Raw genomic sequence first — 57,671 nt, forward strand, 5'->3', positions numbered from 1 at the left:
TTTCCGAACCGCGGGATTCGGATCAGGAATCTTCGAACGAAGACGTGGCACAGATAAACCGTCGAAGAGCGTGCACCAGGGTTCAGCCCCGGTCAAACGTTCACAACGTGAGAGGCAGGAGGTCCATGCAGTCCAGTGCAGTGACAGAGCCACTCGTCGAATACGCCCTCAGACAGCCCTCTCGGACCGGGTGAATCACACGGTCACTCCGGGTCGTGTGACGGACACTGGGAATAGAGTCACGGACGTCGGTCAGACGGTAGAAAGGTCATAACTTTAGTTCGGAACCAACAGGTCAGTGCAAATGAGCGTCTCAGTGTTGGCAAGCGCTGTCAACCACCCGGACGCCGTCAATCCGTACATCGGGCTCTTCAACCACCGAATCGTACGCTCGCTACGGGACGCTGAGATGTCTGTAGACGTTGTCTCCCCCCGGCCGTTTGCGCCCCCGTTCGGGCCGAAGTCGGAATACGCTGCGTTACCCGAATCCGAGGACTGGGGCGAGTACGACGTTCACCACCCGCGATTCTGGTATCTGCTCCCGAAACGATTCTTCTACGGCAAGGCCGGTGACTCGTTCGCGGCACGCGTCCCGAGATACGTCGAGGACACCTTCGAAGTCCCCGACGTGGTACAGGCCTGTCACATCTACCTCGACGGCTACGGGATGCTCCCGTACTGCCGGGCGCACGACGTTCCGCTGTTCGTCATCTCACACGGCCACTTCCTGAACGAGTACGAGGCGCTCCCCGGCGGAGTGCGAGCCCGCGTCGACGAGACGCTTGAAGCCAGCGCGAAGGTGCTCTGCGTGAGCGACGCGCTCGCAGACAAGGCGACCTCGCACGTGTCTGACGAGAAGGTCGAGACGGTTCCTATCGGAGCGTCGCCCGGCCGCTATCCGGTGAATCGGAAACGGCAGCTTCGAGAAGAGCTGTCCATCGACCCAGACGCGACCGTCGCGCTGTTCGTCGGCGAATTCTGCGAGCGAAAGGGGATCCCGGAACTCGTCGACGTACTCCCGCGGCTGTCGCTTCCAGACACGGAGTTCGTGTTCGTCGGACACGGCGGACCGATGCGCTGGGACCTCCAAGAGGCGCTGGTGGAGAGCGAGTTCACCGACAGACACGTCTATACAGGAATCACGTCGATGGCGCTCCGGCGGTGGCTTACGGTGGCCGACCTGCTGGTACTGCCGAGCCGATCAGAGGGGAGACCGACAGTGATCTACGAGGCGATGGCGGCTGAAACCGCGGTCCTCGGCACGGATATCGGCGGCGTCACCGAGCAGGTCTCTGACGGCGAGACCGGGGTGATTATTCCGCCGGAGGCGCCACGGAGGCTCGCCGACGCGCTGACCGCACTGCTGCGAGACCCCAACCGACTCGACAGCATGGGTCAGCGCGGGAAGGACCGACTCGTCGAGCAGGGGTGGACCTGGACGGCGTATGCCCAGCGCGTCGAGTCGCTCTACCGCGACGCACTGAGCGAGTGAGTGCGCCACTGGATCCGGCCGAAAAGAGGAATCAGTCGACGGTCGCTGGGAGCACCTGGGTCCGACCGTCGAGCGAGAGTTCGACCGAAGCGGCGTCACCGCTCGATACCCCCACGGCGTCGTAGGAGTGTCGTGACAGAAGATAGCCGAGGGACACGTCCTCACCGTGGGAGTGTAATGTCAGACACGTGCGTGGGACCGACTGACCGAACGCCGGGAAATACCGGCTCTGGGAGCGCGATACGCTGCGGGCGTCGACTGGATGACAGTACGCGAGCGGGTCCGAGTCGCGTTCCGCTCGGTGGACCTGGACACGTGATCGGTCCGGCTCGGGGTCAGGTTCGATGCGGACTGCGGGGTCGAAGTGGAGTCTGCTTCGAACACGATCCGGGGCCGACGCCGTGAGCCGATCCCAGACGAGCCACCAATCGTCACCGCCGTAGATACGACGACGGTGTCGGTATCGGCCGTCCCGTGAAATGTGCCGGGTGTAACTCCCGTCGAAGTACGCGATTCCGTCGTCGGTCCCGTACCGAATCGTCGGCTCGATGCGCCGCCCGAACAGGTAGCTCCCGCCGATCGGAATCGGTTCGAGGGCACCGTATTGGACGGTGTTGTGGGCCGCGACGCTACGGGCGTGCTGCCGTTCGTCGGTCGGGAGGTATTCGTAGACGCCCGTGTCACAGAGGAGGCGCTGTCCGTCGACCCACCAGAGAACGGCGAAGTGGTCGTTGTGCGAGTGCGCGGGGAGGTGGGGCGGGCCCACTGCGCCGCCGTCCGCGAGCAATCGGTCCGTCCCGTCGCCGATCCAGTAATAGCCGGACGCCTCTAGTCCGTTCTGGTCCGGGAGCGGCGACTGCTCGGCCTCGGCCGAAGCGTCGATGTCGATTCCGACGGACCGCGCGTAGTCGAGGCAAGCGTCCATCGGAAGCGCCATCCCGAACGCCGCGTCGTTGAGGAGAGGGAGGCGGCCGTCTGGTGGCCGGAGGGCATCGAGGTGCCGGGCAGCAGCGGCGGTGGTCCGCCAGAGATCACGCGGAACCTCACGTCCGGTCCGCTCGAGGAGGTCACAGACCGTCAGGTAGCGGGTGAGCGTGATCACGTGATACATCGGACTCAGTTCGAAGTGTCCGCCGTCGGCGAGGAACTGTGCCGCTGCCGTCTGGAGGACGTCGACGCCTTGCCGAAGGAACCCCGAACCGTCAGCTTCGAAAAACAGCCCCGCGAGCGCGAGCGCCGCCCCGTTCTCGATGAGGTGATTCCCGCCGACGTCGTGTTCGACGTGGTTCGAGAGAAACCCCGCGTTCTTGTATATCAGCCGACGGAGCAGTCTCGCGTGCTCGGTGCCGTGGTCGTCGACAGCCCACGCGTAGTACCGAACGAGGTGGATGACACGGAGGGAGACCGTGTGCGGCGTCCACACGCGCCGAAGGTACGCCGCGCGACCGATTTCCGTCCCATCGGCGGTCGACCAGTCGTCGATCCAGTCCCGGAGCGTCTCGGCAATCGGACGGCAGGAGTCGACGGCACCGTATCCGAGGACTGGCCAGACCAGGAAGGTAAGCCCGTAAAACTGGACCCCCCAGAGCGTCGACGGAGACGGGACCGATTCGCCGAGCCAGTCGACGCCGCGGGGACCGTCCACGGCCACGGTTCGATTTCGGAACGTGACCTCGCCGGCTCCGAGACCGTCGGTCAGCCTCCGGAACCGCATTCGCGCAGTCGGCGACAGGCACCCGCGCAGGGTAGCGGTGTTCGCTGCGATCGGTTCCGAACGCACCGATAGCGGCTCCGGTATCGCCGACTCGTAGCGAGCGTCGAAGTCGATCGGTATGGACGGAACGACGAGATGACGGAGTTTACGCTCGGCAATCCCGAGGATCTGACGGGACTGCATGTTGCGGGCAGTGTGATACAGCAGTGGGCTCCGGCCGGCGTCCGCGAACGCCCAGAGACTCGTGTCGCTCTCACTCATTCCCTGTCACCGCGCTGTCGGTTGCGTCTCCCGGGGCCGTCTCCCCGCGATCGATGAGATGGCACAGCCGTTCGTGGAGCGTCTCGGTGATCGCCGACCGATCGTACCGGGACCGGACGTATGCCTGCCCGCTCTCGCCGAGTCGTTCGCGGTGGTCATCATCAGCGAGCAGCCGGTCGAACGCACGCGCGATGCTATCGACGTCGCTCTCGGCGTGGATACCGCCGTTCGACGAGGCGATGAACCGCTCCACTTCACCGCGGCCGGTCGTCACGACCGGGAGTCCGGCCCCCATGTACTCGTACACTTTCGTCGGCATCGCGTAGGCGAGTTCGCCGTCATCGACGAGAGGGGCGATCCCGATATCGGCCGACGCAAGCAGCGAGGGAATCTCCTCGTGCGGCATCGGTCCGGCGAACGTGACCGAGTCCGAAACCCCAGTGGCTTCGACCGTTTCCCGAAGTTCGGGCACGGTATCTCCGCCGCCGATCAAACGCAGTTCCACGTCCCGTTCCATCTCGCCCATCGCACGAATGCACGTACCCAGATTCTGGGCGTGACCGATGTTTCCGACGTACACGATCAGAGGGTCGTCGGACTGTTCGCTGGGTTCGACGCTGCCAGCCGACTCGAATCGGTCGACATCGACGCCGTTCGGGACGAGAAAGATCTTCTGAGAGAGGTCCGCTCCGTACTGCTGACAGAGGTGTTCGCCGAGCGTCTCGGTCGTGACGGCGATCGCATCTGCGGTCTGGAGGACGGCCCGCTGGAACCGACGACTGGTCCGTTCCAGGACGCCACCCTCAGTGATGAATCCGAGCGAAACCGACGCGTCGATCCAGAGATCGCGTACGTCGACGACCCAGGGCAGTCCCGAAACGGCCGTCACGAATCCCGCGACGCCGGTCGAAATCGGAGGCGTCGTCGTCAGGACGGCGTCGTATCGCCGGGTTCGGACCGTCAGCCAGAGCGCCGCGTGCAGGGCAAAGGTGATGTAGTAAGCGAGTCTCGAGAGTGTTCCGGGGTCCGCTTCCGTCGGTTGCCACGCCCATAATCGCCGAACCGTGACACCGTCGACCGTCGTCTGGTTGGTCCGATACCAGTCACGATCGAACTCCCCGTGGGGAAAACACGGCGGCGGGGCAAGCACCTCGACCGCCCAGCCGTGATCCGTCATGTTCCGAGTGACGTCGTTCATTCGGGACGCGTGGCCGCTTTTGTCCGGCGGATACTGCTGTGTGACGACTGCGATCCGGTCCGTCCCGGTCATCGGCGTTGCCTCCTCAGCGGGAGACGTGGTCGCGTTGGAGTACGCGGGAGCGAACCACGAGCGAGGCGATCGAGGCGGTGGATTCCACCGTGGCCCGCGTATTCGGAGGTAGGTCGGCCGATCTTCGGGATGCCGGGCACAGACTGGGTAGTCGGCATCTGACAGTCGAACCGAATCCGACTGATTTTGTTAGTTACTACCTATACGCACGGAGACATCCCTCGGACGGTTTCGAGAGCAATCAGCGTATCGTTACTCGAAGACCCCCAATTATTCAGACACGTTAACCAAGGTCACCCGACGAGAACACCCAGTAAATGCCCGAGCTATCTATCATCGTCCCCACGCTGGACCCTGGCAGAGAGTTCGGGTGGGAGGAAAAAATGGCGGCGGCAGACATCGAAGTGGAGCTGCTCGTGTGTACCGAAGGGAGCGCGTCCGCAGCGAGAAACGAGGGGATTCGCGAGGCCGATGCGGACAAACTGGTCTTTCTCGATGATGACTCTGTTCCACAGGGAGAGTACTTCGACCACGTCGCGGAACTGTTGGACGAGTATCCGGCGGTTACGGGCCCGATCCGAGATACCGGGTCAACGGTAACCCGAGGGCTCTCGTCACAGTACGACCAGGGATCCGTCGGGCATCCGACGGAAACGGTGGTCGGGTGCAACATGGCGATTCGACGTGACGTCCTCAATGACGTGGGGACGTTCGACGAACGTCTCCCGTACGGACACGAGGAGACCGAGCTGACCGATAGAATCTGTGAGTCCTACACGGTGTGGTACGACCCCGAACTGACTGTCGAACACCCGTTCGCCGACTCGCTCTCGGATTACCTCGAAAAACAGTACCGACACGGCAGGGAGTCGATACCGTACTACGAGATCAGGGACGCCGACGTCCACAAACAGATGGCCAAATTCATCTTCGTCCCGAGCCACTACATCGACTCGACCGTTCGGCGGACCGCCCTCGCCACGCTCGGCCAGGTAGTCAGCAATATCGGCATGCTGCAAGGATACGTTCAGTACAAGCTGAAAGACACTCGACCAGCGGACACGATGTCGTCAGAGTCCGACGCAGGGACCACGGACCGAGACGGCGTACCGTAGCTCTCCTGAGCCGTCACGAAGAGGTGAGCGGTTCCGACCGCCTCTCCACTCCCTCCGTGTTTTCCACCGTCACGTAGTTCTGGATGAACGCTTCGTACTGGTCGATCACGGCCGCCGGAGCGAAATCGTTCGCGCGTTCGACCAGCACGTCTCTCGGGAGCGGATCGTCGAGGGTCGCCTGGATAGCCGCCGCGAGTCCCTGGTCGTCGTCGACTTCCACGAGCGGGCCGTACTCACCCCCTTCGAGGATCTCCGCCGGGCCGCTGGGGCAATCGGTCGAGACGACCGGACACCCACAGGCGAGCGCCTCGATGAGGACGGTCGGGAGCCCCTCGTGAATCGACGACATCGCGAGGACGTCAGCACCGGCCATGTAGCCGTAGGGGTTGTCGACGAAGCCGGGGAACGAAACCGCGTCTTCGATGCCCAGTTCGGCCGCCAGTTGTTCGAGTTCGTCCCGCTTGGACCCGCGACCGACGATGATCGCTCGCGTGTCCGGCCTTGCGGCGTGGACGCGTTCGAACGCGCGGAGGAACGACCCGTAGTTCTTCGCTCGCTCCAGCCGTCCGACGCCGAGGACGACGTCCAGGTCTTCGGACTCGATCCACGGATGATCCACCGGCTCCCCGGCACGGTCCCGTACCTCGTCGACGGGGATCGGGTTGTGAAGGACGGACACCTTTTCGCGATCGACGCCGACGTACTCGACGACGCTCTGGGCGACACCCTCCGAAACGGCGACGAACTGGTCCGACCGCCCGGCGAGGCGACGCTGGAGCCACTGAACGAGTTTCTCCTTCGATTCCTCCTGCATCCCGAGGGTATTGTGGATCGTCGAGATAGCGACGGTGTCGGACCCGGTCACGAGCTGTGTGGTCAGGTGGATGACGTTGGCGTACGTCATCTGGGAGAACAACATCGCGGGCTCGCGTCGTCTGAGATAGCGTGCAAACTGCGGGACGCTCGCGCCGATTCCGAGAATCGGCACATTTGGCGTCTCGAGATCGACGAGAGTCACTTCCGCGTCAACCTCCTCGCGGAACGCACCGCGGTTGTACGACACGAGCAGGTCCACGTCGTACCCCCGCTCGGCGAGCCCGTTCGCGACGGACACGGTCACGCGCTCGGCGCCACCAACCGTCAACGACGGGACGTAAAACGCAATCGGCCCAGTATTTACCATCGGTTCGTCGTACGACGCGGACGGGTTTGTTTATAGTGTCCCTACGGGAGCAATTGCCGTCAGAGTTCGCACCGCTGACATCGAAGCCGATTCGACGCGGTACTGCGACCGAAGGCGACGATCGCGCCGGTCAACGGATGGATCCACTGTACGGCGGACGTAGATGGGTGACTCGTAGGTGAGTGCCCAGCCGAGATCTGTTGTCAGGAATTGCTGTATTCAATGTCAGACAAGGTATGCAGCGAGTGTCAGGGTCCGAACAAGCCGACATCCGTGATAAGTACCCACTCGCTGAATGTCGACAGGCGGCTGTTGAGGGGAGTACAACATTTCTCACTCCCGGTGTAGAAAGGTGCTACTCGAAAAATACGACTATTAACTAAACCCGTCTATCGGTAAGACTCTGCCGACACAAATGCGTATTCTCCGGGTCGCCCAAGACATCTTCCCTGAAACTGTCGGCGGAGCACCGTACCACATACACGCTCTCAGCCGTGATCAGGCGGCGAACGGGCACGACGTGACGGTACTGACCGTCGCAGACGAATTGGACGAGAGAGAGATCGTCGAACGAGAGGGCTATACGCTGGTCAGACAGCCACCGAAGCTCGAACTCCTCGGCAACCAGCTGTTCACCGATACGATCGGATACCTGCGCGGGACAGACGATTACGACATCGTTCACGCCCACTCGCATCTATTCTTTTCGAGCAATGTGACTGCGGGATACTGCCGCTACACCGACACGCCGCTTGCGGTGACGTGCCACGGACTCAATTCCCAGCGTGGGCCGTTCTGGTTTTCGCGTGCCCACCTGCGAACGCTCGGCAAGTGGACGTACGATTCGGCGGACGTGACGTTCTGCTACACCGACGTGGAGCAGTCACGGCTTCGGGAGCTCGGCGTCGACGCCGATATCGCAGTCGTCAACAACGGTATCGACACCGAACGATTCTCGCCGACCGGTCCCCAGCACGACGAGATCGAAGCGGCAGACGGACCGGCAGTCGTCTTCGTCGGCCGTCTGGTAGACGGAAAGCGCCCACAGGACGCACTCGCAGCGTTCAACACCGTTCGCGAACGGTGTCCGGACGCGAAACTGTTCTTCTGTGGGGACGGGCCGCTTCGGGAGCGCCTCGAGAGCACCGTCGCCGAGGAAGGCCTGAGCGATGCCGTTCGTTTCCTCGGACGAGTTCCCTACAGCGAGATGCCGACCGTGTTCAGAGCAGCAGATCTGTTCGTCCTCCCGAGCCGAACGGAGGGATTCCCGCGGACCGTTCTGGAGTCACTAGCCTGCGAAACGCCGGTCGTATCGAGCAATTTGGAGCAGACGGCGAAGATCGTCGATCAGACTGGGAAGACGGTGGAGGTCGGCGACGTAGCCGGGCTCGCCGACGCCATCTCGAGTCTCGTGACCGACCGGCAGCGACTGGCCGACCTCGGTGACCACGGACGGGACATCGTCACGACGAGATACGATTGGCAAGACACAGTCCGTGAAACGACGCGAGTGCTCGGTCAGATCGCCGATATCAGTGACCCGACACCGAAAGAGCGCAAGGGACGGGCCAGCAGCCTGCCGCTCGCCCAGGACGAGCTAGACGTAAAATGATGGCTCGGGCGAGATTTGTCGGACCACAGGCCACCGGGGAACGTGTCTCCGTCGGCGACGCCACACACAACGGCTGGAAGCGTGCTGACCAGGCCGGCCAGCCACCGAGATCGACCAGCTCTCACGTGGGGTTAACTACTGATTACTTAATAGCGGAAGAACAGAATCACGACCAAGACCTGGGCCTGTTAGCAGTTCCGGGAGTCCGCGGTCCACGAGGGTAATATATGGGTTACGAGACAGATATTGAACAGGGACTGTTCGACAGCTACCAGTTTGCGAACCGCGACTTACAAGAGTATCTGGTCATCATACTCGCCGGGTTCCTGGTGCTCGAGAGCGGGATATTCCTCACCATCCAGCCGGTGACGGGTTACGAGACATCGCTCGTGAACGCTCTTCCGCAGTCTTTCTGGTTCCTGTTCTACGCGGTCCTAGCGGGTGGGATCCTGACGCTGATCGCCGCAGCAGTCACAGGATCGGGGTACTGGCGACACGGGATCGCCATGGTCATCGCGAACTACGCGCTGTACTTCTTCCTTCCGAAAGCGCGCGGATATCGGTTTTATGGGCAGGGAACCGCCGACGCTCTGCGCCACTTCGGAGACGTGAAAGCGATCATCGACACAGGGTCGCTGCCCGGCATCTGGTATCCCGGCGAGCACGTACTAATGGCAGAGATGACAATGCTGGGCGTCCCGATGTCCGCGATTCCCTACGTCACCGCCCTGCTGTTTACCGTGCTCCAGATCGTCGGAATCGGTATCCTCGTGCGCACGATTTCGGGAAAACGAGGGAGTCTGGCGGCTGGGCTAGCGGCCGGGAGTCCCCTGGTTTACACCACGTTCCACCTGTCGAATCATCCAGCGATGAACTCGTTCATGCTGATTCCGGTGTTGCTTGGGCTTGCGGAGCTCTATCGACGGAGCAACGACAACGAGTATCTCATCCTCTTTCTCCTCATCGGCATCTTCGTCATCTACTCGCATCCGATGACGACGCTGTTCATGGTCGGACTGCTGTTGCTCACGGCCGTCTACTCGGGCGTGTTCGGTCGGCTATCGACCGCACCAATCAGGCAGCTGAGTCCGAGAGTCGGCGTGGCGTTTCTCCCACTGTTGTTCGCCTGGCTGACGAACTTCGGTCAGACGCGACAGGCAATTGCAAAAGTCGCGGCCACGCAGAACGACGCGACCCCCGCGGCGAGAGAGCTACAGAAGGCCGGTTCGGTAGAGTTCACCCTCCCGCAGCTCGTCAACAAGTTCGTCACGCTGTACGGGTCGACGACCATTTACTTCGCCGTTGCCGGGCTGTTTACCCTGTTGACACTGTACTGGTTCCTCTGGCGAGGGCCCCGATACGACTGGGGGCTCGGGACGAGCCACTTCGTGGCCGGACTAGTCATCGCCGCGACCTTCCTGCTCGGGAACCTCATCGTCAAAGGGATAATCCGCGCGAACCGGTATTCGCTCCTGTTCTCCGCGGTCCTGGTGGCACTGGCGCTCGTCTACTGTGCCAGTAACCGGTACTCGACTGTTACAGTCGCACTGACCGCGCTCGTGTTACTGAGCGCGGGGCTCGCAGCCGGAGCGGCTTACGAGCCAAACAACCACATGACGTACGCCGAGTACGACGGGACCCAGTTCATGGCGACCCACGACGACCCCGGCGTGCCGATCCACTCGATGGACACGTCACACAAGATGGAGGCGTTCGTCCTCGGACGGAATCACCCGCAGTACTACCCGATGAGTTTCAGTATGAACAATAATCTCCCGCGAAACCTCGGGTACTATAGCGAGGACATCACGGCCGCGGACACGTTCGGGCGGAGCTACGTCGTGACGAAGACTCACGACACCGAACAGCACACCGCCTCGTACTACACGGCCCAACAGCAGGAGTACCTCTTCAGGTACGGCGAGGAGAGTCTCGCCCGAATCGACAACGACCCGACGGCCAACAAGGTTTACACGAACGGCGGGTTCACTGGTTGGTCCGTGTCGCCGGAGAACTGATCGACGGAGCATAGTGAGGCACTAACTTTACTGAGGTATCGAGAAGCTACGGGTACCTTGATGTCGAAACCGCTAGTGAGCGTCGTAATCCCGACATACAAACGGCCGGACAGGCTCCGGCGCGCGACGCGCAGCGTCGCTGACCAGACGTATCCGAACATCGAACTCATCGTCGTCGACGACCACTCGCCCCAGCCGGCGGCCGATACGCTCGCAAACGAGTCCTTCGACGACCTCGATCTCGTCTGCCTTCGCCACGAGGAAAACCGCGGTGCGAATCAGGCACGAAACACCGGCATACGCGAAGCAGACGGTGAGTATATCGCGCTGCTCGACGACGACGACGACTGGCGACCGGAGAAAATCAGTCGGCAGGTCGACGTGTTCGAGAACTCGGATGAAGACGTCGGTGTGGTGTATACCGGCTGTGAGTACGACTACGGTGACTACACGCGCGACGTGATTTTCACCTGCGAGGGAGACGTGACCGAGGACCTCCTCGTGGGGAAATCGTTCGGAGAGTTCTCGACGCTAATGGTCCGAACGGACGTCGTCTTCGAAGCGGGTCTCCCGGACGAGCGATTCCCGAGCTGGCAGGACCGGGAATGGCTGATCCGACTGTCACAACACACCAAATTTCGCGTCATCCGTGAGCTACTGACGCGACGCCACTGCCCGGAGGGAGAAGAGCGGATCAGCAACAACTACACCGAGAAGCGAGACGTGTCGTTTCCGCTGCTGGTCGAGAAACACCGTGACCTCGCGAAGAGTCACGGCCGCAAATACGAACGGGCGTTTCTCGCGTCGCTGCTGTTCATCCTCGGACAGGAAGCGCTCCGCAATCGGTTCTACGGGGATGCCAGAAAGCAGTTGCTCAAGTCGGTCTACTACTACCCGTTCCACACCGATCGTCTCGTATACGCGCTGGTCGCGCTCGGCGGCAGACTCAGCTACGAGCCCGCACGCCTGGCTGTGCGAACGCTGCACGCAATCAGCAACGGGACGGTAACTGAGTGAGCAATCGAATGCGAGTGGCGCCGCAGTCCCGCTGTTATGGCGGAAATGTTCAACGAGTAGGAGTTGGTTTACAATATCGTTCGCTGGTCTGTCCACCAGACAGCATGGAAGACGACGGATGGCGACGCAGGACGCGAAGGTCGCGAGGCAGCCGACGGTCAGAAGGGCTGAAACGCGGCGGCGATCGAACCCCCGGAGAGCCAATGAAACGGGCCACTCGAACCGATACGGGCGAGTCCACACTGTGGAGGGGTGAATGACCGTGACGACGCTCTGGTACTTCATCGGTGCGCTCGTCGTCGGGGGAGCCGAACGCACGCTGATCGACTTGGCGAACGAGGTCGACCACGACGAGTACGACGTGACTATCTGGACGATCTTCTCGACGAACCCGCTCGAATCAGAACTCTCCCCCGAGGTGACCGTCAGGAGCCTCACGGACGCCGGCCGTCTCGAAAATGGAGTGATCGCCGGCGTCGAGACGCCGCTCGCGTACGTCCTCGCTCCGATACGGTTCTGGCTCGCAGTCCGGCGCGAGGACCCCGATATCATCCAGTCGTTTCTCTTTTACGGCAACGTGATCTCGCGGATTGCCGGCCTCCTCTGTTCTGCGACCGTGATCACCGGCGTCAGGTCGGTTCCGGACTCCGATCCGCTTGCACGGCGCCTCATCGACCGGGTGACGATGTCTCTCTCGGACGGGATCGTCTCGAATTCGACAGCGGGTCGAGAGTTCGTAATCGACCGCGGGGCGGATCGCGACGACGTATCGGTCGTGTACAACGGGCGCGATATCGAGACGTACAGGACTGCGGAGCCCGCGGCGGTACGTGAGGAACTGGATCTGCCGGCGGAAGCGACCGTCGTCGGGACCGTCGGCCGTCTGCTGGAGCGAAAGGGCCACTACGACCTGCTCGACGCCTGGCCCGAGATCGGTACGGAAATCCCCAACGCCCACCTCGTCTTCGTCGGTGACGGGCCGGAGCGCTCGGGTCTCGAACGCCGCGCAGAGGAGTTAGGCTGTACCGAAACGGTCCACTTCCTCGGCACACGCCAGGACGTCCCCGCACTGTTGAATGCGATGGATCTGTTCGCCTTCCCCTCGCACTTCGAGGGACTTCCGGGTGCGGTCATCGAGGCGATGGCCGCCGGACTGCCGATCGTCGCGACACCGGTCGACGGCAATAGCGACCTCATCGAGGGCTATCGGTCGGGACTCTTCGTCGACGTCGAATCTCCCCAGCAGATCGCGTGGGCGACGATTCGTCTGGACCAGAATCCGGATCTCGCCGAGTCGCTGGGGTCGACCGCCGCGGAGCGAGCGGCCCGCGAGTTCACGATCGCATCGATGGTCGACGGATTCGAGTCGGTGTATCGTCGCGTCCACGAGCCCGCGGCCGAAGAGTCCGTGTATAGCTAGCGATTCCCGGGCCGACGTCACGACGGACGTTCCTGAAAGGGTAGCGACAGTATATTTTACTAGGGCTGTGCGGAGTACAGTGTATGGCCGAGGATACTTCGAATCACGGGTACCAGCGCCCGGACCGCGGGGCACAGGATTGGCACGTCCCGCTCAACGAGAACTTCGCTCGAATCGACACAGACGTCGAAATCAAAGACGCCGCTGAGAACCGGAGCGACTACGAACCCAAAGAGGGTGCGAAGTTCCTCGCCACCGATACGAGACGCATTTTCCTGGGTGACGGGAACCAGTGGCTCGAGTTCGGGAGCGCGGCGGGTCGCGAAACCGTGATCTCGTTGGGGGACGGCAACGCAACCGCGACCGTAACGAGTGACGGGACGATCATCGCCCGCCCCGGCCAGCTCCAGGCCGCTATCGACGCCGCAACCACGGGTTCCGAATTCGGGCAGCGACCCACACAGACCGTGCGGATGGTATCGGGCGAGACATACGAGACACAGGAGACCGTCCGGGTGAGACGCGGTGTTCGTCTCGAGTGCAACGGAGCGAAGGTGGTTCCGTCGGGCGACTTCGATGTGTTCGAACTCGTCCGGGACACGCAACTGGTCGACCCGTTCGTCGACACGCGGGACATGGGCTGGAGTTCGACGCAGATCGTCATCGGTCCAGAAGATGCACAGAAACTCGACACCGCCAACCGTGCGTGGGTGAAAGACGCGTATCTCCTCGCCGATGCCGGAAGCGGAATCGGAATCCAGTTCCGCGGCGGCTCGAAACCGTGTTCGATGCAGGTCGCGACAGGGACACTGAACGGGTTCGACCGAGCGATCGACTTCTACGCCACCGGAGAGAACACCAGCGGGCAGGGAAGCTGGTCGAACGGCAACCAGTTCTGGGGCCGAATTCAGGACTTCCGAATCGGCATCAGTATGCGTTCGGAGGGGGCGGCGGTGAGCGGTAACACGGTTCGAGTCCAGGCCCAGACCAACGGGAACGTGAGCGAGTGGCTCTGGAAGATGGACCGCGACCCGAGAGAGCAACGCAACGACAACAGATACGTAATGAACGGCAACACCGTCTTCGCACACCCTTGGGACGTCTCGGGGTATCAGAACAACAACGAGTATTACTCGGACAGCGACCGCGATCCGCCGATCTGGCTGATCGGTCGCGGCAAGCGGTACGGAAACTCCCTGATCGACCTCAGCGGTGTTCGCGGGAACCAATATCTGGTCAACAACTCGGACAATCCCCTTCGGAACGGTATCTTCACCGCCCACGGCGGGTTCGTCGTCGGGACCTCACAGTTCGAGATGAACCCGGCGTACCAGCAGAACGACAGCCGGGTCTGGCACCACGAGTCGCGGAACTCGTAGCTCCACCTGGTTCAGACGGGGTATATGATGCAACCCGACGAGTCAGTATTTGAGTAGAGAACGTATTCTCATGTCCGTTGTCCGGGATTCGCTTGCATGGGTATTGGGGGACTCCTCCGTGACGTCACGACGACTCGATCGGTCCTGACGGGACTCAGAAATCCCGGCGAACTGTATCACTTTCTGCGATCGGTCCGGTTCCGGCGTTCGGACCCGACAGCACGGGCGAGACGCCTGCAAGAAGAGTTCCAAAAAGCGTCCAGTAATATGGCGCTGGCAGACCTTCTCGGAACGAGCGCCCGGGAAGTTCAGACGTATTTCGACGAGTTCGAGGCAGATGTCAAGCCACACGTCGAGTCCTGCCGACGCGCGTTGACGACAAGCCGTTCGCGATCGGTGGTATCGAAGTGGAAGCGCCCGTCCTCTACGCGGCACTCAGGACAGTTCGCCCCGAGTCGGTCGTCGAGGTCGGTGTGGCGAACGGCGTCTCGTCGTATTACATCCTCGCCGCGCTGGAGCGAAACGGCAACGGCGGGACGCTCACAAGCATCGACCTTCCGAAGTACGAGAACGACCACACAGGGGAGTGGGACGAATCCGCAGGAGCCTGGATTCCGACGGGGCGAGACGTCGGATGGATCGTCCCGGACGAGTATCGCGACCGGTGGGAGATGCAGATCGGAAACATGAACGATCTTCTCCCGGTGGAACTCGGCAGCCGAGGGGTCGATGCGTTGGTCTACGACGGTCCGAAGCGGTACTCTGTCCGGAAACGGGCGTTCGATACGGTCGCCGCCCGTGTGGGCGGGTGTCTGTACTTCTGTGACGATATCGCATGGAACGTCGCTTTCGAACGGTTCGCCACTGAGAACCCGTTACGGTGGGACACCTACGGAAACACCGGGGTCGCCGTAACCCTCGAAGTATGAGCGACGACCGTTAGTTGATCGAGTCGTCGTGCCACATCCGGCTGTCGCTATTTGGCTGGTACGACGGCGGGTGCGAGAACTGGCTCGTCCCGGTCACCTTGCCACCGTGGTAGGTGAAGATGCCGTTCCGGTCGGGGTAATCGGAGTTGTTGACGATGAACTGATTGCCCAGCGTCCCGGACAGGTCGACCATCGAATTGGCGTAGTTCTTGCCTTTGCCGAGGTACCAGATCGGGGCCCGGCGGTCGCCGCCGTCGTTATAGTCGTTGTTCTCCATGAACAGGGACGTGTCCCACGGGTACACCAGCATGGTGTTACTACCTTTCACGTAGGAGTTGTCGCCCCGCTGGCTCTCCGAGCGCGGATCGTCTTCCATGTACCAGAGCCACTCGCTCACGTCGTCGGTGGGCTGGACCATGAGGCGGAAGACGTTGCCCGAGACTTCCGCGCCCTCGGACCGGTGGTTCACGCCGATACGGAAGTCGGTGAGGGTGCCGTAGAACCGGTTGCCGTTGGACCAGTCGCCCTGCCCGCTGGTGTCGCTTCCGTTCGCGTAGCAGTCGATGCCGATGTCGAATCCCGAGATGGACCCGGACGCGACCTGCATCGAACACGGGCTGGAGCCACCGAGGAACTGAAGGCCGATGCCTTCGCCCTTGTCGCCGAGGAGATACGCGTTCTCGACGGCCGCACGGTTAGCCGGTTCGATCTTCGACGCGTCGCTCGCGCCGACTACGACCTGGGCGGAGTCCCAGGAGACCGGCCGGGTGTCGATGAACGGGTCGACGAGTTGGGTCCCGCGGTACATCTCGATGACGTTGAAGTCACCGTCGGGGACGATGCGAGCGCCGTTGCACTCGAGTCGGACGTTCCGACGGAGCTTGATCGTGTCCGAGGGGAAGTAGTTCTCGCCGGAGACGAGCTTTACCGTTCGGCTCGGACCCTGTGCCCACGTGTGTGATTTCGACGCCTGATCGATGACCGACTGGACGTCGCCCGGTGGGGCGATGAGCGAGCCGTCGTCGGCCTCGGAGACGGAGGAATCGCTCGCGCTGAGACTGCCGATTCGGTTCCAGTTGCTCCCGTCACCGATGTAGACGGTTCCCGTGTCGGTGGCGAGGAACTTCGAACCGGCTCTGGGATCGTACTGGCCGATGTTCGACTCGGCGTCGCGGAGTTCGACGTGCGTGTCGAGCTTGTCGAAGTTTTCGTTGAGCGGGACGTGCCAATCGAGTGTACCCTCTGCGGGCGTAGTGTATCGTTCTGCCATTGTTCTGTGTTACTGAGTACCCCCGTACCCACCCATTCCGTATCCCTGTTCGCCGAAGTCGTCCACGGTGGAACCGGACTCCGTCGCCGTCTCGGTCGGTGTCGGCGTCGCTGTCTCCGTTTCAGTCGGCGTCGCTGTCTCCGTTTCAGTCGGCGTCGCTGTCTCCGTTTCAGTCGGCGTCGCTGTCTCCGTCTCGGTCGATCCCGATTCGAGGAGTTCGAACCAGTTGAAGTCGATTCCAGAGCCGGCGGCCTTTACTCGGATCGAGTGTTCACCGCCGGACGAAACCGTCACGTCGCGGAGCGTCGCGGTCTCCCAGGCGGTCCAGTCGCCGGTGGTCGGCACGTCGATAGTCCCGACCTGCGTCCCGTCGAGCGAGACCGCGAGCTGTCGGCCGCTTCGCGGAGTCGCGACGCGGACGCTGAGGTCGTAGGTCCCCGCCGGAATCTCGGCGGTGTACTGGAGCCACTCGCCGTCCTGGAAGTAGCCGACGTTGTATCCGCCGGAGACGTCCTGCGTCTCCCGGATGTCAACGTCACCGTCGCGGTAGCTCGTGTCGTACTCGTTGCCGGCTGACGTGTCGTGGTAGGCGACTCCTTCACCGCCTTGGTCGTAGTCTTCCGCCTGGATTCGGCCGGGAAGCGCCGGGAGGTTGGAAGACTCCGTATCGACCTCCTTGAACTCGGCATAGTTGAAGTCGATGCCGGAGCCGATCGCTTCGACGCGTAGCACGTGTTCGCCGTCGGCGTCGATAGATACGTTCTCGACGACAGCCAGTTCCCACGTCGTCCAGCCGCCGGTGTTGGGAACGTCCACCGTCGCCAGTTCCTGTCCGTCGAGAGAGAACTTGAGCTGACGATCGGACCGAGTCGTTGCGACTCGGACGCCGAGATCGTACGTGCCAGGCGAAACGTCGGCGGTGTACTCCAGCCACTCGCCGTCCTGGAAGTATCCGACGTTGTACGTTCCCGACGAATCCTGTGTCTCCCGGATGTCGACGTCACCGTCGCGGTAGCTCGTGTCGTACTCGTTGCCCGTCGATGTGTCGTGGTACGCGGTTCCCTCGCCGCCGAGGTCGTAGTTTTCGGCCTCGAAGCGGCCCGGAATCGTCACCGGGGATCCGCCGTGGGGCCCCTGCGTATCGAGCGCGTCGAACTCGATCCAGTTGAGTTCGATCCCGGAGTCGAGCGCTTCGACCCGGAGAGCCGTTTGCTCGTCGAGATCGATGGAAACGTCCGAGAGCGTAACCGTCTCCCAGGTCGTCCAGTCGCCGGTGTTGGGCACCTCGACTGTTCCGAGCGTCTGATCGCCAAGCGTCAACCGTAGTTTACCGCCCGAGAACGGCGACGAGACGCGAACGCTGACATCGTAGGCTCCGGCCGTCACATCCGTCGTGTACTCGAGCCACTCTCCCGACTGGAAGTAGCCGATGTTGTAGCTCCCGGACTCGTCGCCAGTTTTGCGGATGTCGACGTCAGTATCACGGACGTTCAGGCCGTAGACGTTCCCGCTCGAAGTGTCGTGATAGCCCATTCCCTCGCCACCAACGTCGAAATTCTGGGCCTGGATTCGGCCGGGAATCGAAGCCACAGTCCCCTCGTAGGGTGACTGGGATTGCGTCGTGGTGTACTCTGTCGAGAGGTTCAGATCGTACGCGCCACCGCCTCGACTCAGGTCTAGTACCTGTACGTAGTGCGTACCGGCGGTCGAGATAGATTCCGGGATGTAGACCGGAACGTTCGGTCGGGCGTACGCCTGCGAGACGAGTTCACCCTCTGGATCGAAGAAGCCGAGTGCGGTCAGACCGGCCTCGCCGGTCGACTTGTACGAGATGGTCAGGTCGGTCGCGTCAGTTGCCTGGAAGGCAAACAGATCAGACGCGCCGGGCGCGAGCGTCGTCGAAAGCGGTGCGTCGAAATCGATCGTCCGGACAGACCTCGCGACCGAACCGAGTTCGGCGATTTCCGTAACGTCCGTCGCGGCCACCTGTTCGGTGACCGCGGGGCTGCCACCGTACCCGAAGCCAGCAGCCGCTCCACCGGTAGTAGGACCACCATTACCGGCACAGCCGGCAAGTGAAGTCGCGGCCAGCCCCGCCAGTTTCAGGCAGGTACGGCGGTTAATAGGGGTTTTCGCCGTCGATCGATCGTCATCCTGCAACGATTCGTCAGTTGTATGCGAGCGATTCTGTTCTGTGTTCGTCACAGTGCGGTAGTTCCTGGTTACTCTTTTAATGGTTGTTCCCTGGTGGGTTCCCTTGAGGTATCACAGAATCCAGGTGGATATTCTTGCGTACCAGTCTTTATTGAACGTTAATCCGAAATGTAGTCGCTCGAGAGACCGATAATGAGTTATTACCCGTTCAGAGTTGGCAGTAAGCTTTAATTACAGGCGTGTGAGTTGGCCTGTCGATACCGTCCCGTGTGTCAGTCTTCGGTTGGATTTTCGATGCCGACCCGACAACGCTGTCGAAGCGACGACTTGTCCTCTGTCAGGCAGGACAGCGAAACGAGCGAGTCCTCGTCCAGTAACGACGTCTGGAACGTGGCGTGATCGCCGATGTCCATCCCGCTGTACAGGACCCGTGAAGTCTCATACTCCACGGGTTCGCCGTCGGTCGGCCGACCCAGACTCGTCTCGTGATGCGAGACGGTCACCTGAAAGCGCAGTTCGCGGTACTGGGTTCGCAACTCAGTCGCCGCTGCCGTGGTGATCGACCCCGCCGACTCCGCGAGGAGGTCTTCGTGGTCCGAGACGACCGACGTTCCATTCGCATCGACCGCCGCGATTTCACGTCGTTCAGACCCGGGTTCGGGGACCGCGATGAGACGCTTGGCGACGATCTGGCCCTGATTGACCCGCTGCAACCACTGGAGCAACTGCTCGACCGACGGAACCGATACGAGCGCACTGCCGGTCAGGAACGTTCGTCGCTTCATCTCGTCACCTCGATATGTGTGCGTCGCGTGTTTTGTGTTATCATTGACATCATCCTGCGAGGGTGTCGACGATCGATTCGAGGTTCTGCTTCACTTCCCAGTCGAAGCTGACCATGAACGTAATCGAGAGGACGGCATAGGTGACGATACCGACGAGTACCAGTATGGCGAACTCGGCGATCGGTGCGTTGAGGTCCACGGTTCGATAGACGTACGTCACCGCTGCACCCATCCCGAAACTCGCGACCAGCGGATACCCGATCTCTCGGAGAATCTCTCGTGGCGAGGAATCGACCGTTCTGGCAATCAGGTAGATGTCGATGGGCATCATCGGGAATATGTAAATGCCCGTGATGAGTGCGGCCGTTCCTTCGATACCGTACGCCATCGTCACCGGATAGATGAATATCGCGATCAGCAAGACCCGGAGCGCCGAGAGCTTCGCGATGTAGTCTGGGCGTCCGATAGCCTTCCAAATCGGACCCATCGTCGCACCCATCGACCGTAGTAATCCATAGACGGCCAGCAGTTGCATAACTCGGATCATCGGCCGATACTCGGGCGTGAAGAACGCCTCGACGAACGCCGGCGCGACTGCTGCAATACCGACAGCCGCGGGGAACGAAGCGAACGTCGTCATCCGAAGCGTCTGCAAATAGCCGGCCCTGAGTTTCTCGGTGTTGTCTTGGACCTTCGAATACGCCGAAAAGGTGACGCTCGAAATCGTGTGCGTGATCTCGGTCGCCGGCGCGTTCGACAGTCGGTACGCGAGCTGGTAAAACCCAAGCGCGCTCGCCATGAGCGCCCAGCCGACGAATGCGTCGTCTCCCTGGCTGTACAGGAAGTACAGGATAGAGTTTGCAGTGATCCACTTGCCAAACCCGAGGCGTCGCCGCGCGATATCGGCCTCGAAGGCCGGCCACGGCCGGAAGCCGTCGGCGAGATACGAGACGGCGAACCGGGTCAGATCGCCCGCGATATATCCGAACGCGAGCGCGTAAACGCTCGGATCGTACAGGGCGTATCCGACCGTGACGAGGAAGTACGCGGCGGCACCGCTCACCCTGTAGACGAACTCCTTGTGGAAGTCGAGGCTCTTTTTGAAGTAGACGACGGCCGGGTTCTGGAGGCCGACGACGAGCGGCGAAAGCGCAATTACTCTGACGACGCCCGTCGCCGCCGGTTCGGCGAACAGTGCCGAGATGTAGGGCGCGCCGAAAAACAGTACCACGAAGATTACCACTCCGCGAACCGTCTCGATCGTCCAAGCGGTGTTGAGTTCCTCGTCGACGTTGTCCTCCTCGGCCTGGATCAGAGCGTCCTTGACGCCGAGTTCCGAGAACTTCTTCAGCGAAGAGAGGATCAACAGGGCGATACCCATCAGACCGAAGGCGCGCGGCGATATCAGCGAGGCGACGATGACCAGGAGCAAGAGTTCGAGACCGCGCTCGGTGACGTTCATCACGCCGACCCAAACGCCGCTTTTCACCGCCTGCTCCATGACGTCGTCGCCGTACGGAAGCAGCCGTCGTAGTAGTTCTTTCAATTTATCTATCATGGTCTCGACCACAACTCCTCGTGGCGCGTCCAACGGAGCCGATATACGTGGGTTACTGCGGTACGCCCACGCTTCGCTCCCGTCACACACCCTTCCCGTACAGTACTCACGTTGGTAGAGCGTTCGGGTACTATCTGTTTGTTATGCTCGTTGTAACCCTGTTGTCGATGGGGACTGATCCGTCGCGGGCGGCCGGGCATAGTCGGTCACTGCCCACTGGCGGTGAGTAGTTCACCGTTCTCGACCATCGCCTCGAGTGGGTTGTCGTCGATCTCGAGCGGGAAGTCTACTCTCCCGCACCGACGCGCGGACTCCCAGCACCCGAAGATCAGTTCGGTCGCCTGAAGCGCGTTATCCGCCGAGAGTTCCGGCGAGCGACCGGTATCGAGAGCGTCGACGACATCCGCTATCGCGCGGTCGACGAAGGTCTCCGGTCTGGCGGTCTCGACGGACACTCCCGGGAGACGGGTCGAGAGTTTCTGTCTGGCGGCGTCGAAAATGGATTCACTCGGGCCGTGTACGTCTTCACCGCCCGTGTCGACGGTCCGCCACTTCCCACCAGACTGGATGCGAAGCGGGGCGTCCGAGCCGCCGATCTCGATGATGCCGTCGTCACCGAGGAGACGCATTTGACAGTCGACGATTCCGCCATCTCCCGTTGAAGCGAGTCCGTTGACGCCGTTCGTGTACTGCCACTGTGCGATGGCCTGGTTCTCGTTGTGCGCGCCGAACTGCACGTTCTCCTCGCTGTATTCGATACCGGCCATCACCCACTTCGCCACGGCCTGATCGGTGAAGAACCCGCAGAGGTCGAACAGGTGCGAACCGTAATCGAACAGGTTTTTCCCGCCGAGTTCGATTCGGTCGAGCGAGCCGATCGTTCCCCCGTCGAGGCGTTTCTTGGCCTCGCGGAACGGTTTCCCGAACCGACGCTGGTGATTGAAGGTGAGCTGTATGCCGGCCCGTTTGCATGTCGAAGCCATTCGCTGACAATCGGCCCACGTCGTCGCCATGGGCTTCTCGCAGTGGATTGCGTCCATGACCCCGGTCTCCGCGCAGGAAACGACGACGTCCGCGTGAACGTGCGGTGGGACACAGACGCTCACGATATCCGGTTCGATCGCCTCGAGCATCTTCACCGAGTCTGTGTACACGTTGTCGTCGGGGATATTCCACCGTTCAGCGAACTGCCGAGCGTTCTCCGGGATGATATCGGCACAGGCAGTGAGCGAACACGAATCGAGCCGACTGTATGCGCCGGCGTGTCTGTAGGCCATCGCGAATCCGTCAGTGTCCGGGTCGTCGGGATTTGCACCGGTCCCGACGACTGCGACAGTGTAAGTCATCGATGGATGTGGGGCGAGGGGCCCCAATAGTAGTAACCTCGTACTGTGGGACGGACTGACGGCCCTCGATAGCACCCACCCGGCCCAGTCGCTTCCGATAGTCGAGCGAATCCGCCGTCACTCGACTCGAACTTCCGGTAAGTTCGGTGGCCGTTCCGTCCATCGAAATTCGGGGGGTTAAACAGCTGCTAACTGTCGGCGAAAGTGAGAAGCGAGGACTGAATGACCGCCATGGGTGTCGATGGCTGGAAGGATTCCGCCGATAGCTCTCTACCTGGCAACGCTGGACCGGGCTGGCGAGCGGAGTCAGCTAAAAACGACCTCTCTCTTCATATCATGGTTGGACAGACGGCGAAACCGCTCGACTGGGCAAGGGCCACAGTCCGAGTGGAGTGGTACGTTCAAATCCGACAATCGGCTCGAAGTATGCCATAACTACTAAACCCGCCTTCCGACGGAATACAAACGAAATGGTACCTCGCTGTCGTCAAGATGGTTCGCGTGAGACTGTCGGACGGGTCTACGACGGTCACTCAGGCTATCGATAATGGCTGACGAGTCGTCGTCCACGAAAGATTCACCTCCTATCGAGGAATCGGAGCAAGCGACACGCCGGACCGTTCTGTATCTCGTTCTCACCGCACTCTCGTTCGTCATCGCTCTCCTGTTCGAGCGGGAGCTATTCTATCGCGGGTACGGTGAAGGCGGATACGGGAACGATGACTACGGCGGTTGAATAACTGAACCGCTGCTGTTCTCTGGAGCAGTCACGTTCTTCGCTTAGTATCGGTCGAGCGGTTCACTCCGACGGCTGGCCGGACGTGACTGTCCGTCATCATTACTCCTGAACAAGCTTGGGTTTTCGCTCGGTTCCGACTTCTACCTCTGTGGGTCGATCCGGCACCGTGCTCGGTCGCTGAGAGCTATCGAGGAGTCCCTTGATCCGACCGGCTGTCTTCGCGATCGTCCCACCGGCCTGTGTGACGGTCGCCATCGGCGTTCGTCGCACGTAGTTGAGGGGGTCAGACGCCTCACAGAGTACGCACAGTAACTGCTCTCGTAGCGGAACGTCTCGTTTCGACCAGTAGTAGGGCGACTTCGTCTCGAGCTTGTACTGCTTCCGCCAGTAGTCAGTCATCGAATTCGCGTAGGGATGCTCCACCACAAGCTCTGGATCGTAGCGGATGTCGAACTCCTCTGTGACTCGGGACGCGAGTTCCTTCTCCTCGTGGCCCCATCCCATCTGCTCGTCCCAGCCACCGACCGTCTCGAACACCGTCCGGTGTACGCCCATGTTACAGCCCCAGAAGTGGTTGACGTAACAGGGTTCGTCACCCCAGTCGTAGTGGTTGGTAAAGTGCCGTGAGAAGAGATCGTCGAACGGGTGAACGGTCCGGCCGGCGTACGCCGCCTCGGTCTGGAGGACGTCCCGGGCTCGCTCGAGATATCCGGATTGCGGCCGGGAGTCGTCGTCGAGAAAGACAAGTTTGTCCGTCGTCGCTCGTTCGATGCCTGCGTTTCGGGCCGCGGTCACCGGGCTTTCGTCACAGACGATGACCTCGTAATCGTCGAACGCATGATGATCGAGAACCTGTATCGCTTCTATTTCATCGCGCGACTTCAGCGTCGCAATAATAACACTGACGGAAACCATGTGAGGCCCTTGTACAAATCAGTTCTCGGGAATCGGGTATTAGTATACTCTGCTTGGTACAGGTAAGGGGTGTATTCGTCAGGCTCACGCCGGCATGGAAGCGATGACTGACTGCACCCACGAGACCATCGCGTAGATGAACACGACGAAGCCGCCCATCGAAATCCACCGGAGGCGCCTGTGATTTGGTGGTCGGTCCCCATCGGGATTGCTAAATTCGACGGCCAGCAAGAATCCACCGTACCCGAGGAGGTAAAACAGCAGCGGGCTCCCGAGACCGAAGAATACCATCCCGCCCACCGTCAGAGCGAGCCACGCGACGAAGAACAGCACGAAGTGTTTGATCCATGCAGCACTCATACTCGATTCGTCTCGATCAGAGGGTTTTGTTATGCCACTACTATAGTAGCCATTGAAGTCCAGTGTACACCGACCACACGGCTATGGCTCGATCGGTGTGTAAATCGTCTCAATTGGGACTACAGCGTCTTGGCCGAGCGGGCGTGACCTGAATACCGGTCGTCAGGTCAGTCGTCAACGATGCAGCCATCTGGTGGGCACTCGCTTACTGACCATGTTCCACCCTGGGGCCCCGTCTGCGACCCAGAGTGACAGCGCTGCCGAGAGGAGCAGAAACTCGAAGAGGACGAACCACACCGTCCGGGGATCGGCGAGCAACGCTTGATACTGTCCGAAGTAATGACGCACGTTGGCGAGAAATCCGCCGTAAGAACTGGTCTGCTTCGGCGCGATCGGCCAGAGAAACACCCGGTACGCCGGCGCACTTCCGGACGTGATCGTTCCGTACACCGCGTCCTGTGGAAGGTGGAGGAGATAGCCGGCTCCGAAGGCAGTTCCGAATTCTATCCGATCGAGATGTCGACTTATTAAGAGTACTACCATCGTCAGCGGAACGGCGACAAAGATCGAGTGGGCGACCGAGACGCCGGACGGGAATACGTGAAAGAGCCAGCTCGCTGGTTTGTCGACCATGTCGGGGAACAGTGCTCCGAAGAGGAGCGCGTAACCTTCGACGGCGTTCGGAGGCCGTCGACGGGTCGCTCGGACAGCCACCGAGTAGCAGATGTAGCTGACCGAGAAGTGCTCCCACGGCCACATTAATCGGTACTTGGCGACGTAGGCTCGGACGGTAGTTGTTCCCCGCCGTCGGGTGTCGGCGTCGGTTTCTCGTCCTGGAGCCGACGTTCAGCGGCGTCACGGTCTTCAGGGTAGCCCACGTCGATACGCCAGCCGTCGAGTCGAACCGCATCGATGGTGCGACCGCTCTCCATCAGCAGGTCGATCGCGTCGCTAAGTTCGTACTCGCCGCGTTCGGAAGGTTGAACGAGGTTGCATGCCTCGAAGATCGCCGGCGACAGCGTATAGAATCCGGTCATGACAAGATTGGACGGCGGATCGTCGGGCTTCTCGACGACGTTGACGATCTCGCCATACTTGTTCGTCACGCAGACGCCGTACCGCGACGCCTCCGATTCGGGAACTTCCTCGACGAGGAACGCGCAATCGACCCGCTGCTCCTGCTGTCGTTGCACGACGGTATCGAGGTTCCCTCGGAAGACGTTGTCCCCGAGCATCAGCATGAAATCGTCGCCGATCTCTGACTCGGCCTGTAACAGCGCGTCAGCAAGTCCGTCGGGTTCCTCCTGCTCGACGTAGGTTATCGGAACCCCATCGAAGTGGTCACCGTAGTGGTCGATGATCTGCCCTTTCTGGTATCCAACGACGATAACGAGTTCTTCCGCGTCGAGAGAGACGAGTTCCTCGAGACAGTGCGTCAGGAGCGGACGCCCGTCGATTTCGACGAGTGCTTTTGGAATCTCATCGGTCAGCGGACGGAGGCGTGTTCCCTTGCCAGCCGCGAGAACTACTGCTTTCATCGTGTGCAGGGACCCCCAGTACACCCATTGTAATGGTGCTACTAATGCCAGACCATACCGTGCTATTCGTTCAGGTCCGACACTGTCGAAACGGATCTCGTTCGGGAACTACCGCCGGAGATCACACAGCGAGTCGGAGTGAATGACGATGAACTCCTCCTCACCGAGCTGAGATTCGTGTTCTGGCAGAAAAATCAGTTGCGAATCGGTAGACGATCTGACGACCGTAAGCTCCTCCATCTCGTATCCGAGATCTGCCTCCCAGTCGGGATCTGTCGGCATCTCTTCCCACTCCTCTGTCGTCATCATGCCGAGAACACTCCAGCGGTGGAGGATCGCGTACCATTTCGGGGGGCTGTGCGCGCACACACGTCATCAGATCGGAGGGCCATAGTCGATAAGATCATATTAAGTGATTCTTTATCCATCCTATCCACCTGTCCAATATCAGGCATATGATCGAAAGGAATAATTACTGTATTAAAGATTGCGTCCGGAAGGGCAGATTTGTTATCTGAATAGTATCGATATACTTACCAGCTATCTAGCAGAGCGAGAGAGGCAGATATTTCTACAATTGGTCACGATCGCATTGGTAATATGTTATTACTGCCAGGAAATACGCCACAAATCCGAGATTTAGTCGGGGCCAGCGTGGCCCACAATCGCCTCGAAATGGCGATCGTAGGTCCTCAATGCAAGCAGAACGATGCCACAGGAAACGATAGAGAGGAGAAATGACTCTGCCGGTCACGGTGGTCACAAAACCGGAATGGAGATGGAAACCGCCTCTTCATCGACGGTAAGCTCCGATGTGAGGAAATAACACGACTATAACAATACAGACCCCCGCCTACTATGGAAATGGAGAGGGCAGTTACCCGACACCCACAACACACCGGCCCAATCCTTACCACCCCCCTCAGGGACGCTCGTGCCCTGTAACAGTCGCTGTCGACTCGGACGCTCTCTCCACGTCAGCGGGTGTGTCGGATCGGTAACCCGATCCACCCGTGTTCTACTCCGCTCGTGAGTGAATACTAAGCAAGAGTGCGAGAATCGTACGAACAGGGACTGTGTCTCGATGTCGAATCGGTTATCCGAGGCACGCTGTCGAAGTCGCTCACGGCGACGACAACCGTTGAGCCCGTGGCGTTTGACCGCCGAAGCGGACATTGGGACTATATCGCGCGCACGAGAAGGGAAGAGACGTGGCTTTCGCAGAAGTGGCACGGTTTCGTCGCAGAGTCAGTTTGACAGCCAGCTGATTACTCGAATCGTGTCCACGCACCGATCACCCTCGAAGCCACTGAAAGTCACCCTCTGCTCGCGTGACATCGGTGTGATCCGTGTATACCACGTTTCAATGGGTACGATAGAATCTTCGGCGACGCACCAACGAACCCCACCGCCGAGAACACGCCGACTACTCAGAATATGAACTCAATTACTAAACCGGCGTAAGGGCACATGTGGGTGTATGCCGGAGCATATCTCTGACAGCGAAATGGAACGAATCGCAGAGTTCGCGACCACTCCGATGTACAAACGGTCGCCGGATCAGTTGCTCCCCGACGGGGCAGCTGACGACGACGAGTAACGCATCCCTCAGGGGGGTGACGTCTTTTCGATTCTCCACCGCCACCAGCTCACGGCTCACCGATCTCGAACGAGCTATCGTTTCCACCTCGCCACCGGTAGATCCCGTGGACGATCGAGAGAAGTAGGAACGAGGAGATGACGATCGTTCCCAGCGCGATCGGAGTGAGCGCGGTAAACGGAGGGATTCCCGCGACCACGCCAATCAACAGGAGTGCGTTGACGAGCGCAACGGCACCGTAGTACCGAAACCACTCGACGTCGTCGTCGCCGTTACTGATGAACGGCTCGACCTCGGGCGCGTCCTCGCGTAGCGAGATCTCGCCGGTATCCGCGTCGTACGTTATCAGACCAGCCTCCTGTAGCTTCGGAGCATGTGTCTGATACAGCGAGACGTACACGCGCTTTCGCGCCTGCGAGGACAGGTCTGCTACTGTCGTGTCGTTCTCCCAAGCGGCCAGTTCCTCAGCGAGATCGGTCAGCTGGACCGGCTGGTCCTGCTGGCGGAGATAGTACAGCGTGTACCGCCGCCTCGAGCTACTGAGGATATCGAACATCTCGTCGCGCGATAGCTCTGTGTCTTCCTCTACCATCGGTTCGCTCATGACCTCGGTTGCTGCGTTGGTTTGTGTTCAGGCCGCGAAATGGGCATACGTACACGAAACCCGGGGTACCGTTTTGTTACACCCCCGTTACCCGACATACCTGGAGTAAGAAATTGTTACTTGCGTGTCGGTGTATGGGCAGTCTCGTCAGCAGAATGCGCAGTCGCCAACTAATTCGACCCACCATCTGTGAGAGAAAGCCGCCATCAGCATCGAAGTACTATCCGCACTCCTCACAGGGTGTGACGTGAAATTGGACGACTGCTCGCTGCAATCGGTCAGACCGATCGGGACCGAATGGGACTTTAGGGAGAATATAAACCCGGAATCCCCGAGGTGCTCCTCGTTTTTCTCTCGGAATCCGAAAGTGGCCGTTTCGTCGAGTGCAGGGGGCGAAGCCCGACATAAACGTCGATCCTCTGGCGGTCGAGATCGTCCGTGATGGGGTGGCGTTGTCGAGAGCACCGATCCCGTCAGCCGATCCGGTATCGACTTGAACCCTCCGAGGATCGGTTGCATCGGCGCGTCGTCCCGGTACTCCGTCAGTCGTAGTCTACACAGGAAGACCGCCGTCGCGGTGCTATTCAGTTATCCGCGTATCCACGAACCGGTAGGAGGGCGCTATGCGATCAGTTCGGCGAAATCTCGATCCTGTCACTGTTCTGAATATGGACGTGATAGCCGCTGTAGGTGAAACTGATCTGAATACTCGAACCGGTGTAGCTGGCGACGATCTTGTCGAGCGCTTCGGGGTCGACCTGTTCGTACAGCGGCGGGAGGTCAGTCTCCGCGACGTGCTGTTGCGCCGCGATAGTCGAGACGATCGCTTCGCTCGGAGATTCGTGCTGCTCTGCCCAGAAGACGGTCTGTGTCTCGTTCCACTCCAAACTCATTGTATTTCGGAACGAGATACTCCCTTATCAGAGTATGTGCTACTAGACTAGGTATCCAGTATTGGGTAGGCTAGCTATCTAGATCTTTGGCAGCCAGCCCTTCCGTGAACAGCTGTTCGAGGAGCTTCCGAACAGCCACCCTGAGGTGGTGGCTGAACGTCGGCTGGGAGATGTCGAGCGTGTTTGCGATCTCCTGGCCAGTTCGTTCTCGGGGCGACTGGTAGAACCCGCTGTAGTAGGCCGCGAGCAACACTTCGAACTGACGCGGGGTCAGCTGTGACGTGAGTTCGGCCTGGAACGACTCGCGCGTCTGGACGCCCCGCTCGCGCTTGTATCGGCTGACGAGTTCGATGTCCGGACACGAGCGACGCAATTCGGAGATAAACTGTCGGACGTCGACGGTCTGTGGGACTTCGAGGTGGATCTCGAGCGTCTCGCCGTCCGATCGGATCAATTGCGGAGCACCGCCCTGTTCGGCGATCGTCAGTGCAAGCTGTCCACCTGCTACCGTGGCTTCGAAGAGCGAGCTGTCCTCGGTGTCAGTCAGGCACTCGAGTCGCTCGAGTCGCGGCAGTGAGTCGGCGCTCGCCAGGACCGAGTCTCTCTCCCCGTCGGTACTGAAGAACACGGTGCACGTATCGCTCTCCTGTGGAACGATTCCCTCGAAAGTCACCGTCGCGTCGACGGTACCGGCGATCCGGTGGAGGATGTCGTCGGACTCCGTCGCCTCGAGCTGGAGTTCGACCGCGTGATTCGCGACGAGTCCCTGTTTCGTCTCGATACTGTTGATAGCGTACCCGACCGTCTCGCTCACCTCTTCCAGCACCGACTGCGTCGGAAGGTCGAAGACGTCCCGGGACTTCGCGTACGCGGTGAGGACGCCGTACGATATCTGCTGATACGTGATGGGAATGCTGACAACGGACTGATAGCCCCGCTCGAGGAGGCGCCGGCGCCACCCGCCGCCGCGGAGACCGTCGGCGACGTTGTTGTCGAGCGTCTGTTCAGCCGTACGCGCCGTCTGGATCGCGGGTGGGGCCGGCGACTCGCCAGTGGGCGAGCGTGACTCTTCGAGGAAGCCGCGATCCGTTCCGGCCCACGTCCGCGGTGTGATCCGCTCGTCGTCGGCTTCGTACTCGCCGATCCACGCGAACGAGCAGATGTCGGACGCGACGAGTTGGTCACAGACTGCCTGTTCGATTTCCGGTCGGCTGTCGGCTCTGAGCACCTGCTCGTGGATCTTCTGACTCATTTCGGTCAGGCGATTCATCCGCTCGAGCTGGACCGTCTGTCGTTCGAGTTCGTGCTGGCGGTCCTCGAGCTCCGTCTCGTAGTTCAATCGGTCGAAGGCAGTTCGAATCGTCGCCCCGAGGAGTTCGGTGATCCGACGTGTCTGCGCATCGAAGGTCCCGCCGATCTCGTCTCCGGCCCGGAGGACGCCGTGATCTCCGAGCGGGACCAGTACCGCCTTTCCGTCCAGGCCGGGACCGTCCCCGGATGTGTCGATCTCCGACCCGTCCTCGACGATTATCGTCTCCTCGGTGAAGAAGGCCGAACTCACGAGGCTGTCACCGTCTGCCGGAATCGCGTCGTTCGACGGCGTGTCGTCCGCGGTCGCCGCAAGCGGGCGAAACGAATTCGTGTCGCTGTCGAACCCGTACAGCACTACGTCCGGTAAATCGAGGAGGTTCCGGGCCCTGTTGACGGCGATCTGCGCCGCCTCGGCCTCCGAGGTGACAGCCAGCAGATCGGTCGCCGTCTCGTAGAGATGGGTGAACCCCTCCTCGGCACGCTGAGTCTGGAGTTCGTTGCTGATCCACTTCCCCAGCAGATCCACGAAGGTGATGTCCCAGTCCGAGACAGTGTCGCTTGCGGACTCCGTCCCGTAGAAACAGAACGTCCCGTAGATCGTGCCACCGACCGTGAGCGGCGTTCCGAGGTACCGCGTAATACCGCTGTCGGCGAGGGTCCCGTCCGCGAACTGCTCGTCCTCGTCGAGGTCCTGGAGGACGAGCGTCTCCTCGTTCGCGACGGTCTCCTCACACGGTGTGCCGGACAGTGGTATGGATCCACCCGAGTAGATCGTCTCGTCGGGCGTCTGGAGGACTTCGAACGTGTACTCCGATCCGTTCACGCGAGACAGCGTCGCGAACTCCATCCCGAGAACGCGCCGGCCGATCTCCATGAGATCGCCGATCTGCTCGGGCAGCGACTTCTCGCGCGTCGTGAACACCTCGGTGATCGTTCGAAGCACCTCTTCGCGATCCTCGAGTTCGGAGCGCGTCGCCGTCGAGAGCAGTCCGTCAGCGACGATCTCCGCGAGTTCCGTGAGGATCGTCTGTTCCGCCTCGTCGAAGGCGAAGGATGAATCCGCGTAGATCGCGATTACGCCGTGGACCGACCCGGCGTACTGGATCGGAAGGGCGATCATCGATCGGAGGCCGTACTCGTCGGCGAGCACGTGCCACTGTTCGAATCCCGGGTCGGAGTTGATCTCCGCGGCAATCTGTGGGTCACCGGTAGTCAGCGCTCGATCACACGGCCCGCCGTCGAACACCGACTCGCCGTAGCGGTCGACCAGTTCCCGAACGTACTCGGTTGCGTCACCGCCGCCGGCAGTCGGAACGATCGTACCGGACTGTTCGTCGCGTTCACCGATCCATGCGAACTGGTACGTCTTCGAGCGCGTCAGGATATCGCAGACGGCCTGCTTGATCTCCGCGGCCGTAGTCGCCCGGAGCACCTGTCGGTTGATCTCCCGAAACAGCGAGTTGATCCGGGACAGCCGAGCCGTCTCAAGACGGAACCGGTACGATTCGACGGCGTTCTCGATCCGGTTTGCGAGTACGGCATATTGTTCCGGCCCTCCACCTTTCACGAAGTAATCAGTGACACCGGCCGAGACCGCTTCGCTGGCCAGTTTTTCGCTCCCCTGACCGGTCAGCAGGATGAATGGGAGGTCGCCGTTGGTCTGGCGGACCGTCTCGACGAACTCGATGCCGTTGGCCGACGGCATCTCGTAGTCCGAGACGATGCAGTCGATGGAGTCGCTTTCGGACTCGAAGTACCGCAGTGCGTCGTCGACACTCGCCGCCTCGACGACCTCGATCCGGTCGCTTTCGTGTTCCAGAAGCGTCGAGGCCGTTCGACGGAAGTCCTCGTAGTCGTCGACCAGTAGCACCGTGATCACCGACGCCTTCGCGTTGCCGTCGGTCGGTGCGGTCCCAGCGGCCAGCTTCCGCATGCGTGAGTCTATCGTGCGAAGCCAGTATAAACATGTGACTTGAGACGCCACCGGCAGAGTCGGACCGACGCCGACGGTGGGGTGATACAAGCGTCGTGAGTCGCCCGAGAGAAGCACGTGCGCAGTGCCGGATTTCAACAATACATTTGGAGGGCAGTATGTATATCGAACTGGTATTTGTGCGCGTCTTGCTCGACGCCCGTGATCGTGGCAATACCGTCTGCCCCGAGTCAGCAGCCGCGGAACACGATCGGGTCAACCATCACACGAGGGCCCGGACAGCTAGTATCCATATTTTATTGAAAATCAAATGGTAACTAATAGGTTATCTTTCATCAGGACGATCCCGGTCTGCAGGACGCTATTTCCAGTTCCGAGCACGCTCAGCCAGAGTCGCCGTGAAACGACGCCTCGGTGGACATAGAGTTATTGATATGTGAATAGTTACGTTGGTAATCAGTCATGTCTTCGGAGCGGTGTGCAACGTCGGTGTGTGACGCTTGTCGGGGCAAGCTATTTTACCACCAGTCGTGTCACACAGTGCCTATGAGACACGCACTTCGAGCCGAGAACGCGGCGCGCACGACGTTTCAACCGAGCACGCCGTCGAGCGGGTCGCGGACTCGGGTTCCGACTGGCCGATGACGGTCGATACGCTCGTCTCGGGGACTCTCGTAAATGTCCACACGGGGACGCTCGAACGACGACACGTGGCCGTCGACGACGGTGAGATCGTCGCGCTGGAAGCGCGTCCCGCCGACCGGCGCGTCGAAGCGAACTACGTCGCGCCGGGACTCATCGACGCCCACATGCACGTCGAGTCGAGCATGGTGACGCTCCCGGAGTACGGCCGCGCGATCGTGCCGCGGGGGGTCACCAGCGTGATCCACGACCCCCACGAGATCGCGAACGTCCTCGGAGAGGCGGGCGTCCGTGCCGTCGTCGAAGACGCAGAGAAGACGCCGCTGAAGGCGCGGTTCACCGTCCCGTCGAGCGTTCCCGCGACCGATCTGCAGGACGCCGGGGCGACGCTCGACGCCGACGCGGTCGCGTCGCTGCTCGACCTCGAACGGGTCGTCGCCCTCGGCGAAGTGATGGACATTCCCGGATTGCTGGCCGGCGACGACTCGGTCCACGCCAAGGTCCGGGCCGCGCGCGAGCGCGGACTCACCGTCGACGGCCACATGCCGGGCGTCTCCGGGTCGGACCTCCACGAAGCGGCCCGGTCCCTCGACACCGATCACGAGAGCATCACGCTGGCGGAGGCCCGCGAGCGCGCCGACCTCGGCGTCCGCGTCTACCTTCGAGAAGGGTCCTCGAGCAAGAACCTCGTCGACCTCCTGCCGCTCGTCGACGCGGTCGACAGCCGGCGGCTCTCACTGTGCACCGACGACCGGGAGGTCGTGGATATCGTCGACCACGGCGGCGTCGAGGACGCGATCCGGACGGCAATCGCCGAAGGTGCCGACCCGGTCGAGGTCGTCCAGATGGCCACGCTCAACACGGCAGAGAGCTACGACCTCCCGTTCGGACGGGTCAAACCCGGCGCGCCGGCCGACCTCGTCCTGTTGTCCGACCTCGAAACCTGGTCAGTCGAGCACGTCATGGTGGACGGGGAACTCGACCCGACGGCCGACGAAGCGGCGACGGCGACTACGGACCTCGCGACGGACACCGTCACTTTCGATCCGGTGTCCGCTGGTGACTTCGCCCTCTCCTCGGCAAAAGACGCCGCGACCACCACCGTCCGCGTCATCGACGCCGTCGGCGGCCTCCAGACCGACCGAATGGAGACGGAAGTGCCGGTCGAAGACGGAACGCTCGTCCCGCCCGCTGACGAGGACATCCTGTCGCTGGCCGTCATCGAGCGCCACGGCGGTGACGGCGGCATCGGCCGCGGGTTCGTCCACGGCCTGGGCCTGGACCGCGGCGCCATCGGATCGACGGTCGCCCACGACGCGCACAACTGCGTGGTTGCGGGCGCGGACCGCGACGCGATGGCCCGCGTGGCGAATCACCTCCGGGAGATCGGCGGCGGCATCGCGGCGTACGATCCCGCGAGCGACGTACTGGCGTCGCTCGCGCTCCCCGTCGCCGGCCTCATGTCCGACGAACCGATCACGGCCGTCTACGAGGGCTACGAGGCCGTCGAGTCGGTGGCCGACGACATGGGGCTGGTCGACAGCGGGCTGATGGAGCTGTCCTTCCTCGCGCTCGAAGTCATCCCCCACTACCGGCTGACGAACAGGGGGCTGGTCGACGTCGAGGCCGCGACGCACGTCGACGTGCTGGTCGAGTGAGTGCGGTCCACGATAGGGCGATCCAGAAATTTCACGCACTTAGGTCGTGAATCGCCAGCGGTCGGCGTGACGAGCCGTGGACAGTGCGTACACACAACGTCAAACACTATTACGGCGAAGTGTGAAACGGTCGCTAATGGCTGCTTCGGGCTGTAAGATAGAGACGGTCATCGAGAAGTACGGACTGGGATCGGCTGATCCGGTCTACGACTCGTTGAACGAGGGATTGCTCGCCCGCTGGACGGGGGCAGACGGCCGCTCGGCCGAGGGGTATCGCTCGCTGACGGCGTGGTTCAACAGACGCCTCCTCAAACGGGTCTACGACGAGCACGGGCGCGAGTCGCTGGACGCCCGCGTCGAGAGCGACTACGAGACGCTCCGGGGCGACGACGACCTGCGCCGCGAGGAACTCGTCGAGAGCCTGCGCGTCGACGGAATCCCCGGAGGCGATGTCGTCGACGACATGGTCTCGTGGGGGACGATGCGAACCCACCTCAACGACTGCCTCGACGGCGAGAAGGCCACCCGGCCCGCGGCGACGGACTGGGAGCGGGACAGCGTCGAGACGGCCAAGGACGTGGCCCGGCAGAAGACCGAGTCGGCGCTGTCCTCGCTCTCGACGAAAGGCGAGGTGGACGGCGACGACGCCGATATCGAGGTCCAGATCCAGCTCAGTTGCCCGGACTGCCCCACTCGCGTGCCATTCGACGTGGCACTGGAGCGCGGGTACGTCTGCGAACAGCATCGCCGACAGCGCTCCACGAACCAGACATGACCTGGCACGTCGACATCGAGCGGATCGCCGGTATCCTCGACGGCGCGGCGACGCTCGACCCGGGGTTGAACGCCGTCAGGGGGTCGAACTGGCAGGGCAAATCGAGCTTCATCGAATCGATCAAGGTCGCGCTCGGCACGTCGACCGAACTGACCGAGGGGGCCGACAGCGGCCGAGTCCGCCTCGACACGCCGGACGGAACGTACGACGTGTCGCTCGCGCGCGAGGGCGGGACCGTCCACCGCAGCGGGACGCCGTACCTCACCGACGAGTACGACACCATCCGCGCGGCCCTGTTCGCGTGCCTCGACGAGCGTAACGAGGTCCGCCGGGCCGTCCGCGAGGGCGAGAACCTCGAATCGGTGCTCATGCGACCGCTCGACTTCCAGAACATCGACGAGCAGATCGCGGCGCTCCGGGGCGAGCGCGAGCAGATCGAGACGGAGCTCTCGCAGGCCCGCGAAGCCAAGAAGCGCCTACCGACCGTCCAAGAGCGGGTCACACGGCTCGAAGACGAACTGATCGAACTGCGCGAGAAGCGCGAGGCGGTGGCGGCCAGCGACGAGGACGAGGGCTCGGAGTCCGTCCAGCGTCAGCTGAGTCAGGCCCGGACCGAGCAGAGTCAGGCCCGGAACCGCGTCGAGCGCCTCGAGGGAAGCGTCGAGCGGACCGAGGAACGCCTCGCCGAGCGGCGGGCGGACCTCGATTCACTCGAAATCCCGGAGTACACCGACGTCGAGGCCCGCCTCGAAGACGCACGGGACGCGCTCGAACAGGTGGAGCGCGACGCCGAAGTGCTCCAGTCGGTGTACTCCGCGACGGAGATGGTCCTCTCCGAGAACCGACTCGACCTCATCACCGACGTGGAGCGCGACATCGAGGGGGACAGTCTGACGTGCTGGACCTGCGGCGGGGAGACGACGCGGTCGGACCTGGAGGCTCGGCTCGACGCCCTCGGCGACCGGCTCACTGAACTGCGGGCCCGCAAGGAGTCTCACCGCGACACCGTCGAGGAACTGGAGACCCAGCGCGAGGAGATCAGCCAGGCGCGCCGACGCGAGTCCGACCTCGAAGACGAGATCGCGGACCTCGAGGAGACGCTGGCGGACCGCGAACAGAGCCTCGAAGCGGCCAGGAACCGCCTCGAAGAGGCGACGGAACGCGTCGAGGAACTCGCGGAACGCGTCGACGAGACGGTCGAGGAGCGCTCGGACGTCGAGAGCGAGATCAAGTACCGCGAGGCCGAACTGGAGGACGCCGCCGACGAACTCTCACAGCTGGAGACGCGCGCGGGTCGCGTCGAGGAACTCGAGGCCGAACTCGGGTCGGTACGCGAGGAGCTGTCGGCGTTGCGCAACCGGAAGGACCGCATCAAACACGAGGCGCGCGACGCCTTCGACGAGGCGATGCGGGAGATCCTCTCGCGGTTCGACACCGGGTTCGAGACCGCACGCCTCACCGCCGACTTCGAGGTCGTCGTGGCCCGCGACGGCCGCGAGGCCAGCCTCGACGCGCTCAGCGAGGGCGAACTCGAACTCATCGGCTTCGTGGCGGCGCTGGCCGGCCGCGAGTCCTTCGACGTCGCCGAGACGGTCCCGCTGTTGCTGGTCGACGGCCTGGGCGGCCTCGACGACGACAACCTCCACACGCTCATCGAGTACCTCCGCGGGCGGACGGAGTACCTCGTGTTCACCGCCTACCCGGAGTACACCGCCTTCGACGGCCGGGAGATCGATCCGACCGAGTGGGAGGTCGCCAACGAGTCCCCTGCCACGGCGGACTAACTGTCGATGTGACATCTGCGTTTTCTGAGCGTATACGAAAACGTTAGTCGAAGGATTGCGCTATCCGACACGTATTTGTAAACTACAGCCGACGGTTTTCATATGATTGTTAGCGCCGCCTTCGGCCAGCTGACGGACGTGCTCGACGGCATCGAATCGTCCGCCGTCGAGATCCAGCGCGTCGAAGTCCCCGAGCGAGAGATGGGCGACGAAGCGGAACTCACCGCGGAGATGACGGTCAGCGTGCCCGCCCTGCCAGGACTGTCGCTGGGCGAAGACGTCTCGATCGACGGGGATTCCCTCGACAGCGACGGGCGAATCGAGATCGACCTGTCGGTCACGGTCCCAGCCGACGCAGAGGTCGCCGCCGAGTACGGACTGGACGAAGAGCCCGGAAGCGGGCGGTCACCACAGTCCTCGGTCCCGGCGTACAAGGACCCAGAAGCGCTCGCGGCCGTCTACGAGGAGTACGGCACGTTCCCGGAGATGACGGAGGCGCTCGACGTCGACGTGACCTCCGAGACCGTCCGCCGGTACATGGTCGAGTACGACATCCACGATCCGACGGACAACACGCCCCATCCCGGCGAATTCGAGTTCGCGTCGACCGGGTCGGACGACGACGCGACCGAGGCGGACGGGGCCGACACGACCGGGGAGACTGCCGCTGACAGCGTCGACGCTTCGCCGGACGGTGACGGGAGCGAGCAGGCCGAAAGCGCCCAGACGAGCGAACTCGGACGGCGCTCCGTCGCGGCACTGCTCACCGAATCCGACGGACAGGGACGCGACGATAACCTCGTCGCTGACGGTATCGGCATCTCGGAGAGCCTGACCGTCGCAGACCTCGCGACGGCCGTCAATCGGGCCGACTCCGTCCACGAAGTCACCCGACAGCTGGGGATGAGTCGCGGGAACACTCGTCGACTGTTACGCGAACTCGACCTCGTCACGTTCGTCACCCATCCGCTCGGCGCCTCGCAGATAGCCGTCTCAGAGGCGGAGATCAAGCGCCGCATCGACACCGCGAGTTCCTGACGACCCAGCCGACCACTCGGCGCCGGCGTCTCGGTCTGGGATCCGACCGGAGGGGATCCGCCGGTAGCTATGCGTTCAGATAATTTCCACTCACGCGGAAGAACTATTAATTTGTGCGCAGATTAGGACACAAATGGCGACGATTCGCGTTCGCGACTGGACGAAATCGCAGATAGAGAAGATCAGAGACGCCGAATCGCACTCCTCGCACGACTCGGTCATCAAGTCCCTGCTGAAAGACCGCAAACTGGCCCAGCACGTCGACGACCCCGTCCCCCGGCCGGACGATTCTGCCGCCGAAGCCGCGGCCGAGAAAGCGGCTACCGACAAGCGCTTCGAGGACCTGACCGTCCTGGCGGAACTACGACGACCGGACAACGGCGTCGTGTTCCTGTGGTGTCCAAACTGCGGCAACGAACTCGCCCACCTGACCGTCGACGCGGCCTTCACGCTCTCCGTCTTCGAAACCGAGTGCCAGCGTTGCCTCACTCACCTCGATAGCCACGCCGTGGTCGCCATCGAGATCGGCTACCCAATCGAACAGAAACTCACGGACGACCTCCTCCAGTCCGATCTCAAACGCTGCGTCCTCGACTACTGGGATCGGACCATCAAGCACGCCGACGACACCGACGAAGACCTCGATCACCTTGTCTGGCAGTTCGACCAGTACCGCCGCGATTTCTCCTGGGAGTGGCCCGCCGACAGGCCCGTCGTCGGCCTCGATCCCGGTACCACCTACCACGACACGCGGACGGGCGAGCACATGCGGGTCATCGAACCCGTCACCGACAACCGCAACGTCTTCGACGCCCGTCAGGTCCTGCGTTACCCTCGAGACGCCGACCCCGAAGCGGCCGATCCCGAGATCCTCGATCCCGCGGACATCGTCCACCTGATCCGGGGCAGGCGATTAGTTCCGGCGGAGTCGGATTCGAGAGAAGTACCGACCGCGGAGTGACCGTCACCGGACGCCGTGGACCGGCAGGAAATCGACGTGGCAAGTCCGGCAAGCGACGATCCCGTACTGGTCAGAGCAAGTCCGACGTTCGCCACAGAGTTCACATTGCGATTCCCCGGCCCCATCGCTTCGCCGCGCGGGGCTTCCCTTCGATTCGCGTCTCCGCTTCAGCGATCCGATCATTCTCTGTTGGGTCTCCAGCGGTACCGGCTTAAATATCTTTGTTAGTAAAGAAAGATCAGGTAGGAATTGACAGACGGGATGGAATTAGTGCCTAACGTGGATGTTAGTTGAGAAAATATAAGGAATATGCAGTATACACCAGACGCTTATGGCGTTTGTTGAAAACAGTTATCAGCGGGTAGTCCCGCGTTTCGCACCGTGAACACGTCGGTTCGATACAGGACTCGGACGGCTGCCGTCCGGCATTGGTCCCGCTGCCCGAACGCACACGCTCGGACACAACGGAGGGTCGTTCGGTGAGCCACGCGAAACACCCGCGAACGCTCAAACTGCCCCGCGAGGAGAACGGACTCGCCACGTCGAAACCCGCGGTCAGGCGGGTCCAGGAGCTGCTGCCGGCGTTCCTCGAGGACACCGTCGTCGAGGCGGAGGCGAACGGCCTCGTCGTGGCGCTCGACGGCGGAGTCGAGACGACCGTCGCGGCCGCGATGGCCGTCGACGCCGTGGGGGCCGAGCGGGTCACCGGACTCGTCGTTCCGGTCCAGTTGAGCGAGGAAGCGCCCGCGCGGACCGCCGAGGCGGTCGCGTCGATGCTGGAGATCGAGCACCACCGACTGCAGCTCCAGCCGGTGCTGGCCGCGTTCCAGAGCGTCGTCGGCGAGACCGGCCAGCCCACCGACGACCTCGTCGCGATTCGAAACGCCAGCGAGCGGCTCCGAATGGCCTGTACGTACTACGTCGCCAACACCACGGGCAAGCTCGTCGTCGGGACGGTGAACCGGACCGAGCGGCTGCTGGGTTCCGTGGCCAAATACGGCGAGAACGGCGTGGACGTGGACCTGTTCGGCGACCTCTATCGGACCGAACTGCGGTCCGTGGCCGAGGACATGGAAGTCCCGTCGGACATCATGGACCGGTCGACGACCCGGTTCGACTACGCCGACCGGAGCGACGCCGAGGAACTCGGCATCGAGCCGACGACGCTCGACAGCCTCCTCCACTTCGCGGCCGACAGGCAACTGTCGGCGGCGGAGACCGCGGATCGGGTCGGCGTCGACCCGAGCGTCGTCAGGCGGACCGTTCGCTGGTGCTCGCAGACTCGCCACAAGCGCCACACCCCGCCGAAACCGTCGATGGCGAACTGAGCGGACGGTCGAGTCAGACCGGCGACACGCCCCGCGAACCCGTCTGCGACGATCTGTGTGGGTCTGCGGACACCACAATTATCACGCTCTCTCGCGGACGTTCAGGTCCATGCAGGCCGACCCGCAGGAGATCGTCAGGACCGGCGACCGACTGCTCGCGGCGTACCCGGAGCTGTTCACCGAGCAGTACGCCGCGAACGAACGGGTCGTCGAGCGCCTCGTCGGCATGGAGTCGTTTCGCTCGCGGTCGCGTCTCACCGGCTACATCACTCGCGAGAAACGGGCGCAGGACGCCACCGGGTGACGCCCACCCCCCTGACACACGCGCCACAGCCGCAGCACACACGTGTGGCGCTGGCGACCGTCGCGGCGGCGGGCCCTGTCGCGAGGACGTTCTTTATGTACCGCGGCCCGTGTTGCACGACGTATGTTGCTCACTGGGACCGTCGTCGCGGACTCCTCGACCGTCTACCCGGACGGGGCGGTCGTCGTCTCCGGCGACCGCATCGAAACGGTCGGTCCGCGGCCGGAGATCGAACCGCAGTACCCCGATCACGACCGGCAGTCTTACGACGTGCTGCTGCCGGGCCTGGTCGGCGGCCACGTCCACTCCGTCCAGAGCCTCGGACGGGGCATCGCCGACGACACCGAACTGCTGGACTGGCTGTTCGACTACATACTCCCGATGGAGGCCTCGCTGTCGGCCGAGGAGATGGAAGTCGCGGCGAAACTGGGCTACCTGGAGATGCTGGAGAGCGGGACCACGACGTGCATCGACCACCTCTCGGTCGCTCACGCCGACCGCGCCTTCGAGGCGGCGGGCGAGATCGGCATCCGCGGCGTGCTCGGGAAGGTGCTGATGGACCAGCGCTCGCCAGACGGCCTGCTCGAGGACACGCAGGCCGCGCTGGACGAGTCCGAACGGCTCATCACGAAGTACCACGGCTCCTTCGACGACCGCATCCGCTACGCCGTCACGCCCCGCTTCGCCGTCTCCTGTACCGAGGAGTGCCTCCGCGGCGCGCGCGAACTCGCCGACGCCTACGACGGCGTGCGCATCCACACGCACGCCAGCGAGAACCAGAGCGAGATCGAGACGGTCGAAGACGACACGGGGATGCGCAACATCCACTGGCTCGACGAGGTGGGACTCACCGGCGAGGACGTGGTGCTCGCCCACTGCGTCTGGACCGACGAGAGCGAGCGCGAGGTGCTGGCCGAGACGGGCACGCACGTCACGCACTGCCCGTCCTCGAACATGAAGCTCGCGAGCGGCGTCGCGCCGGTCTGGGACTACCGCGACCGCGGCATCAACGTCGCGCTCGGCAACGACGGCCCGCCGTGTAACAACACGCTCGACGCCTTCACCGAGATGCGACAGGCCAGCCTCCTCCAGAAGGTCGACCGGCTCGACCCGACGGTGACGCCGGCGAGCGAGATCTTCGAGATGGCGACCATCAACGGCGCGAAAGCAGCCGGCTTCGAGAAGCTCGGGGCCCTCCGGGAGGGCTGGCGCGCCGACATCGTCGGCCTCGACACGGACCTCACGCGCGCCACGCCGCTGCACGACGTGCTCTCGCATCTCGTGTTCGCCGCCCACGGCGACGACGTGCGCTTCACGATGGTCGACGGGACCGTCCTGCAGGAACACGGCGAGGTGACCGCAGTCGACGCCGACGCGGTCCGCGAGCGGGCGTCCGAGCTGGGACTGAACATGGACCTCGAAGACGCTCGGGAGTCCGCCCAGGAACAGAAGCCCTGAGCGGCGGCCGCGGATACAGTCGCTGCCGCTCGCCGGCCTCACCCGAGTCGCGTTCGGAACCGCGAGGCGAGCCAGTCGCTCAGGACGACCAGCCCGAAGACGGCGGCGATGGCCGTCAACAGTTTCTGGTACTGCAGGCGCTGGATGGTGACGACGAGGTAGTAGCCGATGCCGCCGGCCCCGACGAAGCCGAGGATCGTCGCCGAGCGGATGGTGCACTCCCAGCGGTACAGCGTGTAGGAAGCGACGGTCGCGGTCACCTGCGGGACCATCCCGTGACAGACCGCCTGGAGCCGCGTCGCGCCGCCGGCCGCCACCGCCTCGGTCGTCATCGGGTTCGTGTCTTCGAGGAAGTCGGCGTACAGCTTCCCGAGGACCCCGGCGTTGTGGACCGCCAGCGCGAGGACGCCGGCGAAGGGGCCGAGCCCGATGGCGGTGACGAACAGGAAGCCCCAGACGATGCCCGGCACGGAGCGGAGGAAGCTGAGGACGGTCCGGCTGACGCGGTAGACGCCCTTCCCCGCGGCGATCCGCGCCGGGGACGCGTTCGCGTACAGCGGGCCGCGGTGGGTGACCGTCGCGGCGCTGGTCACCGCGAGCGGGACGGCCAGCGCGACGGCCAGTACGGTCCCGACGACGCTGATGGCCAGCGTCTCGACGACGGCCCACAGCAGACCGTCGCGCACGGTTCGACCCAGCAGGTAGTCGCGGCTGGTATCCGGCGGCAGGCCCTCGGCGACGAACGCCAGCATCTGCTCGCGCGCGCCGGGCGAGGCGAGCGCCATCGGGTCGACCTCCGCGATCCACGCGGCGACCAGAAGGACGAGACAGCCGGCGAGCAGCGTCGTGAGGCGACGCTTCGAGGCCAGCGGCTCCGTCTCGTACTCGTCCCCGGCCACCGACGGACCGAGACCGGCCTCGGCCGACGACCCGGTGCGCTCCTCAGGCATACCAGCGGACCTGCGTTCGGGACTCCTCCCCGTCCTCGGTCGGTTTCGCCGCCCCGTGCTGCCGTCTGCCAGCCGCCGACCGACGGCCGTCCGGTGTCGACGCTCCGGCCGCGAACAGGTCGTCGAGCATCCCGTCCGTTACCTCGGCGGCGGGCTCGTCGAAGCGAACGCGACCGTCCGCCAGGCCCACTATGCGCTCGAAACGCTCCAGGGCCAGACCCACCTCGTGGAGGACGGTGACGAGCAGTTCACCGTCGAGGACGCCGTCGAGCACGTCGACGACGTTGGCGCGGGAACTGGGGTCTAAGTTCGCCGTCGGCTCGTCGGCCAAGACCACTGGCGCGTCCCGGACGAGCGCCCGGGCGAAGGCGACGCGCTGGCGCTCGCCGGCGCTCAGGGTCGCGGCGCGGGCGTCTGCCTTCCCCGCGAGTCCGACGGCGTCGAGCAGTTCGAGTCCCGGTTCGGGGTCGCGCGGAACGAGGGGTTCGAGAAAGCCACGGAGCCACGAGCAGTCGCCGACGCGGCCGCTGAGGACGTTCGCGAGCGCGGTCCGGCGGTCGACGAGCGTCTCGCCCTGGTAGGCGAGCGTCACGTCCGCGCCGGAGACCGGAGCGCCGCCGAGCGTGATCGCCCCCTCGTCGGGCGTGAGCGCGCCGCTCGCCAGCCGGAGGAGCGTCGTCTTGCCCGCGCCGGAGGGGCCGACGACGGCGACGCGCTCGCCGGGGGCGAACCGCATGGACACGTCCGACAGCGCCGCCTCGCCGTCGAATCGCTTGGATACGCCGTCGAAGACCAGCTCCCGACCGGCCGTCGACTCAGCCATCCACGCTCACCCCGACGCCTCCGTCTCCGTCCCGGTCTCGATCCCGGCCATCTCGACGGCGTCGTCGAGCGAGGCGAAGTCGTCGTGGCTGACCTCGACGTAGCGGTCGACGTTCTGCTGGTCGAGGATGTCAGCCTCCTCCGTCGAATCGAGGCTCGTGAACGCCCGGCGGACCTCGTCCGCCGTCGCCGCTTCCATCGACGGCGCGACGGCCCACGGGTAGTCGGGAAAGCCCGGTGTCCGCCAGATTTCCCGGACGCCCGTCACCGCGTCCTCGGCGACGAGCGCGTCGTATATTCGGGCGTTCAGCGCGCCGACGGTCCCGGTCGACCCGGCGACGGTCTTGGCCGTGGCGTCGTGTGCGCCGACGTGCGTCACCTGCTCGAACGCCGTTTCGGGGACCAGGTCGTGTTCCGTCCGGAGGTAGTACGTCGGCATCACCGTCCCGCTGGTGGAGATGGGGTCGCCGAACACGAGGTCGAGGTCGCCCGCGTCTGCTGCCACGTCGTCCATTCCCTCGATGTCGGCGTCCGCGCCGACGACGAACGCGGAGTGCCACAGCGTCTCGCCGTCCTTCGACCCGACGACGACCGGCTCCGCGCCGGCCCGATGGTGGGCGAGAACGTACGAGACGCCGCCGTAGTACGCGAGGTCGACCTGCTCGGCGACCATCGCCTGGACCATCCCCGCGTAGTCCGCGGCGGTCCGGAGGTCGACCGACGCGCCGAGTTCGGATTCGAGATAGGACGCGAGCGCCGTGTTCTGCTCGATGGCAGTATCGGGGTCCACGTCGGGAACCACACCGACGGTCAGCGTCGGCCCGCTCGTGCTCCCCAGACAGCCCGAGAGCGACAGCGCTGCGGCTGTCCCCAGAAAGCCGCGTCTCGTGGTCTGCATGTGCTACTCGCTGGCGTGGCGAGCGGCTTGAAGCTTTCGTGGGACACACCGGCCGGCCCGTGTGTCGCGTCGCTTCCGCACCGGTCAGTCGTTCGCGGCGATGGCCTCGATCTCGACGCCGACCCCCTTCGGGAGGTTCGCGACCTCGACGGCGCTTCTGGCCGGCGGTTCGTCGTCGAAGAACCCGGCGTAGGTGTCGTTCATCGCGTCGAAGTCCCCGATGTCGTCGAGGAAGACCGTCACCTTGAGTACGTCGCTCATGTCCAGTCCCTCCTCGTTCAGGACCGCTTCGACGTTCGAGAGCGACTGCTCGGCCTGGACCTCGATCGGTTCGTCGTCGAGCAGTTCCCCCTCGGGCGTCAGCGGGATCTGGCCGGCCGTGAACACGAGGTCGCCGTTCGTCGTCGCCTGGCTGTACGCGCCGACGGCCGCGGGGGCGTCGTCGGTGCTGATGACGCGCTTCATACGCCGTCGTACCGCCAACAGCATCTTAAAATCACTCCCTCCGGTCCCCACTCGACAGACCCTGGCGAGTCCCGGCGGCTACTCCGTGGCGTCTCGCAGGTCCGCTTCGGTGTCGACGTCGCGCCGGACGCCGGGGTCGTCGACGTCGAGGAACCGAACCCCGTCCTCGTTCTCGATGAGGTCCCGCCCGCCGCGGTCGCCGGAGACGTCCGCGAGCGCGTCGAAGTATCGTCGGTCGAACAGCACGGGGTTGCCGCGCTGGCCGTCGCGGCGCGGGACGACGATGGCACCCTCGCCCGCCCGGTACGCCGCGACGATGCGGTCGACGGTCTCGGGGCTGACGAACGGCATGTCTCCGAGCAGGAAAACCGCGGCGTCCCAGCCGTTTTCGCGAGCGAAGGCGACGCCGCAGCGGACGGAGGTACTCTGGCCCTCGGCGTAGTCGTCGTTGTACCGCACCGAGAGCGAGAATCCGTCGAGCGCCGCGCCGACTGCCTCAGCCTCGTGGCCGACGATTACGACGGCGTCGTCGAGTCCCGACGCGCACGCGGCCTCGGCGACGTGACGGACCAGCGGCGCGCCGTCGACCGACGCGAGCAGTTTGTTGTCGTCCCCGTACCGAGAGCTGTCGCCGGCGGCGAGGACGACGCCACCGACCGTCGAGCGGTCGGGTCCCGTCATCGGCACGGCTCCCGACGGGCCGCTCCGCGACGGTCCCCGGCCATCAGTCACCAGCCTCCGGTGCCGGGGTCCCGACGGGTTCGCAGACGCCCGTCTCGAAGGAGGTGACGACGCCCCGCGAGAACCGATCTGTCCGTGCCAGCGCGTGGTCGAGCACGGCGCGAGCGGTCGCTCGCCGCTCGGTCGTGTCGGCCTTGTTCACCAGCGGGACCACGGACGCCGACGACGGAACGTTCCGGCGGCCGCCGTCGGGGTGTGCGAGCACCTCCCCGACGGCCTCGGCCGTGATGGCGTCGCCAACGTCGAAATCGGTGAGCGCGGCGACGCGCTCCGGGCGGTGGACCGCGTCGGTCGTCAGCGGCTCGCCGACGGCCGCGACCGAGGCCACCGGCACGACGTGCGTCGCCGCGCCGGGAACGACCGGCTCGTCCTCGCCCGGCGCTTTGAACTCGCGGCGGCGCGCGCCGTCGGCCTTCACCAGCAGCCGGTCGAAGACGCCGCTGTAGTACACCGACCGCAGGAACTCGGGGTCGAACCCGCGGACCTTCTCCGCGGCGCGCTCGGGGTCCGCCACCCACTCGCGGGCGAAGGCGAGCGGCGGATCGCGGTCGGAGATGACGTACGGGTAGCCGTCGCGGACGGTGAGCGTCAGGGGGAGGTCGGGCGGGGGCGGCATCGCCGTCGTCGTCGTGTAGCCCACGTCGAGGCCCTCGCGAGCGCCCTCGGCGGCCAGTTGCCCCATCGCGGTCTTCTTCCCGCCGGCCCCCACGAACGCGACGAGCGCGCGGGCGTCGATTCCCAACGCGTCGGTCAGTCGCATGCGATAGCTCGCTCACACAGCCACAAATAGCTCTCGCCGCCACAGCCGCCGTGTCGCCGACAGCGTTTTTGCGACCGGGCGGCACGTGTCCGGTATGGCTCGCGTGGACGTTCGCGGCGAGATCTGTCCCCGACCGGCACTCATCGTCCGCCGGGAACTCGCCGACCTCGAACCGGGGGACACGCTCACCGTCCGGGGCGACTACCCGCCGGCCGAGCGGAACCTCCGCCGGATGTGTACGACTCACGGCTTCGACGTGTCGGCCGTCGACACCGACGACGCCGACGAGTTCGAACTCCGACTGCTGGTGACCGAGATGTCGTCGCTCCCGGAGCGGTGACGATGGCGGGCGACGGCGCGGAGGACGAAACGGCCGAGGCGGACACCCCTGTCGACGGCGACCCGTCCGACGAGCCGCGTCTGACCGAGTACGCGGAACTGCACGGCTGTTCCTGCAAGGTCGGTCAGAGCGACCTGGACGCGCTGCTCGCCGACGCCGGCCTCGACGACGCCCGCGACGACCTGCTGTTCGGCGTCGGCGAGGACGCCGCGGCCCGCCGGCTCACCGACGACCTCGCGCTGGTCTCGACGGTGGACTTCTTCACGCCCATCGTCGACGACCCCTACGACTTCGGCCGGGTCGCGGCCTGTAACGCCGCGAGCGACGCGTTCGCGACGGGCGCGACCGACAACCTCGACTGCCTCGTCGTCCTCGGCCTGCCACGCGAACTGACCGACAGCGCGGCCCCGATCCTCGCCGGCATGGCCGACGCCCTCGACGCGATGGGCGGCGGCGTCGCGGGCGGCCACACCATCATGAGCCCGTGGCCGTTCGCCGGCGGGGCCGTCACCGCGACGGCACACCCCGACGCGCTGCTCACGGCGCAGGGAGCAAGACCTGGCGACCGCCTCTACCTGACGAAACCGCTCGGGACGCAGCCGGCGATGGGCGCGACGCGCGTCTCCGACGGGGAGTTCGTCGAGACCGTTCGGGGGGCCGCGGACCGCCCGCTCGACCGAATCGGCGCGGACGCGGTCGCGTGGATGACCACGCCGAACCGCGACGCGGCGCTGGCCTGCCGGGAGTTCGCGGCCGCCGCGACCGACGTGACCGGCTTCGGCCTCGCCGGCCAGAGCCGCGTCCTCGCCGAGCGGTCGGGCGTCGGCGTCGAACTGACCCACCTCCCGGTCATCGCGGGGACGACAGAGCTCTCCCGACTGTTCGGCTACGGCCTGACCGTCGGCGAGAGCGCCGAGACCAGCGGCGGACTGCTGGTCACAGTCCCACCGGACGCGGCGGCCGATCTCGAAGCAGCGTTCGACGGGGCAGGGGTGTTCTTCCGCCAAGTCGGTCGCGTCACCGACGGCAGCGGCGTCACCGTCGACGACCCGACCGTCGAGCCGGTCCGCCGCTGAGCGTTCGTAGGAGTTGTCTACTGCCGTTCAGGAAGGTCCTAACTACGGTACCGGATCGCGCGGCGGAGCGACCCCTCAACGCAGGCGGAGCGCCGCCTCCAGGACGCCGCCGCCGAGACAGAGCGCCTTGTCCGAGATCTTCGTCGGGTCGACCGACTCGCCGCGGGGGTCCACGTCGCCGAGTTTCGTCCCCGCCGAGACGTCGAGGCCGCCGTGGACGAGGCCGCGGACGAGGCCGTCGATCTCCGTCTCGACCGGGCTGTCGCCCACGTGCCCGACCACGTCGCCCGCGGCGACGGAGTCCCCGATGCCGACGGTCGGCTCCCACCGACCGTCCGCCGGCGCGCGGAGCACGCGTTCGTGCGTGTACCCGCGGCGCTCGCCGGGCTCGCCGTCGTAGGCGCTCGCGGTCCCCTCGTAGAACACGCGGCCGAGTTCGTGCCCGCGGTCCGTCTCCACGACGGCGTCTACGTCCGCGCCGGCCTCAAAGCCGGGCCCCATCCCGATCACCACGTCGGCGTCACCGCGCCGCGTTCCGGTGTCGAACTTCCCTTTCGCCATGATGGCGTCGACGAGGAGCCCGGCGTCGAGTTCGTCGGCGACCGCCGCGTCGGGGTCGACGAGAACCGGCACGTCCCCGTCGGCCAGGACCGCGATCGCCTCGTCGATGTCGTCGACTCGCCGGCCGGTGACGCCCTCGACGGACACCTCGCCCTCGTACAGCGCCGCACCGAACGCGACCGCCCGGCGGACGACCGTCGGGCGCTCGACCTCCGTCACGACGACCGGGTAGCCCGCTCTGTGGAGGCGGTAGACGACGCCGCTTCCGAGGTCGCCGCCGCCGCGGACGACAGCGAGGTCGTCGAGGTTCAGGTCGGTGGCGCGCTCGCCCGTCGCGTCGTGTCGGTCCATGCTGACCTCCGCGAGGATGGAGAGCGCGACCGCGGCGGGGCCGCTCCCGCCGAGGTCGAGGCCCACTGGCGTCCGGACGCGCGCGAGGTCGCGCCGGGCGTAGCCCCCGTCGGCGAGCGAGTCGAGGACGTGGTCGGCCTTGGTCTCGCTGGCGACGAGGCCGACGTAGCCCGCGCCGCCGTCGAGCGCCGCGGCGACCGCATCTCGGTCGAACGTGCCGCTCCGCGTGGCCACGGCGACTGCGGTCTCGCGACCCATCGGTAGGTCTCGGAGTTCGTCGCCGTAGTCGCCGTGAATCACGTCGGTGTCCTCGGGGAACGCCTCGGGGTCGGCGTAGTCCTCGCGGTCGTCGACGACGGTGACGGCGTAGCCCAGACGCTCTGCCAGCGGTGCGAGGTCGGCGCTGATGTGGCCCGCGCCGGCGACGTAGAGGCGCGGCCGGCCGCGGACCCGGTCGACGAACACGTCCATCTCGCCGCCACAGACCATCCCCGTGTTCCCGCCGGGTTCGAGTTCGTACGTTCGGACGCCCGGCTCCTGGTCGCCGGAAAGCACCGCGCGGGCGTCCTCGACGGCGAGGTGCTCGACCGTCCCGCCTCCGATGGTCCCGTGCGTGTCCTCGGCCGTGACGACCATCTTGTCGCCCACGTCCCGCGGGGCGCTCCCGTTCTTGCGAACGATGGTCAACAGCGCGGCCGGTTCGCCGCGCGCGGCCAGGGCGTCGAGGCGCTCGAACAGGCTCATACGAACGATTTGACCTCCTGTTCGACCAGCAGTTCGACCACCCGGTCGTAGGAGATCGGTTCGACATCCGGGGGGAGGTCGACCCCGCGAACGCTCACGTCTCTCGCGACGGCGGAGACCTGCGCGTCCACGTCCGGCGTCAGGTAGACGCCGTCCTGGATCAGGACGACGTGGGCGTCGGGGTCGCCCGCGGCGGTTCGCAGTCCGATTTCGGCCATCGGCTCGTCGATGAGATAGAGCATTATCAGAAGTCCAGCGTGTGGTCCGCGTCGCGGATGCGGGCGGCGACGCGGTCGCCCGGCCACACCGCCACGTCGTCGGCGATGTCGGCTTCGTCTACGTCGCGGGCCGCCATCGCGGCGGCGTCCGCGACCATGGTCCCGTCCTGTTCCACGAGGTCCGCGACGTGGCCCGTCATGTTCAGCGCGTCCCGGTCGACGGCCTCGCGCGCGCCGTAGACCCCGTCCTGGGTGAACACGACCGTCACGTCGTGCAGGTCGAACCCGGCCGCGACGCCGCGGGCCGCTCGCAGGCCCTCGGGAACGTGGACCCGACCGTACGGGGCGCGGGTCAGCATGACCACCACGTCCCGCTTCATAGCGAGACCACCCGGTCGGCCTCGCCGAGGATGTCCGCGAGATCGGGGAGCAAGCCCACCTCGACGCCGTCGGGATAGTCCGCGTCGGCGTCGATGCCGCGGGCGTCGACGCAGAGCCCGCAGCAGATGACCTCCGCGCCGTCCGCGACCAGTTCCTGGAACTTCGCCGTCGGCATCTCGTCGTACAGCCCCGAGTCCGAGCAGTCCGGAAACGACTGGTCGGCAACCGGGACGAGCGCGCCGTCGAGGTAGTGGAAGTACATCACCTCGTGGCCCGCGTCCAGCGCCGCCCGCCCGAGTTCGTAGGCGGTGCGCCAGCGCTCGCTGTCGAAGGGCCCGCCTGTCAGGAGGAACCCGATGTAAGCCATGGTGTCGGTTTTCGGAGAATCGGTCTTAACGCTTCCCCCGACACAGGCAGGGCACGACGTGGGAGACTGCGGGTCGTCAGTCGTCGCCGTCTCGCGCGTCGAGCGCGGCCCGCAGGTCCTCGTCGGTGAACGGCAGCTCGGTCAGGCGGACGCCGACGGCGTCGCGAATGGCGTTCGACAGCGCCGGCGGCACGCCGTTGGTCGGGAGTTCGGCGATGGACTTCGCGCCGAACGGCCCCGTCGGCTCGTGCGTCTCGACGAGGATGGTCTCCATCGGCGGGTGGTCCGTCGTCCGGGGCATCCCGTACTGGCGAAAGCCCTGCACCTCGGGGTTGCCCTCGCCGTCGAACGAGAGGCCGCCGCTGGTGGCGTATTCGAGGCTCATGTGTTCGCCGCCCTCGATCTGTCCCTCGACCAGCGCGGGATTGATGGCGACGCCGCAGTCGGCGGCGAACACCAGTTTGTTCAGGTCGTACTCGCCGGTCTCCTCGTTCACCGTCACGTCGACGAACTGCGCGCCGTAGGGCGGCGGGCTCTCGTCGGTCGAGTGGTTGCCGTCGCCGAGGATGTGCTCGCGCTCGTCGTCGCCGTACGTCGCCTCGTAGCCGATCTCCTCCAGCGAGACGCGGTTCCCGGTTTCCTCGCTGTACACCGCGCCGTCGCCGGTGTCGAGGACCTCCGGTGGTTCGTCGAGCAGCGTCGCGCCCCACTCCAGCAGTCGCTCCTTCGCGTCCTCGGCGGCGTTTTTGACCGCGCGACCGCTGATGTAGGTCGTCGAGGAGGCGTACGCGCCGTAGTCGAACGGCGTCAGGTCCGTGTCGGCGGCGACGACGACCACGTCTTCGGGGGGACAGCCGAGCACCTCCGCGGCGATCTGCGAGAACATCGTGTCCGCGCCCGTCCCGGTGTCGACGCCGCCGACCTGGAGGTGGAAGCTCCCGTCCTCGTTCATCTTCACCTGCGCCGCACCGAGTTCCTTGCCGGCGACGCCGCTGCCCTGGGCGATGAGGGCCATGCCGACGCCGCGGTGGCGGTGATCTTCATCTGGCTGGTCGAGGTCGTCGTAGCCGATGGCCTCCTTCCCGCGTTCGACGCACTCGCGGATGCCACAGGAGCGAATCGTCCGCTCGAACCGGTCGTCGTCTTTCAGGATGGCGACGCTGCGGTCGAGGTCGCCCTCGCGGACCGCGTTCCGCAACCGGAACTCGATCGGATCGAGGCCGAGGCGGCGGGCCACCTCGTCCATGTGGGACTCGACCGCGAAGTGACCCTGGGGAGCGCCGTAGCCCCGCATCGCCGCACCCATCGGGAGGTTCGTGTGGACCACGTCGCCCGAAAAACGGACGTTGGGGACCCGCGGGTAGATGGGGAGCGGTTTCGTCCCGACGTTGTTCGCGACGGTCATGCCGTGCGTGCCGTAGGCCCCCGAGTTCGACAGCGTGTAGAGGTCCATCGCCTCGATGTCGCCCTCCTCTGTGACGGCGGTCTTCATCCGCATCCGCATCGGGTGCCGGAAGCGAAGCGCGGTGAACTCCTCCTGCCGGGTCATCTCCAGTTTGACCGGGCGACCGGCCGCGAGGTGGAGCGCGAACGTGATCGGCTCGATGGCCATCTCCTGTTTCGAGCCGAACCCCGCGCCGATTCGCGGTTTCGTCACGCGCACGTCGCGGATGGGCACGTCGAACAGGTGCGAGATCTGCCGGCGCGTGTGGAACGGCACCTGCGTCGCCGTGATGAACACGTGGCGGTCGTCCTCGTCGGTGTAGGCGATGGTGGCGTGGGGCTCCGGGACGCAGTGGGACTGGTACGGCGTCTCCCACTCCGTCTCGACGACGTGGACGCCCTCGCCGGCTTCCGCCGCGTCGAACGCCGCGTCGACGTCGCCCAGTTCCCCCTCGAAGTGCGATTCGAGGTTCCTCGCGTAGTCCGCGCCCGATTGCTTGTTCTCCACGTCGTCCGTCTCGAACAGCTGGGGGGCGTCCTCGTCTAGCGCCGCCTCGGGGTCGAACACCGCGTCGCGTTCGCGATACTCGACTTCGACTTTGCGGGCCGCCCGGTCCGCTGTGTCGGGGTCCTCGGCGGCGACGGCCGCCACCGGGTCGCCGACGAACCGAACGTGCTCGCGCAGGACGGTCAGGTCCCACGGGCTCGGTTCGGGGTAGGACTGGCCCGAGCTGGAGTACAGCGTGTCCGGGACCACGTCGTCGAACGGCGTGATGACCGCGTAGACGCCGTCCATCGCCTCGGCGGCGCTGGTGTCGACCGACTCGACGTGGCCGTGGGCGATGTCGCTGCGCACCACTTTGCCGTGGGCGAGGTCCGGAAAGCGGTCCCGGTAGTCCGCCGTGTAGCGGGCCTCGCCGGTGACGATCTGTCGCGCGTCGTCTTTCTCCTCGTCCGTCGTGATGGCCTCTCGCTCGTCCGGTGCCTTCCGGTCCGGTTCTCTCGCCGCGCCCTCCACCGTTCCGCCGGTGGCCTCCTCCTCCGCCCGTACGCCGTCGGGTCCGTCGTCGAGGTCCGATGCGTTGTCCGAGTCGCTCACGGCTCGCCCCCCGAGCAGTCACAGCCGCCGGGCGGACAGCCAGAGTCGAGCGTGCCGCCGGCCGCGGTGTCAGGCGGTGGGTCTCCGTCGCTCGGCGGCCCGCCGTCGGTCGCCACCGCCCGGTCGACGTCCATCCGATCGGCGGCGTCCAGCACCGCCTCGACGATCTTCTTGTATCCGGTACACCGACAGAGGTTGTCCGAGAGCGCCTCGCGGACCTCCTGCTCCGTCGGATCGGGGTTCTCGTCCAGTAGCGCCTTCGAGCGCATGATCATCCCCGGGATACAGAAGCCACACTGCAGCGCGGTGTTGTCCACGAAGGCCTGCTGGACCGGGTGCAGGTCGTCCTGCTCGCCGAGTCCCTCGATGGTCTCGACCGATGCCCCTTCGGCTTTCGTCACGGGCGTCACGCACGACAGCGTCGGGTCGCCGTCGACGTGGACCGTACAGAAGCCACAGGCCCCGGTATCACACCCGCGCTTCGCGCCGGTGTAGCCGTTGGCCCGCAGCACGTCCAGGAGGGAGTCGGACTTCGACGCCTCGAACGTCTCCGTCTCGCCGTTTACTTCCAGTTCGATTTGCATATGGCTCATCAGCTCGCTGACTATATCGGCTACGTGACGCCCAGAACCGTAAATAGCTATCGCGGACAGTGGCTCGCACACGGGAATCTGTGACCGCCGTCGGTCAGCGCTCGTCCAGTTTCTCGCGAATCTTCGCCGCGGTAATCGGCATCTCCTGGATACGGACGCCCACGGCGTCTCGGACGGCGTTCGACAGCGCCGGCGGGACCGTGTTCGTCGGCACCTCTGCGACGGACTTCGCGCCGAACGGGCCGGTCGGTTCGTGGGTCTCGACCAGGATGGACTCGATGGGCGGCGTCTCGGTGGCCGACGGGAGGTGGTACTCGTCGAAGTCCGAGACCTCCGCGCGGCCCTGGTCGTCGAGCGTAATACCCTCGCTGACGGCCAGCTCGTAGCTCATGTGGTTCGCGCCCTCCACCTGGCCCTCGGCCATGCCGGGGTTGATGGCGACGCCGCAGTCGACGGCGACCGCGAGCTTGTGCACGTCGAACTCGCCGGTCTCCTCGTCCACCGTCACGTCCACGAACTGGGCGGCGAAGGGCGGCGGGCTCTCCTCGGTGCAGTGGGTCCCCTTCCCGAGGATGTGCTCGCGCTCCTCGTCGCCGTAGGCCGCCTCGTAGCCGATGTCTTCGAGCGTGACGGAGTCGCCGGTCGCCTCGCTGTACACCGCGCCGTCGCCGGTATCGAGGTCCGCGACGGGCTCGTCGAGCATCCTGGCCCCCCACTCCAGGATCCGCTCCTTCGCGTCCTCGGCGGCCTTCTTGACGGCCATCCCGCTGATGTAGGTGGTCGAGGAGGCGTACGCGCCGTAGTCGAACGGCGTCACGTCCGTGTCCGAGGAGCGGACGACGATCTGGTCCTCGTCGCAGCCGAGCACCTCGGCGGCGATCTGGAGGAAGGCGGTGTCTGCCCCGGTTCCGATGTCGACGCCGCCGACCTGGAGGTGGAAGCTCCCGTCCTCGTTCATCATGAGCTGGGCCGCGCCGAGCTCGTCGCCGGCGACGCCGGTCCCCTGGGCGGACAGCGCCATGCCGACGCCGCGGTGCAGGTGATCTTCATCGGGCTGTTCGATGGCGTCCCAGCCGATGGCCTCCTTGCCGCGTTCGATGCACTCGTCGAGCCCACAGGAGCGGATGCGTCGCTTCGCGCCCTCGCCGCCCATCATCCCGGCGATCTCGTCTAAGTCGCCGACCTCCATGTAGTGGCGCTGTCGGAACTCGACGGGGTCAAGATCGAGGTCACGCGCCACCTCGTCGAGGTGGCCCTCCAGCGCGAGCGTCCCCTGCGGTGCGCCGTAGCCCCGCATCGCGCCGGTCTGGGGCGTGTTCGTGTGGACGATGTCGGCCTCGAAGTGGACGTTCGGGACCTTCGAGTACAGCGGCAGCGGCTTGCTCCCGACGTTGCCCGCGACGGTCATGCCGTGGCTCCCGTACGCGCCGGTGTTCGACAGCGCGTAGATGTCGATGGCCTCGATGTCGCCGTCGTCGGTGACGGCGGTCTTCGCCTTGACTTTCATCGGGTGGCGCGAGCGCATCGCGTAGAACTCCTCCTCGCGCGTGGCCTCGTACAGCACCGGGCGGTCGGTGGCGAGCGACAGCGCGAGCGGAATCGGCTCGACGACCATCGCCTGCTTGCCGCCGAACCCGCCGCCGACGCGCGGTTTCTTCACCCGGATGTCACGGATGGGGATGTCGAAGAGGTGCGCGAGCTGTCGGCGCGTGTGGTTCGGGACCTGCGTGCTGGTCACGAGGACGTGGCGGTCGTCCTCGTTCCGGTAGGCGAGCGACGTGTGCTTCTCGACGTTGGCGTGGGACTGCCGGATGGTCACCCACTCCGTCTCGTGGACGTGCACGTCGTCGCCCTCGAAGGCGCTCTCGGGGTCGCCGAGTTCGCCCTCGATGTTCGCCATGCGGTTGCGGTCGTAGTCGTGGCCGACGATCTCGTTCTCGACCTCCTCGTCGCCGAACAGCTGCGGCGCGTCCGCGTCGAAGGCCGCCTCGGGGTCGGTGACGTAGTCATACTCCTCGTATCGGACCTCGACGGCGTCGGCGGCGGCCCGGGCCGTCTCGGCGTCCTCGGCGGCGATGGCCGCCACCGGGTCGCCGACGTAGCGGACGTGCTCGGTCAGGACGTGCATGTCCCACGGGCTCGGCTCGGGGTAGGACTGGCCGGCGCTGGTGTACTTCGCGTCGGGGACCGCGTCGGAGTCCGGCGTGAGGACGGCTTCGACCCCGTCCATCGCCTCGGCCGCGCTCGCGTCGATGTCGGTCACGCGGCCGTGTGGAATCTCGCTACGGACGACCGCCGCGTAGGCGAGGTCCGGGTAGCGCTCCTCGTAGTCGGCGGTGTACTTCGCCTGCCCGGTGACGAGCTTGCGGTCGTCGTACTTCTCCGCGCGCTGTGAGACGCTGTCGCGCTCGCCCGGCGCGAGGTCGTTGTTCGCCGGCTCGTCCCACTCGAAGGGGTACTGCTCCAGTTCGGCGAGGTCCTCGGCGGCGTCGGACTGCGAGGCCGTCCCGCCGTCCGTCTCGGCCCCGTCGGCGTCCGTCTCCGCTCCGTTCCCGTTCGCCCGCGTGTCGGCGTCGTCACTCATCGCAGCCACCCCCACAGCAGCCACCCGCGTCGGCGGGCTTTCCCATAGCCGTGTCGTCTGCCGGTTCGCCACCGATCGGCCGGCCGCCGTCGGCGGCGACGCCCTCCTCGCGCATCCGACCCGCGGCGTCCAGCACCGCCTCCACGGGCTTCTGGTAGCCGGTGCAGCGACAGACGTTGTCGTCGAGCGCCTCGCGGACCTCCCGCTCGGTCGGATCGGGATTCTCGTCGAGCAGCGCCGTCGCCTGGACGATCATCCCCGGAATGCAGAAGCCACACTGGACGGCGAAGTTGTCCACGAAGGCCTGCTGGACCGGGTGCAAGTCGTCCTGCGTGCCCAGCGACGCGACCGTCTGAACGTCGCTGCCCTCGGCCTCGGTCGCAGCCATGCCGCAGGCCATGCGGACATCGCCGTCGACGAACACCTTCGACGCGCCGCAGGTGCCGCCGTCGCAGCCGCACTTCACGTCGATGTGGCCGTGCTGTCTCAGTACCGTCGCCAGGTCCTGCTCGGACCCGGCTTCCACTGTCGTCGTCTCGCCGTTTATCGTGAGTTCGATGTCCACGGAGATCCCTCCGGTGCGCCGTTGGCACACCAATCGTAGCCGTTGAACGTCGGTGCACACCCGAGCGCACGATGACAGTGCGACGAATGTATCACTCGGTTCAGTCGGTCCGATAGCTGTCGTCTCTATGCTGGGTGGTACCGGCCCATATAGCTATGGTCCACAGGCGGGCCCCACCGTGGCGACTGGCGACCTGGAAGGCCGACACGGGCGGCGAGGCCGGAGACGGGGGGAGACACACGCCTGCGTGTGTCGTGTGCCACATTTGCGAGGAGGGCGCACACACGGCCGGAGGGGGCCGGTCACTCGGCGGCCTTCGTCCGGACGGCTTCGAGGAGGACCTCTGCGC

At 64.4% G+C, this 57,671-nt stretch carries 50 protein-coding genes (1 of these 50 cut by a window edge); 19 read left to right on the forward strand and 31 right to left on the reverse strand.

Annotation, left to right across the window (positions count from 1 at the left end; all coding sequences use genetic code 11):
• Positions 1-304 precede the first annotated feature (304 nt).
• Positions 305-1,492 carry a glycosyltransferase family 4 protein gene (locus GM656_RS14030; RefSeq protein ID WP_162414306.1) on the forward strand — a complete coding sequence of 396 codons (1,188 nt, stop codon included), beginning with the start codon at positions 305-307 and terminating at the stop codon, positions 1,490-1,492.
• 31 nt (positions 1,493-1,523) lie between these two features.
• On the opposite strand, the gene GM656_RS14035 is transcribed toward GM656_RS14030, so the two are convergent.
• Both GM656_RS14035 and GM656_RS14040 read right to left on the reverse strand, forming a co-directional pair.
• Positions 1,524-3,467: an alginate lyase family protein gene (locus GM656_RS14035; RefSeq protein WP_162414307.1), complete on the reverse strand. Its 1,944-nt coding sequence runs from the start codon at positions 3,465-3,467 to the stop codon at positions 1,524-1,526.
• On the reverse strand, positions 3,460-4,737 hold the full coding sequence (locus GM656_RS14040; protein WP_162414308.1) for a glycosyltransferase family 4 protein: 1,278 nt from the start codon (positions 4,735-4,737) through the stop codon (positions 3,460-3,462). Before GM656_RS14040 ends, GM656_RS14035 begins: the two co-directional genes overlap by 8 nt.
• A 317-nt stretch (positions 4,738-5,054) precedes the next feature.
• On the opposite strand from GM656_RS14040, the gene GM656_RS14045 reads away from it, so the two are divergent.
• Complete coding sequence (locus GM656_RS14045) at positions 5,055-5,852, forward strand: glycosyltransferase family 2 protein (protein ID WP_162414309.1); 798 nt, start codon at positions 5,055-5,057, stop codon at positions 5,850-5,852.
• Between the two features lie 13 nt (positions 5,853-5,865).
• Here GM656_RS14045 and GM656_RS14050 read toward each other — a convergent pair whose 3' ends face one another.
• The gene (locus tag GM656_RS14050; protein WP_162414310.1) at positions 5,866-7,035 is read right to left on the reverse strand and encodes a glycosyltransferase; all 1,170 of its coding nucleotides are present in this window, start codon (positions 7,033-7,035) and stop codon (positions 5,866-5,868) included.
• A 415-nt stretch (positions 7,036-7,450) separates the two neighbouring features.
• On the opposite strand from GM656_RS14050, the gene GM656_RS14055 reads away from it, so the two are divergent.
• The 6 genes from GM656_RS14055 to GM656_RS14080 all read left to right on the forward strand — a co-directional run bounded on the left by GM656_RS14055 (position 7,451) and on the right by GM656_RS14080 (position 15,410).
• Positions 7,451-8,647, forward strand: a complete 1,197-nt coding sequence (locus tag GM656_RS14055; RefSeq protein WP_162414311.1) for a glycosyltransferase family 4 protein — start codon at positions 7,451-7,453, stop codon at positions 8,645-8,647.
• Between the two features lie 227 nt (positions 8,648-8,874).
• On the forward strand, positions 8,875-10,665 hold the full coding sequence (locus tag GM656_RS14060; protein WP_162414312.1) for a hypothetical protein: 1,791 nt from the start codon (positions 8,875-8,877) through the stop codon (positions 10,663-10,665).
• A 60-nt stretch (positions 10,666-10,725) separates the two neighbouring features.
• Complete coding sequence (locus GM656_RS14065) at positions 10,726-11,682, forward strand: glycosyltransferase family 2 protein (protein WP_162414313.1); 957 nt, start codon at positions 10,726-10,728, stop codon at positions 11,680-11,682.
• 256 nt (positions 11,683-11,938) lie between these two features.
• Positions 11,939-13,102, forward strand: a complete 1,164-nt coding sequence (locus tag GM656_RS14070) for a glycosyltransferase (RefSeq protein WP_162414314.1) — start codon at positions 11,939-11,941, stop codon at positions 13,100-13,102.
• A gap of 83 nt (positions 13,103-13,185) precedes the next feature.
• Entirely contained in the window at positions 13,186-14,481 is a 1,296-nt protein-coding gene (locus tag GM656_RS14075; protein WP_162414315.1) for a hypothetical protein, read from the forward strand.
• A 407-nt stretch (positions 14,482-14,888) separates the two neighbouring features.
• Positions 14,889-15,410, forward strand: a complete 522-nt coding sequence (locus GM656_RS14080) for a class I SAM-dependent methyltransferase (protein WP_162414316.1) — start codon at positions 14,889-14,891, stop codon at positions 15,408-15,410.
• 10 nt (positions 15,411-15,420) lie between these two features.
• Here GM656_RS14080 and GM656_RS14085 read toward each other — a convergent pair whose 3' ends face one another.
• From GM656_RS14085 to GM656_RS14105, 5 genes are all read right to left on the reverse strand, one after another.
• Positions 15,421-16,680: a hypothetical protein gene (locus GM656_RS14085; RefSeq protein WP_162414317.1), complete on the reverse strand. Its 1,260-nt coding sequence runs from the start codon at positions 16,678-16,680 to the stop codon at positions 15,421-15,423.
• Positions 16,681-16,689: 9 nt separating this feature from the next.
• Positions 16,690-18,885, reverse strand: coding sequence for a carbohydrate-binding domain-containing protein (locus GM656_RS14090; RefSeq protein ID WP_162414318.1), 2,196 nt, complete (start codon positions 18,883-18,885; stop codon positions 16,690-16,692).
• Between the two features lie 221 nt (positions 18,886-19,106).
• Complete coding sequence (locus GM656_RS14095; protein WP_162414319.1) at positions 19,107-19,619, reverse strand: hypothetical protein; 513 nt, start codon at positions 19,617-19,619, stop codon at positions 19,107-19,109.
• Positions 19,620-19,668: 49 nt separating this feature from the next.
• Positions 19,669-21,177, reverse strand: a complete 1,509-nt coding sequence (locus tag GM656_RS14100; protein WP_162414320.1) for a lipopolysaccharide biosynthesis protein — start codon at positions 21,175-21,177, stop codon at positions 19,669-19,671.
• Between the two features lie 206 nt (positions 21,178-21,383).
• Entirely contained in the window at positions 21,384-22,523 is a 1,140-nt protein-coding gene (locus tag GM656_RS14105) for a Gfo/Idh/MocA family protein (protein ID WP_162414321.1), read from the reverse strand.
• 547 nt (positions 22,524-23,070) lie between these two features.
• On the opposite strand from GM656_RS14105, the gene GM656_RS14110 reads away from it, so the two are divergent.
• Positions 23,071-23,259 carry a hypothetical protein gene (locus GM656_RS14110; RefSeq protein ID WP_162414322.1) on the forward strand — a complete coding sequence of 63 codons (189 nt, stop codon included), beginning with the start codon at positions 23,071-23,073 and terminating at the stop codon, positions 23,257-23,259.
• A 102-nt stretch (positions 23,260-23,361) separates the two neighbouring features.
• Here the strand turns inward: GM656_RS14110 and GM656_RS14115 are convergent, their stop codons facing one another.
• The 8 genes from GM656_RS14115 to GM656_RS14150 form a co-directional block, all read right to left on the reverse strand.
• On the reverse strand, positions 23,362-24,177 hold the full coding sequence (locus tag GM656_RS14115; protein WP_162414323.1) for a glycosyltransferase family 2 protein: 816 nt from the start codon (positions 24,175-24,177) through the stop codon (positions 23,362-23,364).
• Between the two features lie 84 nt (positions 24,178-24,261).
• Positions 24,262-24,537 (reverse strand): hypothetical protein, encoded by a 276-nt coding sequence (locus GM656_RS14120; RefSeq protein WP_162414324.1) that lies wholly within the window; start codon positions 24,535-24,537, stop codon positions 24,262-24,264.
• A 174-nt stretch (positions 24,538-24,711) separates the two neighbouring features.
• Entirely contained in the window at positions 24,712-25,296 is a 585-nt protein-coding gene (locus tag GM656_RS14125) for a metal-dependent hydrolase (RefSeq protein ID WP_217284962.1), read from the reverse strand.
• The gene (gene aglF, locus GM656_RS14130) at positions 25,296-26,075 is read right to left on the reverse strand and encodes a UTP--glucose-1-phosphate uridylyltransferase AglF (RefSeq protein WP_162414326.1); all 780 of its coding nucleotides are present in this window, start codon (positions 26,073-26,075) and stop codon (positions 25,296-25,298) included. The genes GM656_RS14125 and aglF overlap by 1 nt, the downstream gene beginning before the upstream one ends.
• A gap of 108 nt (positions 26,076-26,183) precedes the next feature.
• A complete protein-coding gene (locus GM656_RS14135) occupies positions 26,184-26,384 on the reverse strand; it encodes a hypothetical protein (RefSeq protein ID WP_162414327.1) in 201 nt (66 codons plus the stop codon).
• 1,340 nt (positions 26,385-27,724) lie between these two features.
• Positions 27,725-28,267, reverse strand: a complete 543-nt coding sequence (locus tag GM656_RS14140; RefSeq protein ID WP_162414328.1) for a DUF7344 domain-containing protein — start codon at positions 28,265-28,267, stop codon at positions 27,725-27,727.
• 641 nt (positions 28,268-28,908) lie between these two features.
• Positions 28,909-29,172 (reverse strand): HalOD1 output domain-containing protein, encoded by a 264-nt coding sequence (locus GM656_RS14145; protein ID WP_162414329.1) that lies wholly within the window; start codon positions 29,170-29,172, stop codon positions 28,909-28,911.
• Positions 29,173-29,242: 70 nt separating this feature from the next.
• Complete coding sequence (locus tag GM656_RS14150) at positions 29,243-32,416, reverse strand: GAF domain-containing protein (protein ID WP_162414330.1); 3,174 nt, start codon at positions 32,414-32,416, stop codon at positions 29,243-29,245.
• Between the two features lie 641 nt (positions 32,417-33,057).
• On the opposite strand from GM656_RS14150, the gene ade reads away from it, so the two are divergent.
• The 8 genes from ade (at position 33,058) to GM656_RS14190 (ending at position 42,364) form a co-directional block, all read left to right on the forward strand.
• Positions 33,058-34,716: an adenine deaminase gene (gene ade, locus GM656_RS14155; protein WP_162414331.1), complete on the forward strand. Its 1,659-nt coding sequence runs from the start codon at positions 33,058-33,060 to the stop codon at positions 34,714-34,716.
• Positions 34,717-34,852: 136 nt separating this feature from the next.
• Entirely contained in the window at positions 34,853-35,491 is a 639-nt protein-coding gene (gene rdfA / locus GM656_RS14160) for a rod-determining factor RdfA (RefSeq protein WP_162414332.1), read from the forward strand.
• Complete coding sequence (locus tag GM656_RS14165) at positions 35,488-37,275, forward strand: archaea-specific SMC-related protein (RefSeq protein WP_162414333.1); 1,788 nt, start codon at positions 35,488-35,490, stop codon at positions 37,273-37,275. Before rdfA ends, GM656_RS14165 begins: the two co-directional genes overlap by 4 nt.
• A gap of 102 nt (positions 37,276-37,377) precedes the next feature.
• Positions 37,378-38,313, forward strand: a complete 936-nt coding sequence (locus GM656_RS14170) for a hypothetical protein (protein WP_162414334.1) — start codon at positions 37,378-37,380, stop codon at positions 38,311-38,313.
• 133 nt (positions 38,314-38,446) lie between these two features.
• A complete protein-coding gene (locus tag GM656_RS14175; RefSeq protein WP_162414335.1) occupies positions 38,447-39,274 on the forward strand; it encodes a hypothetical protein in 828 nt (275 codons plus the stop codon).
• A gap of 479 nt (positions 39,275-39,753) precedes the next feature.
• Complete coding sequence (nadE, locus tag GM656_RS14180; RefSeq protein WP_162414336.1) at positions 39,754-40,602, forward strand: NAD(+) synthase; 849 nt, start codon at positions 39,754-39,756, stop codon at positions 40,600-40,602.
• Between the two features lie 109 nt (positions 40,603-40,711).
• Complete coding sequence (locus GM656_RS14185; protein WP_162414337.1) at positions 40,712-40,906, forward strand: 30S ribosomal protein S17; 195 nt, start codon at positions 40,712-40,714, stop codon at positions 40,904-40,906.
• A 123-nt stretch (positions 40,907-41,029) separates the two neighbouring features.
• Positions 41,030-42,364, forward strand: a complete 1,335-nt coding sequence (locus GM656_RS14190; RefSeq protein WP_162414338.1) for a 5'-deoxyadenosine deaminase — start codon at positions 41,030-41,032, stop codon at positions 42,362-42,364.
• Between the two features lie 38 nt (positions 42,365-42,402).
• Here GM656_RS14190 and phnE read toward each other — a convergent pair whose 3' ends face one another.
• The 6 genes from phnE to yqeC all read right to left on the reverse strand — a co-directional run bounded on the left by phnE (position 42,403) and on the right by yqeC (position 47,000).
• A complete protein-coding gene (phnE, locus tag GM656_RS14195; protein ID WP_162414339.1) occupies positions 42,403-43,314 on the reverse strand; it encodes a phosphonate ABC transporter, permease protein PhnE in 912 nt (303 codons plus the stop codon).
• Entirely contained in the window at positions 43,307-44,137 is an 831-nt protein-coding gene (locus GM656_RS14200; protein ID WP_162414340.1) for a phosphonate ABC transporter ATP-binding protein, read from the reverse strand. Before GM656_RS14200 ends, phnE begins: the two co-directional genes overlap by 8 nt.
• A gap of 6 nt (positions 44,138-44,143) precedes the next feature.
• Positions 44,144-45,034, reverse strand: a complete 891-nt coding sequence (gene phnD, locus GM656_RS14205; RefSeq protein ID WP_162414341.1) for a phosphate/phosphite/phosphonate ABC transporter substrate-binding protein — start codon at positions 45,032-45,034, stop codon at positions 44,144-44,146.
• Between the two features lie 84 nt (positions 45,035-45,118).
• Positions 45,119-45,499: a Rid family detoxifying hydrolase gene (locus tag GM656_RS14210; protein ID WP_162414342.1), complete on the reverse strand. Its 381-nt coding sequence runs from the start codon at positions 45,497-45,499 to the stop codon at positions 45,119-45,121.
• A gap of 78 nt (positions 45,500-45,577) precedes the next feature.
• Complete coding sequence (locus GM656_RS14215; protein WP_162414343.1) at positions 45,578-46,180, reverse strand: nucleotidyltransferase family protein; 603 nt, start codon at positions 46,178-46,180, stop codon at positions 45,578-45,580.
• 43 nt (positions 46,181-46,223) lie between these two features.
• Positions 46,224-47,000, reverse strand: coding sequence for a selenium cofactor biosynthesis protein YqeC (gene yqeC, locus GM656_RS14220; RefSeq protein ID WP_162414344.1), 777 nt, complete (start codon positions 46,998-47,000; stop codon positions 46,224-46,226).
• Between the two features lie 94 nt (positions 47,001-47,094).
• Between yqeC and GM656_RS14225 the strand changes: the two genes are divergently transcribed.
• The gene (locus GM656_RS14225; RefSeq protein WP_162414345.1) at positions 47,095-47,340 is read left to right on the forward strand and encodes a sulfurtransferase TusA family protein; all 246 of its coding nucleotides are present in this window, start codon (positions 47,095-47,097) and stop codon (positions 47,338-47,340) included.
• Between the two features lie 2 nt (positions 47,341-47,342).
• Positions 47,343-48,416, forward strand: coding sequence for a selenide, water dikinase SelD (selD, locus tag GM656_RS14230; protein ID WP_162414346.1), 1,074 nt, complete (start codon positions 47,343-47,345; stop codon positions 48,414-48,416).
• 75 nt (positions 48,417-48,491) lie between these two features.
• On the opposite strand, the gene yqeB is transcribed toward selD, so the two are convergent.
• The 9 genes from yqeB to GM656_RS14275 form a co-directional block, all read right to left on the reverse strand.
• Positions 48,492-50,072, reverse strand: coding sequence for a selenium-dependent molybdenum cofactor biosynthesis protein YqeB (yqeB, locus tag GM656_RS14235; RefSeq protein WP_162414347.1), 1,581 nt, complete (start codon positions 50,070-50,072; stop codon positions 48,492-48,494).
• The gene (locus tag GM656_RS14240; protein WP_162414348.1) at positions 50,069-50,314 is read right to left on the reverse strand and encodes a DsrH/TusB family sulfur metabolism protein; all 246 of its coding nucleotides are present in this window, start codon (positions 50,312-50,314) and stop codon (positions 50,069-50,071) included. The genes yqeB and GM656_RS14240 overlap by 4 nt, the downstream gene beginning before the upstream one ends.
• 2 nt (positions 50,315-50,316) lie before the next feature.
• The gene (locus GM656_RS14245) at positions 50,317-50,670 is read right to left on the reverse strand and encodes a DsrE family protein (protein ID WP_162414349.1); all 354 of its coding nucleotides are present in this window, start codon (positions 50,668-50,670) and stop codon (positions 50,317-50,319) included.
• Positions 50,667-51,038, reverse strand: coding sequence for a DsrE/DsrF/TusD sulfur relay family protein (locus GM656_RS14250; RefSeq protein ID WP_162414350.1), 372 nt, complete (start codon positions 51,036-51,038; stop codon positions 50,667-50,669). Before GM656_RS14250 ends, GM656_RS14245 begins: the two co-directional genes overlap by 4 nt.
• 76 nt (positions 51,039-51,114) lie before the next feature.
• The gene (locus GM656_RS14255) at positions 51,115-53,580 is read right to left on the reverse strand and encodes a xanthine dehydrogenase family protein molybdopterin-binding subunit (protein ID WP_394352100.1); all 2,466 of its coding nucleotides are present in this window, start codon (positions 53,578-53,580) and stop codon (positions 51,115-51,117) included.
• On the reverse strand, positions 53,577-54,164 hold the full coding sequence (locus tag GM656_RS14260; RefSeq protein ID WP_162414520.1) for a (2Fe-2S)-binding protein: 588 nt from the start codon (positions 54,162-54,164) through the stop codon (positions 53,577-53,579). The genes GM656_RS14255 and GM656_RS14260 overlap by 4 nt, the downstream gene beginning before the upstream one ends.
• Positions 54,165-54,267: 103 nt before the next feature.
• On the reverse strand, positions 54,268-56,757 hold the full coding sequence (locus tag GM656_RS14265; RefSeq protein WP_162414351.1) for a xanthine dehydrogenase family protein molybdopterin-binding subunit: 2,490 nt from the start codon (positions 56,755-56,757) through the stop codon (positions 54,268-54,270).
• The gene (locus GM656_RS14270; protein WP_162414352.1) at positions 56,750-57,322 is read right to left on the reverse strand and encodes a (2Fe-2S)-binding protein; all 573 of its coding nucleotides are present in this window, start codon (positions 57,320-57,322) and stop codon (positions 56,750-56,752) included. Before GM656_RS14270 ends, GM656_RS14265 begins: the two co-directional genes overlap by 8 nt.
• 302 nt (positions 57,323-57,624) lie before the next feature.
• A protein-coding gene (locus GM656_RS14275) for a Zn-dependent hydrolase (protein ID WP_162414353.1) crosses the window boundary here: on the reverse strand, positions 57,625-57,671 show its end. 1,186 nt of this gene lie beyond the right edge of the window; 47 of the gene's 1,233 nt are visible here — the last part of the coding sequence; its start codon lies off the right edge, out of view; the stop codon is at positions 57,625-57,627.

It is taken from the genome of Haloarcula salina, from assembly GCF_010119195.1.
In the GTDB taxonomy this organism is placed as follows: Archaea; Halobacteriota; Halobacteria; order Halobacteriales; family Haloarculaceae; genus Haloarcula; species Haloarcula salina.

What these genes read in the sequence shown, in the direction of transcription:
- GM656_RS14040 (WP_162414308.1), bottom strand. Translation starts at nt 4,737, where the DNA reads ATGACCGGGACGGACCGGATCGCAGTCGTCACACAGCAGTATCCGCCG.
- ade (WP_162414331.1), top strand. Translation starts at nt 33,058, where the DNA reads ATGACGGTCGATACGCTCGTCTCGGGGACTCTCGTAAATGTCCACACG.
- GM656_RS14125 (WP_217284962.1), bottom strand. Translation starts at nt 25,296, where the DNA reads ATGTGGCCGTGGGAGCACTTCTCGGTCAGCTACATCTGCTACTCGGTG.
- GM656_RS14105 (WP_162414321.1), bottom strand. Translation starts at nt 22,523, where the DNA reads ATGACTTACACTGTCGCAGTCGTCGGGACCGGTGCAAATCCCGACGAC.
- GM656_RS14250 (WP_162414350.1), bottom strand. Translation starts at nt 51,038, where the DNA reads ATGGCTTACATCGGGTTCCTCCTGACAGGCGGGCCCTTCGACAGCGAG.
- GM656_RS14065 (WP_162414313.1), top strand. Translation starts at nt 10,726, where the DNA reads ATGTCGAAACCGCTAGTGAGCGTCGTAATCCCGACATACAAACGGCCG.
- GM656_RS14075 (WP_162414315.1), top strand. Translation starts at nt 13,186, where the DNA reads ATGGCCGAGGATACTTCGAATCACGGGTACCAGCGCCCGGACCGCGGG.
- GM656_RS14140 (WP_162414328.1), bottom strand. Translation starts at nt 28,267, where the DNA reads ATGGTAGAGGAAGACACAGAGCTATCGCGCGACGAGATGTTCGATATC.
- aglF (WP_162414326.1), bottom strand. Translation starts at nt 26,075, where the DNA reads ATGAAAGCAGTAGTTCTCGCGGCTGGCAAGGGAACACGCCTCCGTCCG.
- GM656_RS14170 (WP_162414334.1), top strand. Translation starts at nt 37,378, where the DNA reads ATGATTGTTAGCGCCGCCTTCGGCCAGCTGACGGACGTGCTCGACGGC.
- GM656_RS14045 (WP_162414309.1), top strand. Translation starts at nt 5,055, where the DNA reads ATGCCCGAGCTATCTATCATCGTCCCCACGCTGGACCCTGGCAGAGAG.
- GM656_RS14115 (WP_162414323.1), bottom strand. Translation starts at nt 24,177, where the DNA reads ATGGTTTCCGTCAGTGTTATTATTGCGACGCTGAAGTCGCGCGATGAA.
- GM656_RS14050 (WP_162414310.1), bottom strand. Translation starts at nt 7,035, where the DNA reads ATGGTAAATACTGGGCCGATTGCGTTTTACGTCCCGTCGTTGACGGTT.
- GM656_RS14260 (WP_162414520.1), bottom strand. Translation starts at nt 54,164, where the DNA reads ATGCAAATCGAACTGGAAGTAAACGGCGAGACGGAGACGTTCGAGGCG.
- yqeB (WP_162414347.1), bottom strand. Translation starts at nt 50,072, where the DNA reads ATGAGCCTGTTCGAGCGCCTCGACGCCCTGGCCGCGCGCGGCGAACCG.
- GM656_RS14035 (WP_162414307.1), bottom strand. Translation starts at nt 3,467, where the DNA reads ATGAGTGAGAGCGACACGAGTCTCTGGGCGTTCGCGGACGCCGGCCGG.
- GM656_RS14120 (WP_162414324.1), bottom strand. Translation starts at nt 24,537, where the DNA reads ATGAGTGCTGCATGGATCAAACACTTCGTGCTGTTCTTCGTCGCGTGG.
- GM656_RS14095 (WP_162414319.1), bottom strand. Translation starts at nt 19,619, where the DNA reads ATGAAGCGACGAACGTTCCTGACCGGCAGTGCGCTCGTATCGGTTCCG.
- GM656_RS14165 (WP_162414333.1), top strand. Translation starts at nt 35,488, where the DNA reads ATGACCTGGCACGTCGACATCGAGCGGATCGCCGGTATCCTCGACGGC.
- GM656_RS14245 (WP_162414349.1), bottom strand. Translation starts at nt 50,670, where the DNA reads ATGAAGCGGGACGTGGTGGTCATGCTGACCCGCGCCCCGTACGGTCGG.
- GM656_RS14060 (WP_162414312.1), top strand. Translation starts at nt 8,875, where the DNA reads ATGGGTTACGAGACAGATATTGAACAGGGACTGTTCGACAGCTACCAG.
- phnD (WP_162414341.1), bottom strand. Translation starts at nt 45,034, where the DNA reads ATGCAGACCACGAGACGCGGCTTTCTGGGGACAGCCGCAGCGCTGTCG.
- GM656_RS14135 (WP_162414327.1), bottom strand. Translation starts at nt 26,384, where the DNA reads ATGATGACGACAGAGGAGTGGGAAGAGATGCCGACAGATCCCGACTGG.
- GM656_RS14085 (WP_162414317.1), bottom strand. Translation starts at nt 16,680, where the DNA reads ATGGCAGAACGATACACTACGCCCGCAGAGGGTACACTCGATTGGCAC.
- GM656_RS14185 (WP_162414337.1), top strand. Translation starts at nt 40,712, where the DNA reads ATGCAGGCCGACCCGCAGGAGATCGTCAGGACCGGCGACCGACTGCTC.
- GM656_RS14110 (WP_162414322.1), top strand. Translation starts at nt 23,071, where the DNA reads ATGGCTGACGAGTCGTCGTCCACGAAAGATTCACCTCCTATCGAGGAA.
- rdfA (WP_162414332.1), top strand. Translation starts at nt 34,853, where the DNA reads ATGGCTGCTTCGGGCTGTAAGATAGAGACGGTCATCGAGAAGTACGGA.
- GM656_RS14265 (WP_162414351.1), bottom strand. Translation starts at nt 56,757, where the DNA reads ATGAGTGACGACGCCGACACGCGGGCGAACGGGAACGGAGCGGAGACG.
- GM656_RS14200 (WP_162414340.1), bottom strand. Translation starts at nt 44,137, where the DNA reads ATGGCTGAGTCGACGGCCGGTCGGGAGCTGGTCTTCGACGGCGTATCC.
- GM656_RS14145 (WP_162414329.1), bottom strand. Translation starts at nt 29,172, where the DNA reads ATGAGTTTGGAGTGGAACGAGACACAGACCGTCTTCTGGGCAGAGCAG.
- GM656_RS14240 (WP_162414348.1), bottom strand. Translation starts at nt 50,314, where the DNA reads ATGCTCTATCTCATCGACGAGCCGATGGCCGAAATCGGACTGCGAACC.
- GM656_RS14100 (WP_162414320.1), bottom strand. Translation starts at nt 21,177, where the DNA reads ATGATAGATAAATTGAAAGAACTACTACGACGGCTGCTTCCGTACGGC.
- GM656_RS14055 (WP_162414311.1), top strand. Translation starts at nt 7,451, where the DNA reads ATGCGTATTCTCCGGGTCGCCCAAGACATCTTCCCTGAAACTGTCGGC.
- GM656_RS14070 (WP_162414314.1), top strand. Translation starts at nt 11,939, where the DNA reads ATGACCGTGACGACGCTCTGGTACTTCATCGGTGCGCTCGTCGTCGGG.
- GM656_RS14215 (WP_162414343.1), bottom strand. Translation starts at nt 46,180, where the DNA reads ATGACGGGACCCGACCGCTCGACGGTCGGTGGCGTCGTCCTCGCCGCC.
- yqeC (WP_162414344.1), bottom strand. Translation starts at nt 47,000, where the DNA reads ATGCGACTGACCGACGCGTTGGGAATCGACGCCCGCGCGCTCGTCGCG.
- phnE (WP_162414339.1), bottom strand. Translation starts at nt 43,314, where the DNA reads ATGCCTGAGGAGCGCACCGGGTCGTCGGCCGAGGCCGGTCTCGGTCCG.
- GM656_RS14190 (WP_162414338.1), top strand. Translation starts at nt 41,030, where the DNA reads ATGTTGCTCACTGGGACCGTCGTCGCGGACTCCTCGACCGTCTACCCG.
- GM656_RS14210 (WP_162414342.1), bottom strand. Translation starts at nt 45,499, where the DNA reads ATGAAGCGCGTCATCAGCACCGACGACGCCCCCGCGGCCGTCGGCGCG.
- GM656_RS14175 (WP_162414335.1), top strand. Translation starts at nt 38,447, where the DNA reads ATGGCGACGATTCGCGTTCGCGACTGGACGAAATCGCAGATAGAGAAG.
- GM656_RS14030 (WP_162414306.1), top strand. Translation starts at nt 305, where the DNA reads ATGAGCGTCTCAGTGTTGGCAAGCGCTGTCAACCACCCGGACGCCGTC.
- GM656_RS14150 (WP_162414330.1), bottom strand. Translation starts at nt 32,416, where the DNA reads ATGCGGAAGCTGGCCGCTGGGACCGCACCGACCGACGGCAACGCGAAG.
- selD (WP_162414346.1), top strand. Translation starts at nt 47,343, where the DNA reads ATGGCGGGCGACGGCGCGGAGGACGAAACGGCCGAGGCGGACACCCCT.
- GM656_RS14225 (WP_162414345.1), top strand. Translation starts at nt 47,095, where the DNA reads ATGGCTCGCGTGGACGTTCGCGGCGAGATCTGTCCCCGACCGGCACTC.